General features: G+C 50.3%; 48 protein-coding genes and 3 tRNA genes (2 of these 51 running past the window's edge). 35 read left to right on the forward strand and 16 right to left on the reverse strand.

Annotated features, from left to right (window positions below; all coding sequences use genetic code 11):
• Nucleotides 1-880 carry the 5' portion of a DNA-binding transcriptional regulator LysR gene (gene lysR / locus ACJHWK_RS05615; RefSeq protein ID WP_257244926.1) on the reverse strand. The gene continues 56 nt to the left of window position 1, outside the view, so the window shows 880 of its 936 coding nt (coding positions 1-880); its start codon is at nucleotides 878-880; its stop codon lies off the left edge, out of view.
• A 121-nt stretch (nucleotides 881-1,001) separates the two neighbouring features.
• Between lysR and lysA the strand changes: the two genes are divergently transcribed.
• Nucleotides 1,002-2,264 (forward strand): diaminopimelate decarboxylase, encoded by a 1,263-nt coding sequence (lysA, locus tag ACJHWK_RS05620; protein ID WP_021517280.1) that lies wholly within the window; start codon nucleotides 1,002-1,004, stop codon nucleotides 2,262-2,264.
• 6 nt (nucleotides 2,265-2,270) lie between these two features.
• Here lysA and galR read toward each other — a convergent pair whose 3' ends face one another.
• A complete protein-coding gene (gene galR / locus ACJHWK_RS05625; RefSeq protein ID WP_000201063.1) occupies nucleotides 2,271-3,302 on the reverse strand; it encodes an HTH-type transcriptional regulator GalR in 1,032 nt (343 codons plus the stop codon).
• 585 nt (nucleotides 3,303-3,887) lie between these two features.
• Between galR and aas the strand changes: the two genes are divergently transcribed.
• Together aas and lplT are read left to right on the forward strand one after the other, a co-directional pair.
• A complete protein-coding gene (gene aas / locus ACJHWK_RS05630; RefSeq protein WP_000899036.1) occupies nucleotides 3,888-6,047 on the forward strand; it encodes a bifunctional acyl-ACP--phospholipid O-acyltransferase/long-chain-fatty-acid--ACP ligase in 2,160 nt (719 codons plus the stop codon).
• Entirely contained in the window at nucleotides 6,040-7,233 is a 1,194-nt protein-coding gene (gene lplT / locus ACJHWK_RS05635; RefSeq protein ID WP_170886432.1) for a lysophospholipid transporter LplT, read from the forward strand. Before aas ends, lplT begins: the two co-directional genes overlap by 8 nt.
• 31 nt (nucleotides 7,234-7,264) lie before the next feature.
• Here the strand turns inward: lplT and ACJHWK_RS05640 are convergent, their stop codons facing one another.
• From ACJHWK_RS05640 to mutH, 4 genes are all read right to left on the reverse strand, one after another.
• Nucleotides 7,265-8,305: an NADP(H)-dependent aldo-keto reductase gene (locus ACJHWK_RS05640; protein WP_001199299.1), complete on the reverse strand. Its 1,041-nt coding sequence runs from the start codon at nucleotides 8,303-8,305 to the stop codon at nucleotides 7,265-7,267.
• 107 nt (nucleotides 8,306-8,412) lie between these two features.
• Nucleotides 8,413-8,631 carry a lipoprotein YgdR gene (gene ygdR / locus ACJHWK_RS05645; RefSeq protein ID WP_000758655.1) on the reverse strand — a complete coding sequence of 73 codons (219 nt, stop codon included), beginning with the start codon at nucleotides 8,629-8,631 and terminating at the stop codon, nucleotides 8,413-8,415.
• Between the two features lie 137 nt (nucleotides 8,632-8,768).
• Nucleotides 8,769-9,482, reverse strand: coding sequence for a TerC family protein (locus tag ACJHWK_RS05650; protein WP_001521193.1), 714 nt, complete (start codon nucleotides 9,480-9,482; stop codon nucleotides 8,769-8,771).
• A 68-nt stretch (nucleotides 9,483-9,550) separates the two neighbouring features.
• Nucleotides 9,551-10,240: a DNA mismatch repair endonuclease MutH gene (gene mutH / locus ACJHWK_RS05655; RefSeq protein ID WP_000082188.1), complete on the reverse strand. Its 690-nt coding sequence runs from the start codon at nucleotides 10,238-10,240 to the stop codon at nucleotides 9,551-9,553.
• A gap of 185 nt (nucleotides 10,241-10,425) precedes the next feature.
• Here mutH and ygdT point away from each other — a divergent pair, with 185 nt between their 5' ends.
• From ygdT to recD, 13 genes are all read left to right on the forward strand, one after another.
• The gene (ygdT, locus tag ACJHWK_RS05660; protein ID WP_001521191.1) at nucleotides 10,426-10,572 is read left to right on the forward strand and encodes a protein YgdT; all 147 of its coding nucleotides are present in this window, start codon (nucleotides 10,426-10,428) and stop codon (nucleotides 10,570-10,572) included.
• Nucleotides 10,573-10,924: 352 nt separating this feature from the next.
• Nucleotides 10,925-11,455 (forward strand): RNA pyrophosphohydrolase, encoded by a 531-nt coding sequence (gene rppH / locus ACJHWK_RS05665; protein ID WP_000564489.1) that lies wholly within the window; start codon nucleotides 10,925-10,927, stop codon nucleotides 11,453-11,455.
• Between the two features lie 12 nt (nucleotides 11,456-11,467).
• Nucleotides 11,468-13,714, forward strand: coding sequence for a phosphoenolpyruvate--protein phosphotransferase (ptsP, locus tag ACJHWK_RS05670; protein WP_000957911.1), 2,247 nt, complete (start codon nucleotides 11,468-11,470; stop codon nucleotides 13,712-13,714).
• Between the two features lie 150 nt (nucleotides 13,715-13,864).
• Nucleotides 13,865-14,740 carry a prolipoprotein diacylglyceryl transferase gene (lgt, locus tag ACJHWK_RS05675; protein ID WP_000204658.1) on the forward strand — a complete coding sequence of 292 codons (876 nt, stop codon included), beginning with the start codon at nucleotides 13,865-13,867 and terminating at the stop codon, nucleotides 14,738-14,740.
• A gap of 6 nt (nucleotides 14,741-14,746) precedes the next feature.
• Entirely contained in the window at nucleotides 14,747-15,541 is a 795-nt protein-coding gene (gene thyA, locus ACJHWK_RS05680) for a thymidylate synthase (protein ID WP_000816232.1), read from the forward strand.
• A 185-nt stretch (nucleotides 15,542-15,726) separates the two neighbouring features.
• A complete protein-coding gene (locus tag ACJHWK_RS05685; protein ID WP_000857051.1) occupies nucleotides 15,727-16,197 on the forward strand; it encodes a prepilin peptidase-dependent protein in 471 nt (156 codons plus the stop codon).
• On the forward strand, nucleotides 16,188-16,751 hold the full coding sequence (locus ACJHWK_RS05690) for a prepilin peptidase-dependent protein (protein ID WP_001521189.1): 564 nt from the start codon (nucleotides 16,188-16,190) through the stop codon (nucleotides 16,749-16,751). Before ACJHWK_RS05685 ends, ACJHWK_RS05690 begins: the two co-directional genes overlap by 10 nt.
• Complete coding sequence (locus ACJHWK_RS05695; protein ID WP_001521188.1) at nucleotides 16,748-17,155, forward strand: DUF2509 family protein; 408 nt, start codon at nucleotides 16,748-16,750, stop codon at nucleotides 17,153-17,155. The genes ACJHWK_RS05690 and ACJHWK_RS05695 overlap by 4 nt, the downstream gene beginning before the upstream one ends.
• Complete coding sequence (locus ACJHWK_RS05700; RefSeq protein WP_001276460.1) at nucleotides 17,140-17,463, forward strand: prepilin-type N-terminal cleavage/methylation domain-containing protein; 324 nt, start codon at nucleotides 17,140-17,142, stop codon at nucleotides 17,461-17,463. The genes ACJHWK_RS05695 and ACJHWK_RS05700 overlap by 16 nt, the downstream gene beginning before the upstream one ends.
• A 12-nt stretch (nucleotides 17,464-17,475) precedes the next feature.
• Nucleotides 17,476-20,844, forward strand: coding sequence for an exodeoxyribonuclease V subunit gamma (recC, locus tag ACJHWK_RS05705; protein WP_001521187.1), 3,369 nt, complete (start codon nucleotides 17,476-17,478; stop codon nucleotides 20,842-20,844).
• 175 nt (nucleotides 20,845-21,019) lie between these two features.
• On the forward strand, nucleotides 21,020-23,908 hold the full coding sequence (gene ptrA / locus ACJHWK_RS05710; RefSeq protein WP_021523235.1) for a pitrilysin: 2,889 nt from the start codon (nucleotides 21,020-21,022) through the stop codon (nucleotides 23,906-23,908).
• On the forward strand, nucleotides 23,901-27,443 hold the full coding sequence (gene recB / locus ACJHWK_RS05715; protein ID WP_001521185.1) for an exodeoxyribonuclease V subunit beta: 3,543 nt from the start codon (nucleotides 23,901-23,903) through the stop codon (nucleotides 27,441-27,443). The genes ptrA and recB overlap by 8 nt, the downstream gene beginning before the upstream one ends.
• A complete protein-coding gene (gene recD, locus ACJHWK_RS05720) occupies nucleotides 27,443-29,269 on the forward strand; it encodes an exodeoxyribonuclease V subunit alpha (protein ID WP_000775943.1) in 1,827 nt (608 codons plus the stop codon). Before recB ends, recD begins: the two co-directional genes overlap by 1 nt.
• Before the next feature lie 61 nt (nucleotides 29,270-29,330).
• Here the strand turns inward: recD and argA are convergent, their stop codons facing one another.
• Nucleotides 29,331-30,662: an amino-acid N-acetyltransferase gene (gene argA / locus ACJHWK_RS05725; RefSeq protein WP_000237938.1), complete on the reverse strand. Its 1,332-nt coding sequence runs from the start codon at nucleotides 30,660-30,662 to the stop codon at nucleotides 29,331-29,333.
• A 231-nt stretch (nucleotides 30,663-30,893) separates the two neighbouring features.
• On the opposite strand from argA, the gene amiC reads away from it, so the two are divergent.
• The 6 genes from amiC (at nucleotide 30,894) to ACJHWK_RS05755 (ending at nucleotide 37,633) form a co-directional block, all read left to right on the forward strand.
• Complete coding sequence (gene amiC, locus ACJHWK_RS05730; protein ID WP_000016907.1) at nucleotides 30,894-32,147, forward strand: N-acetylmuramoyl-L-alanine amidase AmiC; 1,254 nt, start codon at nucleotides 30,894-30,896, stop codon at nucleotides 32,145-32,147.
• Between the two features lie 257 nt (nucleotides 32,148-32,404).
• On the forward strand, nucleotides 32,405-33,229 hold the full coding sequence (locus ACJHWK_RS05735) for a PRD domain-containing protein (protein ID WP_170886437.1): 825 nt from the start codon (nucleotides 32,405-32,407) through the stop codon (nucleotides 33,227-33,229).
• 31 nt (nucleotides 33,230-33,260) lie between these two features.
• The gene (locus ACJHWK_RS05740) at nucleotides 33,261-34,841 is read left to right on the forward strand and encodes a PTS transporter subunit EIIC (protein WP_170886431.1); all 1,581 of its coding nucleotides are present in this window, start codon (nucleotides 33,261-33,263) and stop codon (nucleotides 34,839-34,841) included.
• On the forward strand, nucleotides 34,841-36,025 hold the full coding sequence (locus ACJHWK_RS05745; RefSeq protein WP_001100456.1) for a MalY/PatB family protein: 1,185 nt from the start codon (nucleotides 34,841-34,843) through the stop codon (nucleotides 36,023-36,025). Before ACJHWK_RS05740 ends, ACJHWK_RS05745 begins: the two co-directional genes overlap by 1 nt.
• Nucleotides 36,018-36,614: an SIS domain-containing protein gene (locus ACJHWK_RS05750; protein ID WP_001065576.1), complete on the forward strand. Its 597-nt coding sequence runs from the start codon at nucleotides 36,018-36,020 to the stop codon at nucleotides 36,612-36,614. The genes ACJHWK_RS05745 and ACJHWK_RS05750 overlap by 8 nt, the downstream gene beginning before the upstream one ends.
• 71 nt (nucleotides 36,615-36,685) lie before the next feature.
• Entirely contained in the window at nucleotides 36,686-37,633 is a 948-nt protein-coding gene (locus ACJHWK_RS05755) for a phosphoglycerate dehydrogenase (protein ID WP_001328930.1), read from the forward strand.
• A gap of 78 nt (nucleotides 37,634-37,711) precedes the next feature.
• On the opposite strand, the gene ACJHWK_RS05760 is transcribed toward ACJHWK_RS05755, so the two are convergent.
• The 3 genes from ACJHWK_RS05760 to ACJHWK_RS05770 form a co-directional block, all read right to left on the reverse strand.
• Nucleotides 37,712-37,788: transfer RNA gene (locus tag ACJHWK_RS05760), tRNA-Met, on the reverse strand.
• A gap of 34 nt (nucleotides 37,789-37,822) precedes the next feature.
• A tRNA-Met gene (locus ACJHWK_RS05765) sits at nucleotides 37,823-37,899 on the reverse strand.
• 33 nt (nucleotides 37,900-37,932) lie between these two features.
• Nucleotides 37,933-38,009, reverse strand: a tRNA-Met gene (locus ACJHWK_RS05770).
• 208 nt (nucleotides 38,010-38,217) lie between these two features.
• On the opposite strand from ACJHWK_RS05770, the gene mltA reads away from it, so the two are divergent.
• Both mltA and tcdA read left to right on the forward strand, forming a co-directional pair.
• Entirely contained in the window at nucleotides 38,218-39,315 is a 1,098-nt protein-coding gene (gene mltA, locus ACJHWK_RS05775) for a murein transglycosylase A (RefSeq protein WP_000678646.1), read from the forward strand.
• Between the two features lie 75 nt (nucleotides 39,316-39,390).
• Nucleotides 39,391-40,197 carry a tRNA cyclic N6-threonylcarbamoyladenosine(37) synthase TcdA gene (tcdA, locus tag ACJHWK_RS05780; protein ID WP_000117728.1) on the forward strand — a complete coding sequence of 269 codons (807 nt, stop codon included), beginning with the start codon at nucleotides 39,391-39,393 and terminating at the stop codon, nucleotides 40,195-40,197.
• A gap of 50 nt (nucleotides 40,198-40,247) precedes the next feature.
• Here tcdA and csdE read toward each other — a convergent pair whose 3' ends face one another.
• Nucleotides 40,248-40,691 (reverse strand): cysteine desulfurase sulfur acceptor subunit CsdE, encoded by a 444-nt coding sequence (gene csdE / locus ACJHWK_RS05785; RefSeq protein ID WP_001521182.1) that lies wholly within the window; start codon nucleotides 40,689-40,691, stop codon nucleotides 40,248-40,250.
• Complete coding sequence (csdA, locus tag ACJHWK_RS05790; RefSeq protein ID WP_001521181.1) at nucleotides 40,691-41,896, reverse strand: cysteine desulfurase CsdA; 1,206 nt, start codon at nucleotides 41,894-41,896, stop codon at nucleotides 40,691-40,693. The genes csdE and csdA overlap by 1 nt, the downstream gene beginning before the upstream one ends.
• A 191-nt stretch (nucleotides 41,897-42,087) precedes the next feature.
• Here csdA and ACJHWK_RS05795 point away from each other — a divergent pair, with 191 nt between their 5' ends.
• From ACJHWK_RS05795 to rlmM, 4 genes are all read left to right on the forward strand, one after another.
• The gene (locus ACJHWK_RS05795) at nucleotides 42,088-42,315 is read left to right on the forward strand and encodes a YgdI/YgdR family lipoprotein (RefSeq protein ID WP_000750398.1); all 228 of its coding nucleotides are present in this window, start codon (nucleotides 42,088-42,090) and stop codon (nucleotides 42,313-42,315) included.
• A gap of 350 nt (nucleotides 42,316-42,665) precedes the next feature.
• Nucleotides 42,666-43,583, forward strand: coding sequence for a glycine cleavage system transcriptional regulator GcvA (gene gcvA / locus ACJHWK_RS05800; protein ID WP_000044401.1), 918 nt, complete (start codon nucleotides 42,666-42,668; stop codon nucleotides 43,581-43,583).
• A gap of 18 nt (nucleotides 43,584-43,601) precedes the next feature.
• Nucleotides 43,602-43,997 (forward strand): DUF423 domain-containing protein, encoded by a 396-nt coding sequence (locus ACJHWK_RS05805; protein ID WP_000203905.1) that lies wholly within the window; start codon nucleotides 43,602-43,604, stop codon nucleotides 43,995-43,997.
• A complete protein-coding gene (gene rlmM, locus ACJHWK_RS05810; RefSeq protein WP_089647076.1) occupies nucleotides 43,990-45,090 on the forward strand; it encodes a 23S rRNA (cytidine(2498)-2'-O)-methyltransferase RlmM in 1,101 nt (366 codons plus the stop codon). Before ACJHWK_RS05805 ends, rlmM begins: the two co-directional genes overlap by 8 nt.
• Nucleotides 45,091-45,133: 43 nt before the next feature.
• On the opposite strand, the gene fucR is transcribed toward rlmM, so the two are convergent.
• The 4 genes from fucR to fucI all read right to left on the reverse strand — a co-directional run bounded on the left by fucR (nucleotide 45,134) and on the right by fucI (nucleotide 49,649).
• The gene (gene fucR / locus ACJHWK_RS05815; RefSeq protein WP_000642344.1) at nucleotides 45,134-45,865 is read right to left on the reverse strand and encodes an L-fucose operon activator; all 732 of its coding nucleotides are present in this window, start codon (nucleotides 45,863-45,865) and stop codon (nucleotides 45,134-45,136) included.
• 57 nt (nucleotides 45,866-45,922) lie between these two features.
• Entirely contained in the window at nucleotides 45,923-46,345 is a 423-nt protein-coding gene (gene fucU, locus ACJHWK_RS05820) for an L-fucose mutarotase (protein WP_000920840.1), read from the reverse strand.
• A 1-nt stretch (nucleotide 46,346) separates the two neighbouring features.
• Nucleotides 46,347-47,765, reverse strand: a complete 1,419-nt coding sequence (fucK, locus tag ACJHWK_RS05825; RefSeq protein WP_001521180.1) for an L-fuculokinase — start codon at nucleotides 47,763-47,765, stop codon at nucleotides 46,347-46,349.
• A 108-nt stretch (nucleotides 47,766-47,873) separates the two neighbouring features.
• Nucleotides 47,874-49,649, reverse strand: coding sequence for an L-fucose isomerase (gene fucI, locus ACJHWK_RS05830; protein WP_020232922.1), 1,776 nt, complete (start codon nucleotides 49,647-49,649; stop codon nucleotides 47,874-47,876).
• 469 nt (nucleotides 49,650-50,118) lie between these two features.
• On the opposite strand from fucI, the gene ACJHWK_RS05835 reads away from it, so the two are divergent.
• From ACJHWK_RS05835 to fucO, 7 genes are all read left to right on the forward strand, one after another.
• A complete protein-coding gene (locus ACJHWK_RS05835) occupies nucleotides 50,119-51,618 on the forward strand; it encodes a sugar ABC transporter ATP-binding protein (protein WP_001521178.1) in 1,500 nt (499 codons plus the stop codon).
• Nucleotides 51,619-51,621: 3 nt separating this feature from the next.
• The gene (locus ACJHWK_RS05840; RefSeq protein ID WP_001352556.1) at nucleotides 51,622-52,605 is read left to right on the forward strand and encodes an ABC transporter permease; all 984 of its coding nucleotides are present in this window, start codon (nucleotides 51,622-51,624) and stop codon (nucleotides 52,603-52,605) included.
• A 73-nt stretch (nucleotides 52,606-52,678) separates the two neighbouring features.
• Entirely contained in the window at nucleotides 52,679-53,629 is a 951-nt protein-coding gene (locus ACJHWK_RS05845; protein WP_000857362.1) for an ABC transporter substrate-binding protein, read from the forward strand.
• A gap of 53 nt (nucleotides 53,630-53,682) precedes the next feature.
• On the forward strand, nucleotides 53,683-55,263 hold the full coding sequence (locus ACJHWK_RS05850; protein ID WP_001521177.1) for an FGGY-family carbohydrate kinase: 1,581 nt from the start codon (nucleotides 53,683-53,685) through the stop codon (nucleotides 55,261-55,263).
• A gap of 64 nt (nucleotides 55,264-55,327) precedes the next feature.
• Nucleotides 55,328-56,326 (forward strand): LacI family DNA-binding transcriptional regulator, encoded by a 999-nt coding sequence (locus tag ACJHWK_RS05855; protein WP_001140842.1) that lies wholly within the window; start codon nucleotides 55,328-55,330, stop codon nucleotides 56,324-56,326.
• A gap of 132 nt (nucleotides 56,327-56,458) precedes the next feature.
• Nucleotides 56,459-57,106, forward strand: coding sequence for an L-fuculose-phosphate aldolase (fucA, locus tag ACJHWK_RS05860; protein WP_000442593.1), 648 nt, complete (start codon nucleotides 56,459-56,461; stop codon nucleotides 57,104-57,106).
• A gap of 27 nt (nucleotides 57,107-57,133) precedes the next feature.
• A protein-coding gene (gene fucO, locus ACJHWK_RS05865) for a lactaldehyde reductase (protein WP_410234804.1) crosses the window boundary here: on the forward strand, nucleotides 57,134-57,671 show its start. 611 nt of this gene lie beyond the right edge of the window; only the first 538 of its 1,149 coding nucleotides appear in the window; it begins with the start codon at nucleotides 57,134-57,136; the stop codon falls past the right edge of the window.

The raw sequence follows: 57,671 nt of genomic DNA on the forward strand, positions 1-57,671 counted from the left end.
ATCCCGCTTGTAAATGCTCACTAAACGCCTGCACCAGCGCTGATGACGGGCGGTGCAGGGGGCGGATCAGGCTGACGGTGAACGGAACCGCAATACTGAACCGCCGCACCACTAAACCGCTTGCCGCATAATCCAGTGCGGTGAGCGGGTTAACCACCGAAACACCTACCCCCGCCCGTACCATTGCGCAGACTGACGCGGCGCTGTGGGTTTCTACGATCATGCGTCGTTTAACCTGATGTTCAGTAAACAATTGATCCAGCAACTGGCGATAGCTGTCAGTACGGGAAAGGCTGATGTAGTTCTCACTGTGAAAATCTTCTGGCGTTAATATCTCTTTTGCCGCCAGCGGATGACCCGGAGGTAACACACACACTTCATCTAAAGAGAGTAATTCGGTACGTTCTGTTCCCACAGGCGTATGGAGTGTCTCAGTGAGTCCTAAATCATGACGCTGGGCCGAGAGCCACTCTTCAAGTAGCGGTGATTCCTGGGGCACGATATTTAAGCTGACATCGGGATAACGTGCCAGAAAGGGTTGCAGGAGCTGCGGTAAAAAAGATTGCGAAAAGACCGGCAGGCAGGCAATAGACAGTTCTCCCTGGCGAAACTCGCGCAGACTTTCTGCGGCGCTGACAATGCGATCCAGTCCGTACCAGGATCGTTGCACTTCTTCAAACAGACGCAGTCCTTGCACGGTAGGATGCAATCGTCCACGTACGCGCTCAAACAATTTCAGCCCGATCACCTTCTCAAAGCGCGCCAGTTCGCGGCTGACAGTTGGCTGTGAGGTGTGTAGCAGGTGTGCCGCCTCAGTCAGGCTTCCGGCGGTCATTACCGCATGAAAAATTTCAATATGACGTAAGTTAACGGCGGCCATTAGCGCTCTCTCGCAATCCGGTAATCCATATCATTTTTGCATAGACTCAACATAAATCGATATTTTTTATTCTTTTTATGATGTGGCGTAATCATAAAAAAGCACTTATCTGGAGTTTGTTATGCCACATTCACTGTTCAGCACTGATACCGATCTCACCGCCGAAAATCTGCTGCGTTTGCCCGCAGAATTTGGCTGCCCGGTGTGGGTCTACGATGCGCAAATTATTCGTCGGCAGATTGCAGCGCTGAAACAGTTTGATGTGGTGCGCTTCGCACAGAAAGCCTGTTCCAATATTCATATTTTGCGCTTAATGCGTGAGCAGGGCGTGAAAGTGGATTCCGTCTCGTTAGGCGAAATAGAGCGTGCGTTGGCGGCGGGTTACAATCCGCAAACGTACCCCGATGATATTGTTTTTACGGCAGATGTTATCGATCAGGCGACGCTTGAACGCGTCAGTGAATTGCAAATTCCGGTGAATGCGGGTTCTGTTGATATGCTCGACCAACTGGGTCAGGTTTCGCCAGGGCATCGGGTATGGCTGCGTGTTAATCCGGGGTTTGGTCACGGGCATAGCCAAAAAACCAATACTGGTGGCGAAAACAGCAAGCACGGTATCTGGTACACCGATCTGCCCGCCGCACTGGACGTGATACAACGTCATCATCTACAGCTGGTCGGCATTCACATGCACATTGGTTCTGGCGTTGATTATGCCCATCTGGAACAGGTATGTGGTGCTATGGTGCGTCAGGTCCTCGAATTCGGTCAGGATTTACAGGCTATTTCTGCGGGCGGTGGGCTTTCTATTCCTTATCAACAGGGTGAAGAGGCGGTTGATACCGAACATTATTATGGTCTGTGGAATGCCGCGCGTGAGCAAATCGCCCGCCATTTGGGCCACCCTGTGAAACTGGAAATTGAACCGGGTCGCTTCCTGGTAGCGCAGTCTGGCGTGTTAATTACTCAGGTGCGGAGCGTCAAACAAATGGGTAGCCGCCACTTTGTGCTGGTTGATGCCGGGTTCAACGATCTGATGCGTCCGGCAATGTACGGTAGTTACCACCATATCAGTGCCCTGGCAGCTGATGGTCGTTCACTGGAACACGCACCAACGGTGGAAACCGTCGTCGCCGGGCCGTTATGTGAATCGGGCGATGTCTTTACCCAGCAGGAAGGGGGAAATGTTGAAACCCGCGCCTTGCCGGAAGTGAAGGCAGGGGATTATCTGGTACTGCATGATACGGGGGCATATGGCGCGTCAATGTCATCCAACTACAATAGCCGTCCGCTGTTACCAGAAGTTCTGTTTGATAATGGTCAGGCGCGGTTAATTCGCCGTCGCCAGACCATCGAAGAATTACTGGCACTGGAATTGCTTTAACTGCGGTTAGTCGCTGGTTGCATGATGACTTGCCTCCAGCGACGGAGTTGACACTGAATGGCGACGTACCAGCGTCGGACTAAAGACATTAGTGATTTCCGGGAGAGGGCGATTATCCGCCAGTGCCAAAGCCAGTTCGGCAGCCTGCGTCGCCATCGTCACGATTGGGTAACGCACGGTGGTCAGGCGCGGACGCACATAGCGTGACACCAGCACATCATCAAAGCCAATTAACGAAATCTCACCCGGTACATCAATACCATTATCATTGAGAACGCCCATCGCACCCGCCGCCATTGAATCGTTATAACAGGCTACCGCAGTGAAATTTCTGCCTCGTCCCAAAAGCTCGGTCATTGCCTGTTCGCCGCCGCTTTCGTCTGGTTCGCCAAATGTCACCAGCCGGTCATTGGCCGCAATACCACTTTCAGCAAGGGCATCGTAATACCCTTGCAGACGATCTTCGGCGTCAGAAATAGAGTGGTTAGAACACAGATAACCAATGCGGGTATGACCTTGCTGAATTAAATGACGCGTTGCCAGCCAGGCACCGTAACGATCGTCCAGAGCAATACAACGGTTTTCAAAGCCAGGCAGGATACGGTTGATCAGCACCATACCGGGCATTTGTTTCATTAATGAGGCTAAATCGGCATCCGGTATCATTTTGGCATGGACGACCAACGCAGCACAGCGATGGCGGATCAGTTGCTCAATAGCCTGACGCTCTTTTTGTTCGTTGTGGTAACCGTTGCCAATCAATAAAAAATTACCAGTGTGATAAGCCACCTGTTCGACCGCTTTCACCATTGCACCGAAAAACGGATCGGAAACATCACCAACGACCAGACCGACCGTTTCAGTGGTCTGCTGCGCCAGCGCACGGGCGTTGGCGTTCGGGTGATAGCTAAGAGACTCCATTGCACTATGCACAGCAAGCCGTGAAGCTTCGCTGGCTTTGGGTGAATTATTAATGACGCGGGAAACGGTGGCGACTGAAACGCCTGCCAGTCGGGCTACATCCTTTATGGTCGCCATGAAAATACCTTAGTGGGTAAACGCTTACATTCTTTCAGTGTTACGGAAAACGCCCGTTGGTTCAAGGGGTGGCGTGTTTTCATCGTGGGAATGTGAGCCAAACGCAAATAAGTAAGACAAAAAAAGAGATTGCAAACCTTTGGTTACACTTTGCGAAACGCTGTTGCGATTGACCGCTGGTGGCGTTTGGCTTCAGGTTGCTAAAGTGGTGATCCCAGAGGTATTGATAGGTGAAGTCAACTTCGGGTTGAGCACATGAATTACACCAGCCTGCGCAGATGCGCAGGTTTTTTTTTGCCGGTCATCAATCTGTAACAGTAACCGACAATTTACACACCTCGTTGCATTTCCCTTCATTCCTTTGCGTTTTCTCGCTGGCGAAGAGTCGTCGTGCAGACCACAATCAAGATCCCAGAGGTATTGATTGGTGAGATTATTCGGTACGCTCTTCGTACCCTGTCTCTTGCACCAACCTGCGCGGATGCGCAGGTTTTTTTTCGCACCTAATTTACTGTCGCTCGCGTTCTTTATCTCGTGTAATCTCCCTCCATTCGCTTTTACTGAATCAGAGCAAAGGGAGTTGGAATGCTTTTTAGCTTTTTTCGAAATTTGTGCCGTGTTTTGTATCGCGTTCGCGTTACGGGTGACACCCAGGCACTGAAGGGCGAGCGCGTTCTAATCACGCCTAATCACGTCTCTTTTATTGATGGCATACTGCTGGCATTGTTTTTACCCGTACGTCCGGTATTTGCCGTTTACACCTCAATAAGCCAACAGTGGTATATGCGTTGGCTGAAATCATTTATCGACTTTGTTCCTCTCGACCCGACGCAACCTATGGCGATTAAACATCTGGTACGTCTGGTGGAACAGGGCCGACCAGTGGTGATTTTCCCTGAAGGACGAATCACCACCACAGGCTCGCTGATGAAAATCTACGATGGTGCGGGTTTTGTCGCGGCGAAGTCTGGTGCAACGGTTATTCCTGTGCGTATTGAAGGGGCGGAACTTACGCACTTCAGCCGCCTGAAAGGCCTGGTTAAACGTCGCTTGTTCCCGCAAATTACTCTGCATATTTTGCCACCAACGCAGGTAGAGATGCCGGATGCGCCGCGTGCCCGTGACCGTCGCAAAATCGCTGGCGAAATGCTGCATCAAATAATGATGGAAGCGCGTATGGCGGTGCGCCCGCGTGAAACGCTGTACGAATCTTTACTGAGTGCAATGTACCGCTTCGGAGCCGGGAAGAAATGTGTCGAAGACGTCAACTTTACCCCAGACTCCTATCGCAAATTGCTTACGAAAACGCTGTTTGTTGGACGCATCCTTGAAAAATACAGTGTTGAAGGCGAACACATCGGCTTAATGCTGCCCAATGCAGGCATCAGTGCGGCAGTGATTTTTGGGGCCATCGCCCGTCGCCGCATTCCCGCAATGATGAACTACACCGCCGGGGTAAAAGGGCTGACCAGTGCTATTACGGCGGCTGAAATCAAAACCATCTTCACTTCCCGCCAGTTTCTCGATAAAGGCAAACTCTGGCATCTGCCGGAGCAACTTACTCAGGTGCGCTGGGTCTATCTGGAAGATTTAAAAGCAGATGTCACCACTGCCGACAAAGTGTGGATCTTCGCTCATTTGCTGATGCCGCGTCTGGCACAGGTAAAACAGCAGCCGGAAGAAGAGGCGCTGATCCTTTTTACCTCCGGTTCTGAAGGCCATCCGAAAGGCGTCGTCCATAGCCATAAAAGCATTCTGGCGAACGTCGAGCAGATTAAAACGATTGCCGACTTCACCACCAACGATCGCTTTATGTCGGCGTTACCGCTGTTTCACTCCTTTGGGCTGACGGTAGGCCTGTTTACGCCACTGCTCACAGGTGCAGAAGTGTTCCTTTATCCAAGCCCGCTGCATTACCGTATTGTGCCGGAGTTGGTGTATGACCGCAGTTGCACCGTGTTGTTCGGTACCTCCACTTTCCTCGGTCACTACGCGCGTTTCGCCAACCCGTATGACTTCTACCGTCTACGCTATGTGGTGGCAGGCGCAGAAAAACTACAAGAAAGTACCAAACAGCTTTGGCAGGATAAATTTGGCCTGCGGATCCTTGAAGGCTACGGTGTGACCGAGTGCGCGCCTGTCGTTTCCATCAACGTACCGATGGCGGCGAAACCCGGTACGGTAGGGCGTATTCTACCAGGAATGGATGCGCGCCTGTTGTCGGTTCCTGGTATCGAAGAGGGCGGACGCCTGCAACTGAAAGGGCCGAACATAATGAACGGCTATCTGCGGGTGGAGAAGCCAGGTGTACTGGAAGTGCCCACCGCCGAGAATGTTCGCGGCGAAATGGAGCGCGGCTGGTATGACACTGGCGATATTGTGCGTTTCGACGAGCAGGGCTTTGTGCAGATTCAGGGCCGCGCAAAACGCTTTGCCAAAATTGCAGGCGAAATGGTATCGCTGGAAATGGTGGAACAACTGGCACTTGGTGTTTCGCCAGATAAAGTCCATGCCACTGCGATTAAGAGCGATGCCAGCAAAGGCGAGGCGCTGGTGCTTTTCACCACAGATAACGAACTGACGCGCGATAAGTTGCAACAGTATGCCCGCGAGCACGGCGTGCCGGAGCTTGCTGTACCGCGCGATATTCGCTATCTGAAACAGATGCCATTACTTGGCAGCGGCAAACCTGACTTTGTCACGTTGAAAAGCTGGGTAGACGAAGCGGAACAACACGATGAGTGAGTCAGTGCACACTAACACTTCGTTGTGGTCGAAGGGGATGAAAGCGGTTATCGTGGCGCAGTTTCTCTCTGCGTTTGGCGATAATGCACTACTGTTTGCCACTCTAGCGCTACTGAAAGCGCAGTTCTATCCGGAGTGGAGCCAGCCCATCCTGCAAATGGTGTTTGTAGGTGCTTACATTCTTTTTGCGCCGTTTGTCGGGCAGGTGGCGGATAGCTTCGCCAAAGGCCGGGTGATGATGTTTGCCAACGGCCTGAAGCTGCTGGGCGCAGCCAGTATCTGCTTTGGTATCAATCCGTTTCTCGGCTATACGCTGGTGGGTGTTGGTGCTGCAGCCTATTCACCGGCGAAATACGGTATTCTCGGCGAATTAACCACGGGTAGTAAGTTAGTGAAAGCTAACGGTTTAATGGAAGCTTCTACCATAGCGGCGATTTTGCTCGGTTCCGTAGCCGGTGGTGTACTGGCTGACTGGCATGTCCTGTTCGCCCTGGCCGCATGCGCACTGGCCTACGGTGGTGCGGTCGTTGCCAATATCTACATTCCCAAACTGGCGGCGGCGCGTCCGGGGCAGTCCTGGAATCTCATCAACATGACCCGCAGTTTCCTGAATGCCTGCACCTCGCTATGGCGCAATGGTGAAACGCGTTTTTCGCTGGTGGGCACCAGTTTATTCTGGGGAGCAGGTGTCACGCTGCGTTTTCTGTTGGTGCTGTGGGTACCGGTGGCGCTGGGCATTACCGATAACGCTACGCCGACCTATCTCAACGCGATGGTAGCGATTGGTATCGTGGTTGGCGCTGGTGCGGCAGCGAAGTTAGTTACGCTGGAAACCGTGTCACGCTGTATGCCAGCCGGGATTTTGATTGGCGTGGTGGTACTGATTTTCTCCCTGCAACACGAGCTGCTGCCAGCCTATGCCTTGTTGATGCTGATTGGCGTGCTGGGGGGCTTTTTTGTCGTTCCGCTCAATGCGTTGCTACAGGAACGGGGTAAAAAAAGCGTCGGGGCGGGGAATGCAATTGCAGTACAAAACCTTGGCGAAAACAGCGCCATGTTGTTGATGCTGGGCATTTACTCGCTGGCGGTAATGGTAGGCATCCCGGTCGTGCCCATTGGCATTGGCTTCGGTGCGCTGTTTGCGCTGGCAATAACGGCGCTGTGGATCTGGCAGCGCCGTCATTAATATTTAACGCCGGTTTTAATCGGCGTTAATCTTATGGTGCCGGATAAGTATAAACCTGATGTACCGCTTCAATTTCAGCTAATACGTCTTCGCTTAACTCCAGATGCAAACTTTCGACGTTAGTTTTCAGCTGCTCCATCGTGGTTGCGCCCAGCAGAGTGCTGGCAACAAACGGTTGACGGCGTACAAAAGCGAGCGCCATCTGTGCAGGATCCAGGCCATGACGTCTGGCTATATCAACATACGCCGCGACGGCTTTTTGCGTTTGCTCACCGCTATAGCGTGTGAAGCGACTAAAGAGCGTATTACGTGCGCCAGCGGGTTTTGCACCGTTGAGATATTTCCCGGTCAGCGTGCCGAAACCCAGGCACGAATAGGCCAGCAGTTCGACCCCTTCATACTGGCTGACTTCTGCCAGACCTACTTCAAAACTGCGGTTTAACAGACTGTAAGGGTTCTGAATGGTGACAATACGCGGCAGATCGTGTTTGTCTGCCAGATGCAGGTAGCGCATTACGCCAAATGCAGTTTCGTTCGACACGCCGATATAACGAATTTTTCCCGCGCGTTGGTACTCTGCCAGTGCGTCCAGCGTATCCAGCAGCGAAACTGCAGGCGCAGAATCCGTCCAGCTATAACCGAGTTTGCCAAAGCAGTTGGTTGGGCGCTGCGGCCAGTGCACCTGATAAAGATCGAGGTAATCAGTCTGCAGACGCTTGAGGCTGTCATGCAACGCTTCGCGGATATTCTTCCGATCCAGCGCCTGATCCGGGCGGATGCCCTTGTCATTATTGCGCGACGGTCCGCTCACTTTGGAGGCGATAATTAACTTTTCGCGGCTGCCATGTTTCGCCAGCCAGTTGCCGACGTAGGTTTCGGTTAACCCTTGCGTTTCGGGGCGCGGAGGTACTGGGTACATTTCGGCAACGTCGATAAGGTTAATGCCCTGAGCGACGGCATAGTCGAGTTGTGCGTGGGCGTCGGCTTCGCTGTTCTGTTCACCAAACGTCATCGTGCCAAGCCCCAGCGTGCTGACTTCCAGCGAACTGTGGGGTATACGGTGATATTGCATAGCCGTTTCCTTTTTATAATCACGACATAAGGAATATAAAAATGGCAGAGGGAAGGGAAAAGGGAAAGAGAAAAATCTTAAGGCCAGCCGGATGCTGACCTTATTTGTTAACGTTCAATAATTTGCGAAACATCATCACGGTTAATTTGCATCGCGTTACCTTGCTGATCGTGATAACTCACCAGCCCGGTATCATCATCAATTTCAGGTTTTCCATCGGTCAAAATCATACGGCCATCTTTGGTCGCCATGACGTAATCACTGGAACACCCGGAAACAGCAAACGCCAGTCCGACTGCAGAAATTATTACTGCCCATTTTTTCATCCGGTTATCCTCATTTGGCCCACCTATGATAATAGTCTGTTTATAAACCGACGTTATATATCTTGAAAGCAGGAAAATCTTAAACTGTGAGGGTAACAGGAGTGAGTACGCCCTCCCGCAGGAGAGCGTACGGAGTATCAGAGCGGGTTCTTTTTGTTGCGAATCAGGTTGAGGCTTTCAACCGCAATAGAGAAGAACATCGCGAAGTAGATGTAACCTTTCGGTACGTGGATGTCGAAACTTTCCAGAATCAGGGTAAAGCCCACCAGAATCAGGAAAGAGAGCGCCAGCATTTTTACCGAAGGATGGCGTTCGACAAAATCACCAATCGAGCGCGCGGCAAACATCATAACGCCTACGGCAATCACCACGGCTGCCATCATAATAAACAGGTGATCTGACAGACCCACAGCGGTAATCACCGAGTCGAGGCTGAAGATAATATCCAGCAGCATAATCTGCACGATAGCGCCGAGGAATGATGAAACGCGTGTTTTCAGCCCTTCTTCTTCACCTTCAATGGATTCGTGGATTTCCTTGCTGGCTTTCCAGATAAGGAACAAGCCACCCAGAAGCAGAATCAAATCACGGGCGGAAATTTCCTGACTGAATAATGTAAAAAGCGGATTTGTCAGGCGCGTAACCCAGGCGATTGATGCCAGCAGCGCCAGACGCATAACCATGGCTCCCGCCAACCCCAGACGCCGCGCATGAGCACGTTGTGCTGTGGGGAGCTTTGCCACCACCAGAGAAAGGAAAATAATATTGTCGATCCCAAGAACGATCTCCAGCAGCGTCAGCGTACCGAGCGCAAGCCAGGCGTTAGGATCGGTTATCCATGCAAATAACATCTAAAAAGCCCTGCCAAAAAAATGAAGCGGTAATTATATGCCCGGAAAGCGGCAGGTCAAAGCGATGGCTACTGGATCAGAAAATGACGGGCCAGTAGCGCACTGGTGAAATTCTTCTTCAAATAAAATCCGCGCGGCAGCGTCAGAATCCGTTCGCCCCGGGCACCAATGGCTTCGGTCAGCGCTTTCGCATTCGCTGCTTTCGGTCGTATCTGTAAATACTCCCCGTGACGAGCGGTAATCCGCTCAACCTGACCGAGAACAATCATATCCATTAATTCTTCCCAGTCTTCGCGTAGCTGTCGGTCTTCCTCTTCATTCGGGCTCCACAGTAACGGTGATCCTACGCGACGCTGCGCCAGCGGGATGCTGCGCTCTCCTTCAACCGGTATCCACAGTACGCGTTTGAGCTTGTGGCGTACGTGGCTGGTTTCCCAAGTCACCCCGCTATTACCCGTTAACGGGGCAACACAAACGAATGTTGTTTCCAGCGGACGACCAAGACTATCCACAGGGATAGTTTTAAGTTCCACGCCCAGGGCAGCAAAATCTTGCTCAGGTTTACTCCCTGCGCTGGCACCTAGCCAGATCTCCAGTAACACGCCAATCCAGCCCTTATCGCGTTTTAAATTCTCCGGCGTCACCAGCCCAGCAAGTGCCGCCAGTTCTCCCAATGTATAACCAGAAAGTTGTTGTGCTTGCGCTAACAATTGTTCTTCAGTTTCGGGAGGAGAGAGCAGTGGGCGAGGTTGGGACATGTCATGATACCTTGGTTAAAAAACAAACAGCATTTCTGTGCCGAATATTCGCAGTGTAACTTTTTCCACATGCGTTGTTCAATTATCTGATTTATATTGCTTTTTAGATTGTCGGTAATCGAGTTGCGCAACACTGCAACGGGTTTTCCAAATCTGGTCACTGAAAATAAACAGGATCTTACACCATGTTATCCACAGAAAGCTGGGATAACTGTGAAAAACCTCCACTACTGTTTCCATTTACAGCCTTGACGTGCGACGAAACTCCAGTTTTTAGTGGCTCAGTGCTTAACTTAGTGGCACATTCTGTGGATAAATACCGCATTGATTGATTTTTCGCCAACCCGTAAATGAGAGGTGTGACCTGGGTCACGAATTACTCTTTTTTATTACTCAAATTACATGTAATGCATTGACTGATAATGAATATTTTAAAATGTCTATATCGGGCTTATTCAGAATGCTCCGGGTTTTCCCGTAGTAATTCCGTAGTTCTTCACAACTCTATCCACAGAAAAGGTGAATAAAAACGGCTATCCACCCCTTCCTCTGTTTATAACTCTGCACATAACTGTGAGTTATTCAATTGTTATTAGTGTGTAATGCCCTGCAGAGAGTGGTTTACCGTCTTCCTGGAGTATGAAACAATCATTCGTATATAAAGCTTTATTTTGAGGTAGTCCGGTGATTGATGACGATGGCTACCGCCCAAACGTAGGTATCGTGATTTGTAATCGCCAGGGGCAGGTAATGTGGGCCCGGCGATTTGGTCAGCACTCCTGGCAATTTCCGCAAGGCGGAATCAACCCCGGAGAATCCGCAGAGCAGGCGATGTACCGTGAATTGTTTGAAGAAGTAGGATTAAGCCGCAAAGACGTTCGAATCCTTGCTTCAACGCGTAACTGGTTGCGCTACAAATTACCGAAACGTTTGGTGCGTTGGGACACGAAGCCGGTTTGTATCGGCCAAAAACAAAAATGGTTTCTCTTGCAGCTGGTGAGCGGCGATGCAGAAATCAATATGCAAACCAGCAGTACACCAGAGTTTGACGGCTGGCGATGGGTAAGTTACTGGTATCCAGTCAGACAGGTGGTGTCATTTAAACGTGATGTCTACCGTAGGGTAATGAAAGAGTTCGCGAGTGTGGTGATGTCACTGCAGGAAAATACGCCAAAACCACAAAACGCATCTGCTTATCGACGTAAAAGAGGTTAAGTCACGCCAATTATGCTCACTCGCCTGCGCGAAATAGTCGAAAAGGTAGCCAGCGCACCACGCCTGAATGAGGCGTTAAATATTCTGGTTACCGACATCTGTCTTGCGATGGATACCGAGGTCTGTTCGGTCTACCTGGCCGATCATGATCGACGTTGTTACTACCTGATGGCGACCCGGGGGCTGAAAAAACCACGCGGTCGCACTGTAACGCTCGCGTTTGATGAAGGGATCGTCGGCCTGGTTGGCAGGCTGGCGGAACCGATAAACCTTGCAGATGCGCAAAAGCACCCCAGCTTCAAATACATCCCCTCCGTAAAAGAAGAACGTTTCCGCGCGTTTTTAGGCGTACCAATTATTCAACGTCGCCAGTTGCTTGGTGTACTGGTGGTACAGCAACGAGAGCTGCGCCAGTATGACGAAAGTGAAGAATCCTTCCTGGTGACGCTTGCCACCCAGATGGCAGCGATTCTTTCTCAGTCGCAGTTGACTGCCTTGTTTGGGCAATATCGCCAGACGCGAATCCGTGCATTACCGGCAGCACCTGGTGTGGCGATTGCCGAAGGCTGGCAGGATGCCACGTTACCTTTAATGGAACAGGTGTATCAGGCATCAACGTTGGATCCGGCTCTGGAACGCGAACGACTGACCGGGGCGCTGGAAGAAGCGGCAAACGAGTTTCGCCGCTACAGCAAACGCTTTGCCGCCGGTGCACAAAAAGAAACGGCGGCTATTTTCGATCTTTACTCGCACCTGCTTTCGGACACCCGGCTGCGTCGCGAATTGTTTGCCGAGGTTGATAAAGGCTCGGTGGCAGAGTGGGCGGTAAAAACGGTCATTGAAAAATTTGCCGAACAGTTTGCCGCGCTAAGCGATAACTATCTCAAAGAGCGGGCTGGCGATTTACGTGCGCTGGGTCAGCGATTGCTGTTTCATCTTGATGACGCTAATCAAGGGCCGAACGCCTGGCCGGAACGTTTCATTCTGGTGGCAGATGAACTGTCAGCGACAACGCTTGCAGAGCTGCCCCAGGATCGCTTAGTCGGTGTTGTCGTGCGAGATGGCGCAGCCAACTCCCATGCTGCGATCATGGTACGTGCGCTGGGGATCCCTACCGTAATGGGCGCGGATATTCAGCCTTCGGTGCTGCATCGTCGGACGTTGATCGTCGATGGTTATCGCGGTGAATTGCTGGTCGATCCGGAGCCGGTACTGCTGCAAGAATATCAGCGGCTAATTAGTGAAGAGATTGAGCTTAGCCGTCTGGCGGAAGATGACGTCAATTTACCCGCCCAGTTAAAAAGCGGCGAGCGCATTAAAGTCATGCTCAATGCCGGTTTAAGCCCGGAACATGAAGAAAAACTGGGCAGCCGTATTGATGGCATAGGACTTTATCGCACTGAAATCCCATTCATGCTGCAAAGTGGTTTTCCGTCGGAAGAAGAACAGGTGGCGCAGTATCAGGGGATGCTGCAAATGTTCAATGATAAACCCGTCACCTTGCGTACGCTGGATGTCGGAGCAGATAAGCAGCTGCCTTACATGCCGATCAGCGAAGAGAATCCATGCCTGGGTTGGCGTGGGATTCGCATTACGCTCGATCAGCCGGAGATCTTCTTGATCCAGGTGCGGGCGATGCTGCGTGCTAATGCCGCTACGGGCAACCTGAATATTCTGTTGCCGATGGTCACCAGCCTCGATGAAGTTGACGAAGCACGCCGCCTGATTGAACGTGCAGGACGTGAAGTCGAGGAGATGATCGGTTACGAAATTCCCAAACCACGTATCGGCATCATGCTGGAAGTGCCGTCAATGGTATTTATGCTGCCGCATCTGGCAAAGCGGGTCGATTTTATCTCTGTTGGCACCAACGATCTGACTCAATACATCCTGGCCGTTGATCGCAACAATACCCGGGTGGCGAACATTTATGACAGTCTTCATCCTGCAATGTTACGAGCTCTGGCGATGATCGCCCGGGAAGCGGAAATACATGGAATCGATCTCCGTTTGTGCGGTGAAATGGCGGGCGATCCCATGTGCGTGGCAATCCTCATTGGGCTTGGGTATCGCCATCTGTCTATGAACGGACGTTCTGTAGCGCGCGTAAAATACCTGCTGCGGCGCATTGATTTTGCCGAAGCAGAAAATCTTGCGCAGCGTAGTCTGGAAGCGCAACTGGCGACCGAAGTTCGCCATCAGGTTGCAGCCTTTATGGAGCGTCGCGGCATGGGCGGGCTGATTCGCGGAGGGTTATAGCGCGGATCATATACATATCTTTTAACGGTATCCGGCAACCAGCCTGGTCCCCTTGTGCTATTATTCGCACCTTTGGAGCGCCTGAAACCTGCGGCGCGCATTTCAATCGCTGTTCTCTTTCAGCGAAATAACAAGAACTTGTGGTGACAGATGACCAGTAGCTATCTGCATTTTCCGGAGTTTGATCCGGTCATTTTCTCAATAGGACCCGTAGCGCTTCACTGGTACGGCCTGATGTATCTGGTGGGTTTCATTTTTGCAATGTGGCTGGCAACACGTCGGGCGAATCGTCCGGGCAGCGGCTGGACCAAAAATGAAGTTGAAAACTTACTCTATGCGGGCTTCCTCGGCGTCTTCCTCGGGGGACGTATTGGTTATGTTCTGTTCTACAATTTCCCGCAGTTTATGGCCGATCCGCTGTATCTGTTCCGTGTCTGGGACGGCGGCATGTCTTTCCACGGCGGCCTGATTGGCGTTATCGTGGTGATGATTATCTTCGCCCGCCGTACTAAACGTTCCTTCTTCCAGGTCTCTGATTTTATCGCCCCACTCATTCCGTTTGGTCTTGGTGCCGGGCGTCTGGGCAACTTTATTAACGGTGAATTGTGGGGCCGCGTTGACCCGAACTTCCCGTTTGCCATGCTGTTCCCTGGCTCCCGTACAGAAGATATTTTGCTGCTGCAAACCAACCCGCAGTGGCAATCCATTTTCGACACTTACGGTGTGCTGCCGCGCCACCCATCACAGCTTTACGAGCTGCTGCTGGAAGGTGTGGTGCTGTTTATTATCCTCAACCTGTATATTCGTAAACCGCGCCCAATGGGAGCAGTCTCAGGCTTGTTCCTGATTGGTTACGGCGCGTTTCGCATCATTGTTGAGTTTTTCCGCCAGCCCGACGCGCAGTTTACCGGTGCCTGGGTGCAGTACATCAGCATGGGGCAAATTCTTTCCATCCCGATGATTGTCGCGGGTGTGATCATGATGGTCTGGGCATATCGTCGCAGCCCACAGCAACACGTTTCCTGAGGAACCATGAAACAGTATTTAGAACTGATGCAAAAAGTGCTCGACGAAGGCACACAGAAAAACGACCGTACCGGAACCGGAACGCTTTCCATTTTTGGTCATCAGATGCGTTTTAACCTGCAGGATGGATTCCCGCTGGTGACAACTAAACGTTGCCACCTGCGTTCCATCATCCATGAACTGCTGTGGTTTCTGCAGGGCGACACTAACATTGCTTATCTACACGAAAACAATGTCACCATCTGGGACGAATGGGCCGATGAAAACGGCGACCTCGGGCCAGTGTATGGTAAACAGTGGCGCGCCTGGCCAACGCCAGATGGTCGTCATATTGACCAGATCACTACGGTATTGAACCAGCTGAAAAACGACCCGGATTCCCGCCGCATTATTGTTTCAGCGTGGAACGTAGGCGAACTGGATAAAATGGCGCTGGCACCGTGCCATGCATTCTTCCAGTTCTATGTGGCAGACGGCAAACTCTCTTGCCAGCTTTATCAGCGCTCCTGTGACGTCTTCCTCGGCCTGCCGTTCAACATTGCCAGCTACGCGTTACTGGTGCATATGATGGCGCAGCAGTGCGATCTGGAAGTGGGTGATTTTGTCTGGACCGGTGGCGATACGCACCTGTACAGCAACCATATGGATCAAACTCATCTGCAATTAAGCCGCGAACCGCGTCCGCTGCCGAAGTTGATTATCAAACGTAAACCCGAATCCATCTTCGACTACCGTTTCGAAGACTTTGAGATTGAAGGCTACGATCCGCATCCGGGCATTAAAGCGCCGGTGGCTATCTAATTACGAAACATCCTGCCAGAGCCGACGCCAGTGTGCGTCGGTTTTTTTTTACCCTCCGTTAAATTCTTCGAGACACCTTCCCGAAATTTTGCAACGTCCTGCAACGGCGTAAATAGTCCGGAAGATGCGCCGAAGAAATAGAAACTGGCCCTCGTCTTTTTTTCTCCTCGCTCCATACTGCCGGCATGAAAACACAACGTGGTTATACGCTGATTGAAACGCTGGTCGCGATGCTGATTCTGGTCATGCTAAGCGCAAGTGGACTCTATGGCTGGCAATACTGGCAGCAGTCGCAACGGCTTTGGCAAACCGCCAGCCAGGCGCGGGACTATTTGCTCTATTTACGTGAAGATGCCAACTGGCATAACCGCGACCACAGTATCAGTGTTATCAGGGAGGGGACGTTATGGTGCCTTGTGAGTTCCGCTGCTGGGGCCAATACCTGTCATGGCAGTTCACCATTGGTCTTTGTGCCACGCTGGCCCGAAGTCGAAATGAGCGATCTGACACCTTCGCTTGCTTTCTTTGGCCTGCGCAATACCGCATGGGCCGGGCATATTCGCTTCAAAAACTCAACGGGCGAGTGGTGGCTGGTGGTTTCGCCGTGGGGAAGACTCCGGCTTTGTCAGCAAGGAGAAACAGAAGGATGCCTGTAAAAGAGCAAGGTTTTTCTCTGCTGGAAGTGTTGATTGCTATGGCGATCAGTAGCGTATTGTTGCTGGGGGCTGCACGCTTTCTGCCTGCGTTACAGCGTGACAGTTTAACGAGCACCCGTAAGCTGGCGCTGGAAGATGAAATCTGGCTGCGGGTATTTACCGTTGCGAAGCATCTCCAGAGGGCGGGTTATTGTCATGGCAGCTGTACCGGCGAAGGGCTGGAAATTGTCGGACAGGGTGACTGTGTCATTGTGCAGTGGGATGCGAACAGTAACGGTATCTGGGATCGCGAACCGGTAAAAGAGTCCGACCAGATTGGATTTCGTCTGAAGGAGCATGTGCTGGAAACGCTACGCGGTGCGACATCCTGTGAAGGTAAGGGCTGGGATAAAGTCACTAATCCGGATGCCATCATTATCGACACTTTTCAGGTTACCCGACAGGATGTCAGTGGTTTCTCGCCGGTGTTGACGGTTAATATGCACGCTGCCAGCAAGGCTGATCCGCAAACTGTGGTGGATGCCAGCTATAGCGTGACAGGATTCAACCTGTGAACCGCGAAAAGGGTGTTTCGTCACTGGCTCTGGTCCTGATGCTGCTGATTTTGGGTAGCTTGCTATTACAAGGAATGAGCCAACAGGATCGCAGTTTTGCTTCTCGCGTGAGCATGGAAAGTCAGTCATTGCGCCGCCAGGCCATCGTTCAGTCGGCGCTGGAGTGGGGAAAAATGCACTCCTGGCAGACGCAGCCCGCAGTTCAGTGCTTACTGTACGCTGCCACCGGTGCCCGGGTTTGTCTGCGTTTATTGGTAGATAATGAAGCCTTATTGATTGCCGGTTATGAAGGCGTTTCGTTGTGGCGAACAGGCGAAGTCATCGATGGAAACATTGTTTTTTCGCCATGCGGCTGGAGCGATTTTTGTCCGCTGAAAGAGAGGGCGTTATGTCAGCTTCCCTGAAGAATCAACAAGGCTTTAGCCTGCCGGAGGTAATGTTGGCGATGGTGTTGATGGTGATGATTGTCACTGCGTTATCGGGTTTCCAGCGAACATTAATGAACAGTCTTGCCAGCAGAAACCAGTACCAACAGCTCTGGCGGCATGGCTGGCAGCAAACGCAACTGCGCGCGATTTCGCCACCTGCCAACTGGCAGGTCAACCGAATGCAGACATCGCAGGCGGGATGTGTCAGCATCAGCGTTACGCTAGTTTCACCCGGGGGCAGAGAAGGCGAGATGACCCGCCTGCATTGCCCGAATCGTCAGTAGTCAGGAGCCGCTATGTTAAGGGTCTACCATTCCAATCGTCTGGACGTGCTGGAAGCGTTGATGGAGTTTATCGTCGAACGCGAACGGCTGGACGATCCTTTCGAACCAGAAATGATTCTGGTGCAAAGTACCGGTATGGCGCAGTGGCTGCAAATGACCCTGTCGCAAAAGTTTGGTATTGCGGCAAACATTGATTTTCCGCTGCCAGCGAGCTTTATCTGGGATATGTTCGTCCGGGTGTTACCGGAAATCCCCAAAGAGAGCGCCTTTAACAAACAGAGCATGAGCTGGAAACTGATGACTCTGCTGCCGCAACTGTTGGAGCGCGAAGACTTTACCCTGTTGCGGCATTATCTGACTGACGATAGCGACAAGCGAAAACTGTTCCAGCTTTCTTCAAAAGCGGCGGACCTGTTTGACCAGTATCTGGTCTATCGTCCGGACTGGCTGGCACAGTGGGAAACAGGACATTTGGTTGAAGGGCTGGGAGAAGCACAGGCCTGGCAAGCGCCGTTGTGGAAGGCGTTGGTGGAATATACCCATGAACTCGGGCAACCGCGCTGGCACCGCGCCAATCTCTATCAGCGCTTTATCGAAACGCTGGAGTCCGCGACGACCTGCCCGCCGGGGCTACCTTCGCGCGTCTTTATATGCGGTATTTCCGCGTTACCGCCTGTTTATCTCCAGGCGCTACAGGCGCTGGGTAAACATATTGAAATCCATCTCCTGTTTACCAACCCCTGCCGTTATTACTGGGGCGACATTAAAGATCCTGCTTATCTGGCGAAACTGCTGACTCGCCAGCGCCGACACAGTTTTGAAGATCGCGAATTACCGCTATTTCGCGACAGCGAAAATGCCGGACAGCTCTTTAACAGCGATGGTGAACAGGATGTCGGCAACCCGCTGCTGGCCTCATGGGGCAAGCTTGGGCGCGACTACATTTATCTCCTTTCTGATCTGGAGGGCAGCCAGGAGCTGGACGCCTTTGTCGATGTCACGCCAGATAACCTGCTGCATAACATTCAGTCTGACATTCTGGAACTTGAAAACTGCGCTGTTGCGGGTGTGAATATCGAAGAGTTTTCCCGTAGCGATAACAAACGCCTGCTTGATCCACTGGATAACAGTATCACCTTCCACGTTTGCCATAGCCCGCAGCGTGAAGTTGAAGTTTTACACGATCGCCTGCTGGCAATGCTGGAGGAAGACCCGACATTGACTCCGCGCGACATCATCGTGATGGTGGCCGACATCGACAGCTACAGTCCGTTTATTCAGGCAGTGTTTGGTAGCGCACCTGCGGATCGTTACCTACCTTACGCCATTTCCGACCGTCGGGCGCGGCAGTCGCATCCTGTACTTGAAGCGTTTATCAGCCTGTTATCGTTGCCAGACAGCCGCTTTGTGTCGGAGGACGTTCTGGCATTACTGGATGTGCCGGTGCTGGCGGCGCGGTTTGACATCACCGAAGAAGGGCTGCGTTATTTACGCCAGTGGGTCAACGAATCCGGCATTCGTTGGGGGATAGATGACGACAACGTTCGCGAGCTGGAACTCCCCGCTACCGGTCAACACACCTGGCGGTTTGGCCTGACGCGCATGTTGCTGGGCTACGCGATGGAGAGTGCGCAGGGCGAGTGGCAATCGGTTCTACCTTATGATGAATCGAGCGGCTTAATTGCAGAACTGGTGGGGCATCTGGCTTCACTGCTAATGCAGCTAAACATCTGGCGTCGCGGGCTGGCGCAGGAGCGTCCGCTGGAAGAGTGGTTGCCGGTTTGTCGCGATATGCTCAACGCCTTCTTCCTGCCGGATGCGGAAACCGAAGCGGCGATGACGCTGATCGAACAACAATGGCAGGCGATTATCGCCGAAGGTTTAGGTGCGCAGTATGGCGACGCGGTGCCGCTGTCACTATTGCGTGATGAACTGGCACAGCGCCTGGATCAGGAACGTATCAGCCAGCGTTTTCTCGCCGGGCCGGTTAACATTTGTACTCTGATGCCAATGCGTTCCATCCCATTCAAAGTGGTTTGCCTGCTGGGAATGAACGACGGCGTTTATCCACGCCAGCTTGCGCCATTGGGCTTTGACCTGATGAGCCAGAAACCGAAGCGTGGCGACCGTAGTCGTCGCGATGACGACCGCTATCTGTTCCTGGAAGCGTTAATTTCCGCGCAGCAAAAACTCTATATCAGCTATATCGGGCGTTCTATTCAGGATAACAGTGAACGTTTCCCGTCGGTACTGGTGCAGGAACTGATCGACTACATCGGGCAAAGCCATTATCTACCGGGCGATGAAGCGCTCAACTGTGATGAAAGCGAGGCAAGGGTAAAAGCGCATCTTACTTGCCTCCATACCCGGATGCCGTTTGATCCGCAAAACTACCAGCCAGGCGAACGACAAAGCTATGCTCGTGAATGGCTACCTGCGGCCAGCCAGGCTGGTAAAGCACATTCTGAATTTGTTCAGCCGCTGCCGTTTACCTTACCGGAAACCGTGCCGCTGGAAACGCTACAACGATTCTGGGCACATCCGGTACGGGCGTTCTTCCAGATGCGTTTGCAGGTGAACTTCCGTACTGAAGACAGCGAAATCCCCGACACCGAGCCATTTATTCTGGAAGGGCTTAGCCGTTATCAAATCAATCAGCAGTTATTGAATGCACTGGTTGAGCAGGATGATGCCGAACGCTTGTTCCGCCGCTTCCGGGCGGCAGGGGATTTACCGTATGGCGCTTTTGGTGAAATTTTCTGGGAAACACAGTGCCAGGAGATGCAGCAGCTTGCCGACAGAGTTATTGCCTGTCGCCAGCCGGGGCAGAGTATGGAAATTGATCTCGCCTGCAACGGTGTGCAGATAACTGGCTGGTTGCCGCAGGTGCAGCCGGATGGCCTGTTGCGCTGGCGTCCCTCTTTATTAAGTGTGGCGCAGGGAATGCAACTTTGGCTGGAACACCTTGTCTACTGTGCCAGCGGTGGTAATGGTGAAAGTCGCCTTTTTCTACGCAAAGACGGCGAGTGGCGTTTTCCGCCGCTTGCAGCCGAACAGGCTTTGCATTACCTCTCACAACTGATTGAGGGGTATCGTGAAGGAATGTCCGCGCCATTGCTGGTGTTACCTGAAAGTGGCGGCGCGTGGCTAAAAACCTGTTATGACGCGCAAAACGATGCCATGCTGGATGACGATTCCACGTTACAAAAAGCCCGTACGAAATTCCTTCAGGCTTACGAAGGCAACATGATGGTGCGTGGCGAAGGTGATGATATCTGGTATCAACGGCTCTGGCGGCAATTAACACCAGAGACAATGGAGGCCATCGTTGAACAGTCGCAACGTTTCCTGTTACCGCTGTTTCGCTTTAATCAGTCATGAGTGCTGTATAAAAATTGCGCAATATATCTGCTTGCTTTATGATGCGCACCAGTCACGGACTGATGGATATATAGACATAGGCTGACTCGTGCAGCACAAGATTAAATTCTGGCAGATGATTTGCGTTAACCTGTTGAATCTGGCCAGAAAATAAAGTTGATTATGAGGTCCGTGAATGCCCAGCAGCACCTGGTTCAAAGCATTATTGTTGTTTGTTGCCCTTTGGGCACCCTTAAGTCAGGCAGAAACGGGATGGCAGCCGATTCAGGAAACCATCCGTAAAAGTGATAAAGATAACCGCCAGTATCAGGCTATACGTCTGGATAACGGTATGGTGGTCTTGCTGGTTTCTGATCCGCAGGCGGTTAAATCGCTCTCGGCGCTGGTAGTGCCCGTTGGGTCGCTGGAAGATCCCGAGGCGTACCAGGGGCTGGCACATTACCTTGAACATATGAGTCTGATGGGGTCGAAAAAGTACCCGCAGGCTGACAGTCTGGCCGAATATCTCAAAATGCACGGCGGCAGTCACAATGCCAGCACGGCACCGTATCGCACGGCTTTCTATCTGGAAGTTGAGAACGACGCCTTGCCCGGTGCGGTGGACCGCCTGGCGGACGCTATTGCAGAACCCTTGCTCGACAAGAAATACGCCGAACGTGAACGTAATGCAGTGAATGCCGAATTAACCATGGCGCGTACGCGTGACGGGATGCGCATGGCACAGGTCAGCGCAGAAACCATTAACCCGGCACACCCCGGTTCAAAGTTTTCTGGTGGTAACCTCGAAACTTTAAGCGACAAACCCGGAAATCCGGTACAGCAGGCGCTGAAAGATTTCCAGGAGAAGTACTATTCCGCCAATCTGATGAAGGCGGTTATTTACAGCAATAAACCGCTGCCGGAGTTGGCAAAAATGGCGGCGGACACCTTTGGTCGCGTGCCGAACAAAGAGAGCAAAAAACCGGAAATCACCGTGCCGGTAGTCACCGACGCGCAAAAGGGCATTATCATTCATTACGTCCCGGCGCTGCCGCGTAAAGTTCTGCGCGTTGAGTTTCGCATCGATAACAATTCAGCGAAGTTCCGTAGTAAAACGGATGAATTGATTACCTATCTGATCGGTAATCGCAGCCCAGGTACACTTTCTGACTGGCTGCAAAAGCAGGGATTAGTTGAGGGCATTAGCGCCAATTCCGATCCTATCGTCAACGGCAACAGCGGCGTATTAGCGATCTCTGCGTCTTTAACCGATAAAGGTCTGGCGAATCGCGATCAGGTTGTGGCGGCCATTTTTAGCTACCTCAATCTGTTACGCGAAAAAGGGATTGATAAACAATACTTCGATGAACTGGCGAATGTGCTGGATATCGACTTTCGTTATCCGTCAATCACCCGTGATATGGATTACGTCGAATGGCTGGCAGATACCATGATTCGCGTTCCTGTTGAGCATACGCTGGATGCAGTCAATATTGCCGATCGGTACGACGCTAAAGCAGTAAAAGAACGCCTGGCGATGATGACGCCGCAGAATGCGCGTATCTGGTATATCAGCCCGAAAGAGCCGCACAACAAAACGGCTTACTTTGTCGATGCGCCGTATCAGGTCGATAAAATCAGCGCACAAACTTTCGCCGACTGGCAGAAAAAATCCGCCGACATTGCGCTCTCTTTGCCAGAGCTTAACCCTTATATTCCTGACGATTTCTCGCTGATTAAGTCAGAGAAGAAATATGACCATCCAGAGCTGATTGTTGATGAGTCGAATCTGCGTGTGGTGTATGCGCCAAGCCGTTATTTTTCCAGCGAACCCAAAGCTGATGTCAGCCTGATTTTGCGTAATCCGAAAGCCATGGACAGCGCCCGCAATCAGGTGATGTTTGCGCTCAATGATTATCTCGCAGGGCTGGCGCTTGATCAGTTAAGCAACCAGGCGTCGGTTGGTGGCATAAGTTTTTCCACCAACGCTAACAACGGCCTTATGGTTAATGCCAATGGTTACACCCAGCGCCTGCCGCAGCTGTTCCAGGCATTGCTCGAGGGGTACTTTAGCTATACCGCTACGGAAGATCAGCTTGAGCAGGCGAAGTCCTGGTATAACCAGATGATGGATTCCGCAGAAAAGGGCAAAGCGTTCGAGCAGGCGATTATGCCCGCGCAGATGCTCTCGCAAGTGCCGTACTTCTCGCGAGATGAACGGCGCAAAATTTTGCCTTCAATCACTTTGAAAGAGGTGCTGGCCTATCGCGACGCCTTAAAATCAGGGGCTCGACCAGAGTTTATGGTTATTGGCAACATGACCGAAGCCCAGGCAACAACGCTGGCACGCGATGTGCAAAAACAGTTGGGCGCTGATGGTTCGGAGTGGTGTCGTAACAAAGATGTCGTGGTCGATAAAAAACAATCTGTCATCTTTGAAAAAGCCGGTAACAGCACCGACTCCGCACTGGCAGCGGTATTTGTACCGACTGGCTACGATGAATACACCAGCTCAGCCTATAGCTCTCTGTTGGGGCAGATCGTACAGCCGTGGTTCTACAATCAGTTGCGTACCGAAGAACAGTTGGGCTATGCCGTGTTTGCGTTTCCAATGAGCGTGGGGCGTCAGTGGGGCATGGGCTTCCTGTTGCAAAGCAATGATAAACAGCCTTCATTCTTGTGGGAGCGTTACAAGGCGTTTTTCCCAACCGCAGAGGCAAAATTGCGGACGATGAAGCCAGAAGAGTTTGCGCAAATCCAGCAGGCGGTAATAACCCAGATGCTGCAGGCACCGCAAACGCTCGGCGAAGAAGCATCGAAGTTAAGTAAAGATTTCGATCGCGGCAATATGCGCTTCGATTCGCGTGATAAAATCGTGGCCCAGATAAAACTGCTGACGCCGCAAAAACTTGCTGATTTCTTCCATCAGGCGGTGGTCGAGCCGCAAGGCATGGCTATTCTGTCGCAGATTTCCGGCAGCCAGAACGGGAAAGCCGAATATGTGCATCCTGAAGGCTGGAAAGTGTGGGAGAACGTCAGCGCGTTGCAGCAAACAATGCCCTTGATGAGTGAAAAGAATGAGTGATGTCGCTGAGACACTAGATCCTTTGCGCTTGCCCTTACAGGGCGAGCGCCTGATTGAAGCCTCTGCCGGCACAGGCAAAACCTTTACGATTGCGGCGCTCTATTTGCGCCTGTTACTTGGACTAGGCGGTTCCGCCGCCTTTCCCCGCCCGCTGACCGTTGAAGAACTGCTGGTGGTCACCTTTACCGAGGCTGCCACGGCAGAATTGCGCGGTCGTATCCGTAGCAATATCCACGAGTTGCGCATCGCCTGTCTGCGTGAAACCACCGACAATCCACTGTACGAACGCCTGCTGGAAGAGATCGACGATAAAGCGCAAGCCGCGCAGTGGTTGTTGTTAGCCGAACGGCAGATGGATGAAGCGGCAGTCTTTACTATTCACGGTTTTTGCCAGCGCATGCTCAACCTGAATGCCTTTGAATCCGGCATGCTGTTTGAGCAGCAGCTGATTGAAGATGAGTCTCTGCTACGCTACCAGGCCTGCGCCGATTTCTGGCGTCGCCACTGCTACCCGCTGCCGCGTGAAATTGCCCAGGTGGTCTTTGAAACCTGGAAAGGGCCGCAGGCGTTGCTGCGCGATATTAATCGTTATCTGCAAGGCGAAGCACCGGTTATCAAAGCACCGCCGCCCGATGATGAAACGCTGGCTTCCCGCCACGCGCAAATTGTGGCGCGTATCGACGCCGTAAAACAGCAGTGGCGCGACGCAGTGGGTGAACTGGATGCGCTGATCGAATCTTCTGGTATTGATCGACGCAAGTTTAACCGTAGCAATCAGGCTAAATGGATCGAGAAGATCAGCGCCTGGGCAGAAGAAGAGACCAACAGTTATCAGTTACCGGAGTCGCTGGAAAAATTCTCTCAGCGTTTCTTAGAAGATCGCACGAAAGCCGGGGGGGAAACCCCGCGACATCCACTGTTTGAGGCGATCGATCAACTGCTTGCAGAACCATTGTCGATCCGTGATCTGGTGATAACCCGCGCATTGGCTGAGATCCGCGAAACAGTAGCGCGTGAAAAACGCCGCCGTGGCGAATTGGGTTTTGATGACATGTTAAGTCGGCTCGATTCCGCGCTGCGTAGCGAAAGCGGAAAGGTGTTGGCAGCGGCGATCCGTACGCGATTCCCGGTGGCAATGATCGATGAATTTCAGGATACCGACCCCCAGCAGTACCGAATTTTTCGCCGTATCTGGCACCATCAGCCGGAAACCGCATTGTTGCTGATTGGCGACCCGAAACAGGCCATATATGCATTCCGGGGTGCGGATATCTTCACTTATATGAAGGCGCGTAGCGAAGTTCACGCCCACTACACTTTAGACACCAACTGGCGTTCCGCACCAGGAATGGTGAACAGCGTGAATAAGCTTTTCAGCCAGACTGATGACGCGTTCATGTTTCGCGAAATACCGTTTATTCCAGTGAAATCAGCCGGGAAAAATCAGGCGTTACGTTTTGTATTTAAAGGTGAAACGCAGCCTGCGATGAAAATGTGGCTGATGGAAGGCGAAAGCTGCGGCGTTGGCGACTATCAAAGTACTATGGCGCAGGTATGTGCTGCGCAAATCCGCGACTGGCTACAAGCCGGACAGCGGGGCGAAGCGTTGCTGATGAACGGCGACGACGCGCGTCCGGTGCGTGCTTCGGACATCAGTGTGCTGGTGCGCAGCCGCCAGGAGGCCGCCCAGGTGCGCGACGCCTTAACGTTGCTGGAAATCCCTTCCGTTTACCTTTCGAACCGCGACAGTGTTTTTGAAACTCTGGAAGCGCAGGAAATGCTTTGGTTGTTGCAGGCGGTGATGACGCCCGAACGTGAGAACACCCTGCGTAGTGCGCTGGCAACGTCAATGATGGGGCTGAACGCGCTGGATATCGAAACGCTGAACAATGACGAACATGCGTGGGATGCGGTAGTCGAAGAGTTCGATGGTTATCGGCAAATCTGGCGCAAACGTGGCGTTATGCCGATGCTGCGGGCGCTGATGTCGGCGCGTAAGATTGCAGAAAACTTGCTGGCAACGGCAGGCGGTGAGCGGCGTCTTACCGATATCTTGCATATCAGCGAACTGCTACAAGAAGCCGGAACGCAGCTGGAAAGTGAACATGCGCTGGTACGCTGGTTATCGCAACATATCCTCGAGCCAGACAGTAATGCCTCCAGCCAACAAATGCGCCTCGAAAGTGATAAACATCTGGTGCAGATTGTCACGATCCATAAATCAAAAGGGCTGGAATATCCGCTGGTCTGGTTGCCATTTATTACCAATTTCCGCGTCCAGGATCAGGCGTTCTATCACGATCGCCACTCGTTTGAGGCTGTTCTGGATCTTAACGCTGCGCCAGAAAGTGTCGATCTCGCGGAGGCCGAACGTCTGGCGGAAGATCTGCGTTTGCTTTACGTGGCGCTGACGCGTTCGGTTTGGCATTGCAGTCTCGGCGTTGCACCGCTGGTGCGCCGTCGTGGCGATAAAAAAGGTGACACCGACGTCCACCAAAGTGCGCTCGGGCGTTTGCTACAAAAAGGGGAACCGCAAGATGCGGCAGGGCTTCGCACCTGTATTGAAGCTTTATGCGATGATGATATTGCCTGGCAAACGGCACAAACTGGTGATAACCAGCCCTGGCAGGTTAATGATGTTTTAACTGCAGAACTGAATGCGAGGACGCTACAACGATTGCCCGGCGATAACTGGCGTGTCACCAGCTACTCCGGTTTGCAGCAGCGTGGTCACGGTATCGCTCAGGATTTGATGCCACGGCTGGATGTTGATGCCGCAGGCGTGGTCAGCGTCGTTGAAGAACCGACGTTAACACCGCATCAGTTCCCGCGCGGTGCGTCACCAGGGACATTCTTGCACAGTTTGTTTGAAGACCTCGATTTTACCCAGCCGGTTGACCCGAACTGGGTACAGGAAAAACTGGAACTCGGCGGCTTTGAATCGCAGTGGGAACCAGTGTTGACCGAGTGGATCACGGCTGTTCTCCAGGCACCTCTCAATGAAACGGGTGTTAGCCTGAGTCAGCTTTCCGCCCGCGATAAACAGGTGGAGATGGAGTTTTACCTGCCGATTAGTGAACCGCTCATCGCCAGCCAGCTTGATGCACTAATTCGCCAGTTTGATCCGCTATCCGCTGGCTGCCCGCCGCTGGAGTTCATGCAGGTACGCGGCATGTTAAAAGGCTTTATCGACCTGGTATTTCGTCATGAAGGGCGTTATTACCTGCTCGACTATAAATCCAACTGGCTGGGTGAAGACAGTTCGGCTTACACCCAACAGGCTATGGCAGCGGCGATGCAGGCACACCGCTATGATCTGCAATATCAGCTTTATACCCTGGCGTTGCATCGTTATTTGCGCCATCGCATTGCTGATTACGACTATGATCGTCACTTTGGCGGCGTTATCTATCTGTTCCTGCGTGGCGTTGATAAAGAACATCCGCAACAAGGGATTTACACAACCCGACCCAACGCCGGGTTGATTGACTTGATGGATGAGATGTTTGCCGGTATGACCCTGGAGGAGGCGTAATGAAATTGCAAAAGCAATTACTGGAAGCTGTGGAGCACAAACAGCTACGCCCGCTGGACGTGCAGTTTGCCCTGACCGTGGCGGGAGATGAACATCCTGCCGTCACCCTCGCGGCAGCCCTGTTAAGCCACGACGCCGGGGAAGGGCATGTCTGTTTACCGCTCTCACGACTGGAAAATAACGAGGCGTCGCATCCGCTGTTGGCGACCTGTGTCAGTGAAATCGGTGAGTTACAAAATTGGGAAGAATGCTTGCTGGCTTCACAAGCGGTAAGCCGGGGAGATGAACCAACGCCGATGATCCTCTGTGGCGATCGTCTTTATTTGAATCGCATGTGGTGTAACGAGCGCACAGTGGCACGCTTTTTCAACGAAGTGAATCATGCCATTGAGGTTGATGAAGCTCTACTGGCGCAAACCCTGGACAAACTTTTTCCAGTAAGCGATGAAATTAACTGGCAAAAAGTTGCGGCGGCAGTGGCGCTGACGCGGCGGATTTCGGTGATTTCCGGCGGTCCTGGCACCGGTAAAACGACCACCGTAGCGAAGTTGCTGGCAGCCTTAATTCAAATGGCCGACGGAGAACGCTGCCGTATCCGTCTGGCTGCACCAACGGGTAAAGCTGCCGCGCGCTTAACCGAATCTCTCGGCAAGGCTTTGCGACAGTTACCGCTGACCGATGAACAAAAGAAACGCATTCCGGAAGATGCCAGTACTTTGCACCGATTGCTGGGTGCGCAGCCGGGTAGCCAGCGTTTACGTCATCATGCCGGTAACCCGCTGCATCTTGATGTGCTGGTGGTAGATGAAGCGTCAATGATCGATCTGCCTATGATGTCGAGACTGATCGACGCCTTGCCCGATCATGCGCGAGTGATCTTTCTCGGCGATCGTGATCAACTGGCCTCGGTTGAGGCTGGGGCTGTGCTGGGCGATATCTGCGCTTATGCCAACGCGGGCTTTACCGCCGAGCGTGCCGGGCAGTTGAGCCGCCTGACGGGAACTCACGTTCCGGCAGGAACTGGCACAGAAGCGGCATCTTTGCGCGACAGTCTCTGCCTGCTGCAAAAAAGCTATCGTTTCGGCAGTGATTCTGGCATTGGTCAGTTAGCTGCGGCGATCAACCGTGGTGATAAAACGGCAGTGAAAACCGTTTTTCAGCAGGATTTTTCTGATATCGAAAAACGGCTTTTACAGAGCGGCGAAGATTATATTGCGATGCTTGAGGAAGCTCTTGCGGGTTACGGACGTTATCTGGATCTGCTGCAAGCGCGTGCCGAGCCGGATTTAATCATTCAGGCGTTCAATGAGTACCAGCTTTTGTGCGCCCTGCGGGAAGGGCCGTTTGGCGTGGCTGGACTGAATGAGCGAATTGAGCAGTTTATGCAACAGAAGCGCAAAATTCATCGTAATCCGCACTCTCGTTGGTACGAAGGCCGACCGGTGATGATTGCCCGTAATGACAGCGCGCTTGGGTTGTTTAATGGCGATATCGGTATCGCTCTGGATCGCGGACAGGGGACGCGCGTTTGGTTTGCGATGCCGGACGGCAATATTAAGTCTGTGCAACCGAGTCGCCTGCCAGAGCACGAAACTACGTGGGCGATGACGGTACATAAATCGCAGGGATCGGAGTTCGACCATGCGGCGTTGATTTTACCGAGCCAACGCACGCCGGTAGTAACACGAGAGCTGGTTTACACCGCGGTGACCCGCGCGCGTCGCCGTCTGTCGCTGTATGCCGATGAGCGCATATTAAGTGCGGCAATCGCCACTCGTACTGAGCGGCGCAGTGGTCTGGCGGCGTTGTTTAGTTCACGGGAATAAACGTAATTGCCGGATGCGACGCACGAGTGTTACGCATGTCGCATCCGACGATTTTCATCGCTTACCCCAAATCCGCCATCAACACTTTGGATTTACGCTGGTAGTTGTACAACTGCTTTTTGCTCTCGGGCAGTAAATCAATATCCACTGGGGTAAATCCACGTTCCTGGAACCAGTGAATACTGCGCGTGGTCAGCACAAATAATTTGCTTAAGCCGCTCTGCTTCGCCTGAGCGGCAATGCGTTCCAGCAGAACCTCGCCCCGTGATGAACTGCGGTAATCCGGGTGAACTGCCACACAGGCCATTTCCCCAATCTTCTCTTCCGGGAACGGATAGAGCGCGGCGCAGGCAATAGTCGTGTTATCGCGCTGAATAATGGTGAATTTATCGATTTCCATCTCCAGCTGCTCGCGAGAACGGCGTACCAGAATACCTTGCTGCTCCAGCGGGCGAATCAACTCCAGAATACCGCCAATATCGTTGATTGTTGCGCGACGAATCTGCTCGGCGCTTTCCATCACAATCTGCGTACCGATACCGTCGCGTGAGAACAACTCTTGCAACAGCGCGCCATCTTCCTGATAACTGATTAAATGACAGCGACGCACGCCGCTGCGGCAGGCTTTCACTGCGCCACGCAAAAAGCGCACCGTACCGGAGTTGTAATCGCCTTTCTCTTCCTGGGCTTCTACCCGCGCTTGCGCTTCGTTAGGGAAAAGTTCGGAGACAATATCACCGTCGTCATTAGTAACGCCCTGGGAAGAGCAAAAACCAATCATCTTTTCAGCTTTCAGTTTGATGGCTAGTTGAGTGGCAATCTCTTCCGAGGTCAGATTAAAGCTCTCGCCAGTGACTGAAACAGCGACCGGCCCCATTAGCACTATTGCACCGCTGTCCAGTTGACGATGGATCGCGTCTTCATCAATTCGCCGGATACGCCCGCTATGGCAGTAATCCACGCCGTCATCGACGCCCAGCGGCTGGGCGATAATAAAATTGCCACTGACGACGTTGATATGCGCGCCCTGTAGCGGCGTGTTATTGAGACTCATCGACAGGCGAGCAGTAATATCCAGTTGCAATGTTCCCGCAGCCTGCTTCACCAGTTCCAGTGTTTTGGCGTCGGTCACACGTATATTCTTGTGATACAGCGGTTCGTGGTGATGCGCAGCCAGATTTGCGTCGATCTGCGGACGTGCGCCATAGATCACCACCAGACGGATGCCGAGGCTGTGCAGCAACCCGATATCATTAACGATACTGGAGAAATTCTCATGCTCAATGGCTTCACCGCCGAGCATGATGACAAACGTTTTTCCCCGGTGGGTATTGATATAGGGAACCGAATGGCGGAATCCCTCGACCAGCTCGGTTTTACGTTCCTTTACCACGGCACACCTCTTTGCATGATTATTCGAAATTAGTGTATTTTTATTCTGTTTTTTCGCAGGGTGCAAGTGTAAATTTTATGCGAGAGCGACTTTTTTATCAGTAATGCCGTGAATATAAAAAGAATGTTTACCGTTTATTAGATGACAGATTATGCGTCTTTCGCTAAAGTTTCCGGTCAAATTAGTCGTTTACTTGTTACACAGCTTAGATTTCTTTTGCTCGGGAGAGGCATGTCAGGATCCAACACTGCAATCAGCCGTCGTCGTTTACTGCAAGGCGCGGGTGCCATGTGGCTATTGAGCGTAAGTCAGGTCAGTCTGGCTGCGGTCAGCCAGGTCGTGGCGGTGCGCGTCTGGCCTGCGTCCAGCTACACCCGCGTGACGGTAGAATCAAATCGTCAGCTGAAATATAAGCAGTTCGCGTTGAGTAACCCTGAACGCGTGGTGGTGGATATCGAAGATGTAAACCTGAACTCGGTACTCAAGGGGATGGCGGCACAAATTCGTGCAGACGACCCGTTCATCAAGTCGGCGCGCGTCGGGCAATTTGACCCGCAGACCGTACGCATGGTTTTTGAATTAAAGCAAAACGTAAAACCGCAGCTGTTTGCCCTTGCGCCGGTCGCTGGGTTTAAAGAGCGTCTGGTGATGGACCTCTATCCGGCCAATGCACAGGATATGCAGGACCCGCTGCTGGCGCTGCTGGAGGATTACAACAAAGGCGACCTCGAAAAGCAGGTGCCGCCAGCACAAAGTGGTCCACAACCGGGTAAAGCAGGGCGCGATCGTCCGATTGTCATTATGCTTGACCCTGGCCACGGTGGCGAAGACTCCGGTGCGGTGGGGAAATACAAAACGCGCGAAAAAGACGTGGTATTGCAAATAGCTCGCCGTCTGCGCTCTCTGATCGAGAAAGAGGGCAATATGAAGGTGTACATGACGCGCAATGAAGACATCTTCATTCCGTTGCAAGTGCGCGTAGCAAAAGCCCAGAAACAGCGTGCTGACCTGTTTGTCTCTATCCATGCCGACGCCTTTACCAGCCGTCAGCCGAGCGGTTCCTCTGTGTTTGCGCTCTCAACCAAAGGTGCAACCAGTACTGCGGCAAAATATCTGGCACAAACCCAGAACGCCTCGGACTTGATTGGTGGCGTGAGCAAAAGCGGTGACCGCTATGTCGACCACACCATGTTCGATATGGTGCAGTCGCTGACCATTGCCGACAGCCTGAAGTTTGGTAAAGCGGTGCTGAATAAGCTCGGTAAAATCAACAAGCTGCATAAAAATCAGGTTGAACAGGCCGGGTTTGCCGTACTAAAGGCACCAGATATTCCCTCCATTCTGGTCGAAACGGCGTTTATCAGTAACGTTGAGGAAGAGCGTAAACTGAAAACGGCGACCTTCCAGCAGGAAGTTGCGGAGTCTATTCTTGCGGGGATTAAAGCGTATTTTGCCGATGGGGCGACGCTGGCGAGAAGGGGATGATGTTTTTATTTATTCAATGAATTTATATTTCGTTGAATAGATAACATTTTCATGAATATTAGATGCTGGTTTTGTGACTGATGTCGAATATTTGAATGTCGGCTTGAAAAATAAGCCGACCATCTCTTTAATTAAACACAATTCCGTGTAATGTATACACATTAGTTAATCATCTTGTAACTGTTAAATCAGGCAAGGCAATGTTTGAAGTAATTATTACTTCTGACGTGCCTTGCCTTTTTTTTTGGAGTCATGGAATGATCATCGAAAAAGTCATGAACAATAATTGTGTACAGGCATCGATGAATGGACAGGAGGTTATCATTTCTGGACCTGGCGTCGGTTACAACAAAAAATATGGAATGTCGGTCCCTGAGCATCCGGCTAACCGGATTTTTTATGTCAGAAATGAACAAAAAAACAAACTCTATAAATTGATTGAACATGTAGATATTGAGTATGTGTTTGTTGCCGAAAAAATAGTGCAATATGCGGAGAAAAATCTCGAAAAAAATCTCAATCCATCGCTACTATTGATTCTTGCGGATCACATTTCGAATGCAATATCCCGAGTCGCTTCAGGTATACAAATTAATAATGTTTTCCTTGATGAAATCAAAGCGTTGTACAAAGCAGAATATGCAATAAGCCGGGATGCATTAACCATCATCAATGAGCAATTTAGCTTTCAACTTCCGGATGATGAGATTGGTTTTATTGCATTGCATATTTTAAATAACTATGAAAATTCATCTGATTATGAATCGGTACGGATTATTGAATTATCTCAAAAAATCACGGAGATTATCGAGGGTATTTATAACCGAAAGGTGGACAGAAGTTCATTTAACTATTCAAGATTTATGATGCACCTTAAGTATTTTTCTAATCGAGTTTTATGTAATGAAAAGATAAAACAGAAAGATATTGGTGGCATCTATGAGCAGTTTCTTGAGAAAGACATCCTGTTACAGCGCGCAATTCATGAAATTGAAAGGTATCTGTATGCCACTTTTAAATATGAATTAATTTTAGAAGAAAAACTATATCTCTCAATTCGTACCAAAGTATTAATGGACTAATTATATATAACATTTATATGAGATAACCCACATGAAACAAAAGAAAGCCTGGAGTTTTTTTCAGAGCCTGGGGAAGGCATTTATGTATCCCATTGCTCTGCTAAGTGTATGTGGCATGATGCTAGGGCTAGGAAGTGGTTTAGCCAGTGATGATATGGCAAAGTTAATTCCATTTCTGGCTATTCCAATAATTAAAACCATACTTGATTTCATTGTTAGCCTTGGTTTGTTTGCCTTTGTTAATTTACCTGTATTGTTTGCGATAGCAATTCCCTTAGGATTATTAAAAGAGAAAGAGGATAAAGCCTATGGCGCTTTTTCTGGCTTAATTGGTTTTATGGCGATGCATCTGGGAACGAACTTTTATCTTAAACAGCACGACTTATTGGTCGCTGCTGACCAAATGTCGACACATGGGCAAACCATCATTCTGGGGATCCAGTCCTACAATACCAGCGTGTTAGGGGGAATTGTTGCTGGGTTATTAGTCGCCAGCATGTATAAAAAGATCGTTAATTTACGCATTCCAGAATCATTAGGTTTTTATAGCGGCCCACGTCTGGTGCCTATCATTACACTGATTGTGATGAGTGGATTTGGTCTGATCATTCCTTTTATCTGGCCGCCGTTTTTCAATCTCTTCATGCTCATTGGCCACTGGATATCAACTTCCGGTCCTGTTGGTTATTTCTTCTATGCAGTTGCCGAACGTGTGACGATTCCTTTTGGCTTAAACCATCTGGTGACGTCAGTGTTCCGCTTTACGCCAATCGGCGGTTCGGCTGTGATTGGCGGCGAAGAGTATTACGGCACCCTGAACATGTTTATGGCGTACGTCAAAGAGAATGCGGTCATTCCGCTGGATTTGGCGGGGAAAATGGAGCAGGGCAAACTGATGATTCAGTACGGTCTGGCTGGTGCTGCACTGGCCATGTATCGCACTGCTCATGCTCAAAACAGAAAGGCTATCAAAGCATTGCTTATTTCCGGTGTGCTTACGGTTATTATTGGTGGCGTCAGCGAACCGATTGAATTTCTGTTCTTATTTGTCAGTCCGCTGCTGTTTGTCTTCCATGCCTTTATGAATGGATTCGCCAACATGGTCTTGCCATATATGGGCGTGAAGATGGGATTTACTGGCGATCTGATTCAATTTATTAGCTTTGACGTATTGCGTGGCACAAGAACAGGTTGGCCGATCGCGGTGTGTGTCGAAGTGGCCTATTTCTTCATTTATTACTTTGTGTTCCGTTGGACCATTCTCAAATTTAACCTGATGACCGTAGGACGTGAAGAGTCCAGTCCTGTCACGCTGAACGCTCACGAAGAAACTGCAATAGCTAATATCCCAGCTTATGATAAATCAGAGTTGCAGGCAGCGGAGCAAATGGTTAAGGCTCTGGGTGGAAAAGAAAATATTAAATCACTGGATAATTGTGTCACTCGTTTGCGTTTAACTATCGCAGATATGGGATTGATAGATGAGGCTGCAATTAAAAGTGCCGGAGGGATTGCGGTTGTGAAACTTGATCAAAATACCTTACAAGTCATTATCGGCACTAAAGTCATCGCCCTGCGTCGGGATATGGATAACTACATGGGGATACGCTGATGAATGTTTTTAATACCCCTATCTCCCGTAAAGGAACATATTGCACTCAATGGGACTTTTGTGAGGACAGATTTGGTGTAAAAGATGTATTACCATTTTCTATTTCAGATATGGATCTTCCGATACCGGAAGCTATCATCAGGGCATTAAAAAAACGCCTGGAACACCCGATTTTAGGGTACAGCCGTTGGCAGCATGATGATTATCTGAATGCGATAGTCAATTGGTATCATCAACAATATAAAACTGAAATAAAACCAGAATGGATCACCTATAGCCCAAGTGTGATGTATTCAATTGCTAAGGCAATAGAGTTATTAACATTGAATGGAGATAACATTCTCATTTTTACGCCTGTTTATAACGCATTTTTTGATGTAATTAAACAAAGTGGTCGAAATATGCTAACAACCTCTTTGAATAAAGAAAATGAGAGAGGCTACGCTATCAACTGGCAAGATTTTGAGCTAAAAATTAAAAGCGCGAAGATGGTGTTATTGTGTAATCCTCATAACCCGACAGGAACCGTCTGGTCGGAAGAAGATCTCTTCAAAATCGCTGCAAGCTGCGCAAAACAAAAAATCTGGCTATGTTCAGATGAAATTCACAGTGATTTTGTTTTTAACCATGGTTTCACGTCCGCGTTAAAAATAAAAAATGACAAAGTAGTGGTGTTAAATTCGATTTCGAAAACATTTAATGTTCCTGCACTAACAGGATCATATATGATATCCGCTGACCAGGATTTTAATGATAAGTTTAGAACGATATCAAGATATCGCGATTTTGTAAACTCACCATCTATATTGAATGTGATTGCTACCATTGTTGCTTATAACGAATGTGAAGAATGGTTAAAGTCGTTAAAGGATCATATTGCCTCTAACATTCAATTTACCCAGCAGTATTTGAATGAAAATATTCCAGAATTGATCGTGAGGTCCGCTGAGGGTTGCTATTTTTCGTGGATAGATTGCTCGGCCATTGGCTATCCCTTTGATAAATTTTACCGACGATTAATTGATGAAGGGAAAGTGGGTATTATGGCGGGGTATGTTTATGGTACGGAAGGTGAGGGCTATCTGCGTCTGAATCTGGCCTGCGGTCGAGAAAAATTATATATGGGGCTTGTGCGCCTTGCGAGTGTAATTAAAAATATTAATCAGGAAAAAGAAAATGAATAACTCGGAACTTATACATCTTATTAAACATTTTATGCGTAACGAACATAAGGCCGTTGAAGAGGTTATTGATTCCCCACTTTCTGAAGTCGCTAATTTAATTAAAGTATTACAATCTTGTCAGGGTAAAGTTGTTTTTATTGGTGTTGGTAAGTCCGGTATTATTGCCAGAAAACTCGCAGCAACATTTGCCAGTACCGGAACTCCCTCGTTTTTTGTTCACGGTACGGAAGCGGTACACGGCGACCTTGGAATGGTGGCGAAAGACGATGTTGTTATTCTTATTTCAAACAGTGGTGAGACGGCGGAAATCCTGGCGACACTGCCTAGTCTGAAAAGAATGGGTAATTATTTGATCTCTTTTACCCGCAGTCATCACTCATCGCTTGCGATAAGTTGTGATTTATCTGTTGAAATCCCCGTCAAAAGTGAGGCGGATAATTTAGGTTTAGCACCGTCATGCTCGTCTACTGTTGTTCTGGTTGTTGGTGATGCGGTGGCGCTTGCACTCTCCGAATTGAAAAAATTTACTCGTGCCGATTTCGGCTTATATCATCCAGGAGGTGCACTCGGCATTAAAGCAAATTCATAATTTCAAAATATAAATACAGTAACCGGTCACGCCATCTTTTGGGGTGGCGTTCATTGAAGTGAGTGTCAGCTATGAAAAATGTTCTGGTCACCGTCCCCAGCTTTTCAGCACGCTGTGTTTCCGCCAGCAAGTTGCTAAGAGAGAATAATTTTAATCTTATTATTAAGAATAATGTGGAGCATCTGCTTAAATCAGAATCCACTGCATTACGAGAATCTATTTGCGCGGTCATCGCCGGAAAAGATTGTTATCAGGCGGATACGCTATCATTGCTGCCTGGTGTGAAAATAATATCGAGATTCGGGACGGGGATAGACAATATTGATCTTCGTGCGGCACAGCAATCCGGTATTGTAGTCAAAAATGCGGTTGGGATTAATTCAAATGCGGTTGCGGAATTTATCATTGGACTTATCTTTGCGAGCATGAGAAATATTCCTGGCAGCTATCATGCGATGCAAAATGGCTACTGGGTTGAGTCGCATGGCTGTGAATTACAAGGGAAACGGATTGGCCTGGTTGGCTACGGTAATATAGGTAAAACCCTGGCGAAAAGGTTGTCTGGTTTTGATGTTGAGCTTTTAGCTTTTGACAAACAACCCGATTTTCAGGCCGCTGGCAAAGATGGAGTTCAGTTTGTATCAATTGAAGATATCTTTATGCAGTCGCATGTCATCATTGTTCTTTTACCTTTTTCTCCTGAGCTGGAGAACTTCATTAGTCATAAATATTTGTCAATGATGCGCAATGGTGCTCTGATCATCAATGCCGCAAGGGGAAAGTTGCTGGATGAGGGCGCTTTACTTCAGGTGATTGAAGAACGAAATGTGTTTGCGGCGCTGGATGTGTTTAGCTCTGAACCGTTGGCGCAATTTAGCCCACTGCTACATGCCAAAAATATCATTACAACGCCGCATATTGCGGCCGCCACCGTTGAGTCATACCAGCAAACCGGGATACACGTTGCCCAGTCGATAATTGATTACTTCGCAGGAAGGGAGATAAAAAACGTGTTGTGAGTTCAGCGAACGAAGATTTTAAATACAAAAAAACCGCAATTTGTGGAACACATTGCGGTTTATCAGCATTCTAAGTATTGGTTGCGGGGGCCGGATTTGAACCGACGACCTTCGGGTTATGAGCCCGACGAGCTACCAGGCTGCTCCACCCCGCGTCACCGTACTGCTTTTACTTCATCAAATTTTGATTGGTTGCGGGGGCCGGATTTGAACCGACGACCTTCGGGTTATGAGCCCGACGAGCTACCAGGCTGCTCCACCCCGCGTCACCGTACTGCTTTACTTCATCAAATTTTAATTGGTTGCGGGGGCCGGATTTGAACCGACGACCTTCGGGTTATGAGCCCGACGAGCTACCAGGCTGCTCCACCCCGCGTCCGTGGATGCGCACTATACTCCGCTCGCGTTTTCATGCAACCTTTTTTTTAACCCGATCACGGATTCGGCATGATTTTGAACAAAAACAAATCACTAAAGCCTATTTTTTGTGCAAAATTTGCGTCAGGGAGAGGCTGCTCATTTCATTAAACGCGGTGGTTTGTTATCTTCGTTGCGCCTTATTTTTTAACCTGAAGAAGAGAACAATGAAAGGACGTTGGGTAAAGTACCTTCTTATGGGCACGGTTGTGGCAATGCTTGCCGCCTGCTCTTCCAAACCAACCGATCGCGGACAGCAATATAAAGACGGGAAATTTACCCAGCCTTTCTCTCTGGTGAACCAGCCAGATGCCGTTGGCGCGCCGATTAACGCCGGTGATTTTGCCGAGCAAATTAACCATATCCGTAATTCGTCACCGCGTCTGTATGGCAACCAGAGTAATGTTTATAACGCGGTGCAAGAGTGGCTGCGCGCAGGCGGTGATACCCGCAATATGCGCCAGTTCGGCATTGATGCCTGGCAGATGGAAGGTGCCGACAACTATGGTAACGTGCAGTTTACAGGCTATTACACGCCGGTAATTCAGGCGCGCCATACCCGCCAGGGCGAGTTCCAGTATCCTATTTACCGTATGCCGCCAAAACGTGGTCGTCTGCCGTCTCGTGCGGAGATCTACGCGGGGGCATTGAGCGATAAATACATCCTCGCTTACAGCAACTCCCTGATGGATAACTTCATTATGGATGTGCAGGGTAGCGGGTATATTGACTTTGGTGATGGCAGTCCGCTTAACTTTTTCAGCTATGCAGGGAAAAACGGTCATGCATATCGCAGTATTGGTAAGGTGCTGATCGACCGTGGCGAAGTGAAAAAAGAAGATATGTCGATGCAGGCGATTCGTCACTGGGGCGAAACACACAGTGAAGCCGAGGTTCGCGAGCTGCTGGAACAGAACCCGTCTTTCGTCTTCTTTAAACCGCAATCTTTTGCACCGGTGAAAGGGGCAAGTGCGGTGCCGCTGGTTGGCCGTGCTTCTGTTGCCTCCGATCGTTCAATTATTCCGCCAGGTACTACCTTGCTGGCAGAAGTGCCGCTGCTGGATAATAACGGCAAATTTAACGGTCAGTACGAATTGCGTCTGATGGTGGCGCTGGATGTCGGTGGCGCAATCAAAGGCCAACACTTCGATATCTATCAAGGGATCGGGCCGGAAGCCGGGCACCGCGCAGGTTGGTACAACCACTATGGACGTGTCTGGGTGCTGAAAACGGCTCCGGGCGCAGGTAACGTCTTTAGCGGCTGATGTGATATTCTGTATGCCGTTTTTACGTATACGACAGGGTGAGGGATAACCTCGCCCTTTTTATTCTGAGGTGCTATGTCTGTGGTAATTAGTGATGCATGGCGTCAGCGTTTTGGTGGCACAGCGCGTCTGTATGGTGAAAAAGCGTTGCAACTGTTTGCTGACGCGCATATTTGTGTGGTCGGTATTGGCGGTGTCGGTTCCTGGGCGGCGGAAGCGCTGGCGCGCACGGGGATTGGCGCAATCACGCTTATCGATATGGATGATGTGTGCGTCACCAATACCAATCGGCAAATTCATGCCCTGCGCGATAACGTTGGGCTGGCAAAAGCGGAAGTAATGGCGGAACGTATTCGCCAGATTAACCCGGAGTGCCGTGTAACGGTGGTGGATGATTTCGTGACGCCGGATAACGTAGCGCAGTATATGAGCGTGGGTTATTCGTACGTGATTGATGCCATTGATAGCGTACGGCCCAAAGCGGCGCTGATTGCTTATTGTCGGCGCAATAAAATCCCGCTGGTCACGACTGGTGGCGCGGGTGGGCAGATTGACCCGACGCAGATTCAGGTTACCGATCTGGCGAAAACGATTCAGGACCCGCTGGCGGCGAAGTTGCGCGAGCGCCTGAAAAGCGATTTTGGCGTAGTGAAAAACAGCAAAGGTAAGCTCGGCGTGGATTGCGTGTTCTCTACCGAAGCGCTGGTGTACCCGCAGTCAGATGGCACGGTCTGTGCAATGAAAGCTACGGCGGAAGGGCCAAAGCGGATGGATTGTGCATCTGGATTTGGTGCCGCGACGATGGTGACCGCCACCTTTGGTTTTGTTGCGGTTTCTCATGCGCTGAAGAAGATGATGGCGAAAGCGGCCCGTCAGGGGTAAACAATCAGGTCGGATGCGACGCGAACGTCTTATCCGACCTGGTTCTGTGCTTAAACCTGCTTCGCCACAGCGATAATCGCCTCGCTTAACGCATTCAACCCCTGGCTGCGTGAGGCGCTAAGTTGCGCACGCAATCCCAGCTCATCAAACAATGCCAGCGGCGACTGTGCCTGCAATTCGGCGGCGGTTTTGCCCTCAACGGCAGTCAACAACACCGCAAGCAGGCCGCGCACAATGCGTCCTTCGCTGTCGCCAAAGAAATGCATCTTGCCGTTTTCAGCCATGGTATATCCCAGCCAGACGCGGTTTTCGCATCCGGCAATCTCTTTAGCCTGCGCTTTTAACTCGTCTGGCAAAGCCGGCAGCTGTTTCCCCAGCATGATCAACTGGCGATATTTATCTTCCCATTGCGACAACGGTGCGAAGGTATTGCGTAACGTTTCTGCGGTTACGGTTGTGCCGAACGGATGTCCGGCGAATTGCGGGTTTGTCATTAATCCACCAATAATTCCAGCGCGCGGTCAACGGCATTCACCAGCGCATCCACATCACTCTTTGTATTATATGGCGCAAATGAGGCACGCAGTGTGCCGGTTACGCCTAATTCTGCCAGTAGCGGCTGAGCGCAATGCTGCCCGGCGCGCAGGGCAATACCGTACTCCGCCAGCAGCGTCACCATATCGCTGTGATGAACGCCAGCAAAATCGAAGGCCAGCAGGCTGGAATCCTGGCAGCGGAATGAACGAAAGCCTGGACGTTTCGCCAGCGCATCTTCCGCCAGCGTTGCTAAGCTACGGCTCCAGTTTTCAGCCTGGTTGATATCGTAATCTGCCAGCCATTCCAGCGCCGCGCTTAATCCTATGACACCAGCGACATTTGGCGTTCCGGCTTCCAGTTTCCACGGCGCAGATTGAGTCGTGAAGCCGTCAAAACTCACTTCGTGAATCATTTTGCCGCCACCCAGCCAGGGTGACATCGCTTCCAGCAGTTCTGATTTGCCATACAGCACGCCGATACCCGTCGGGCCATACAGTTTGTGACCTGAAAAAGCATAGAAATCAATATCCAGTTGCTGAACATCCGCAGGGAAATGCACCGCCCCCTGAGCACCATCAACCATCACCACCATCCCGGCTGAATGAGCAAAGGTAATCGCTCGCGCCAGATCCGGGCAACCGCCAGTGACATTCGACATTTGTCCCAGAGCAAGAATTCGACTACGAGGTGTGATCAGTTCTGGCAACAAATCGACATCCGGCAGTCGCTGCGCATTAAGCGGCAATTTCACCACTTTGGATCCAGTTTGTTGGGCGACCATCAGCCAGGGGACAAGGTTGGCGTGGTGTTCTGCCACGCTGACAATAATCTCATCGCCCGGTTGCAGACGCGGACGCGCATAGCATTGTGCCACCATGTTGATGGATTCAGTGGTGCCGCGCGTCCAGACGATAGTTTTATCATCCGGTGCATTCAGTAATTGCGCCACTTTCTCTCGTGCAGCTTCATAACGCGCGGTCAGGCGTTGGGCTTCGGCAAACTGGCTGCGATGGACGTTTCCGGCGCTCAGGCTGTAAAACTGTCGGGTGGCTTCAACCACGGCTTCAGGTTTAAGCGCGGTCGCGGCGCTGTCGAGATAGACGCCCGCATCCTGTAGTGCGGGAAACTGGGCGCGAAACTGCGCGGGATTAAAAACGTTCATGGTACTCCTCGGCTTGATGCACCGATCGTGACGCAAAATTCACTTTGATACAAGGAGAGTGCTAACCATCAGAATTATCTGGATATCCTGGCGAAGCCGCGTCAGTAACATATGCTGAATAGTGTTAGGCGTTAATTTTAGCCTGTTAATCAATGCTATTAAGATTTATTAATCGCTTTAAGGAGAAGATGATGAAAAAGACTGCCGCAATTATTTCTGCCTGTATGCTGACTTTTGCCCTGAGCGCCTGTTCCGGTTCGAACTATGTGATGCACACCAATGACGGACGTACCATCGTCTCTGACGGCAAACCACAGACTGATAACGATACCGGTATGATTTCGTATAAAGACGCTAATGGCAACAAACAGCAGATCAACCGTACTGACGTGAAAGAGATGGTCGAACTGGATCAGTAATTCGCGATCGCAAGGTAAAAAAAAGCACCGCAATTAGGCGGTGCTACATTAATCACTATGGACAGACAGGGTAAATGTACAGGAAGTGAAAAAAGGTAGCTTTGCTACCATGGTCTGAATCGCAGACCAATTGCAAACACAACAACACAACATCACAACCGTAAGCCAAAAGTTCACCAGAACACGCATTCCGATAAAACTTTTCGTTCCGGCTCAGGAAGTGCCGCCACTATAGGTATTTGCTGGTAGAAGCTCAACGGACAATTTATAATGGCTCAGATTAAAAAAACTAATAGGTTACACAGTGTGATCTAATTGTTAAATTCATTTAACATCAAAGTTTAAAAGCCATGTCTAAACGATTACCACCGCTAAATGCCTTACGAGTTTTTGATGCCGCAGCACGCCATTTAAGTTTCACTCGCGCAGCAGAAGAGCTTTTTGTGACCCAAGCCGCAGTAAGTCATCAAATCAAGTCTCTTGAGGATTTTTTGGGGCTAAAACTGTTCCGCCGCCGTAATCGTTCACTCCTGCTGACCGAGGAAGGGCAAAGCTATTTCCTCGATATCAAAGAGATATTTTCGCAATTAACCGAAGCGACGCGTAAACTCCAGGCCCGTAGCGCCAAGGGGGCGTTGACGGTCAGTTTACTCCCCAGTTTCGCCATTCATTGGTTGGTTCCGCGACTTTCCAGCTTTAATTCAGCTTATCCGGGAATTGACGTTCGAATCCAGGCGGTTGATCGTCAGGAAGATAAGCTGGCGGATGATGTTGATGTGGCGATATTTTATGGTCGGGGCAACTGGCCGGGGCTACGGGTGGAAAAACTTTACGCCGAATATTTATTGCCGGTGTGTTCGCCGCTACTGCTGACTGGCGAAAAACCCTTGAAGACCCCGGAAGATCTGGCTAAACATACGTTATTACATGATGCGTCACGCCGTGACTGGCAGACATATACTCGCCAATTGGGGTTAAATCATATCAACGTTCAGCAAGGGCCAATTTTTAGCCATAGCGCCATGGTGCTGCAAGCGGCTATTCACGGGCAGGGAGTGGCGCTGGCAAATAACGTGATGGCGCAATCTGAAATCGAGGCCGGACGTCTTGTTTGCCCGTTTAATGATGTTCTGGTCAGTAAAAATGCTTTTTATCTGGTTTGTCATGACAGTCAGGCAGAACTGGGTAAAATAGCCGCCTTTCGCCAATGGATCCTGGCGAAAGCCGCTGCTGAACAAGAAAAATTCCGCTTTCGTTATGAACAATAATTTACGTAGGGTACGACCATGACCAGCCGTTTTATGCTGATTTTCGCCGCCATTAGCGGCTTCATTTTTGTGGCTCTGGGCGCTTTTGGCGCGCATGTGTTAAGTAAAACCATGGGGGCCGTTGAGATGGGCTGGATCCAGACCGGTCTCGAATACCAGGCGTTCCACACGCTGGCGATCTTAGGTCTGGCGGTGGCAATGCAGCGTCGCATCAGTATCTGGTTTTACTGGAGTAGCGTTTTCCTCGCGTTAGGCACGGTGCTGTTCAGCGGCAGCCTTTATTGCCTGGCGCTGTCCCATCTGCGTTTGTGGGCATTTGTCACACCGGTTGGCGGCGTGAGCTTCCTCGCGGGCTGGGCGTTAATGTTAGTTGGTGCTATCCGTTTAAAGCGCAAGGGCGTAAGTCATGAATAAGGTTGTATTGCTGTGCCGTCCGGGCTTTGAAAAAGAGTGCGCCGCAGAAATTACCGATAAAGCCGGCCAGCGGGAAATTTTCGGTTTTGCCCGCGTGAAAGAGAATGCGGGTTATGTCATTTATGAATGTTATCAACCTGATGATGGCGATAAGTTAATCCGTGAGCTGCCGTTCAGTTCATTAATTTTTGCCCGCCAGTGGTTTGTGGTGGGGGAACTCCTGCAGCATTTGCCGCCAGAAGATCGTATTACCCCCATTGTCGGCATGTTACAGGGTGTAGTAGAGAAGGGCGGTGAACTGCGTGTTGAAGTTGCCGATACCAACGAAAGCAAAGAGTTGCTGAAATTCTGCCGTAAATTCACCGTGCCGCTACGCGCTGCCTTGCGCGATGCGGGTGTGCTGGCGAACTATGAAACGCCGAAGCGTCCGGTTGTGCATGTATTCTTTATTGCACCAGGCTGCTGCTATACCGGTTACTCATACAGCAACAATAATTCGCCGTTCTATATGGGCATTCCGCGCCTGAAATTTCCGGCAGATGCGCCGAGTCGTTCCACGCTCAAACTGGAAGAGGCATTTCATGTGTTTATTCCTGCGGATGAGTGGGATGAACGCCTGGCGAACGGGATGTGGGTGGTGGATTTAGGCGCTTGCCCAGGCGGCTGGACCTACCAACTGGTGAAGCGCAACATGTGGGTTTATTCCGTCGACAACGGCCCGATGGCGCAAAGTCTGATGGATACCGGACAGGTGACGTGGCTGCGGGAAGACGGTTTCAAATTCCGTCCGACACGCAGCAATATCTCCTGGATGGTATGCGATATGGTTGAAAAACCGGCGAAAGTTGCGGCATTGATGGCGCAGTGGCTGGTTAATGGCTGGTGCCGTGAAACCATTTTCAACCTCAAACTGCCGATGAAAAAACGCTACGAAGAAGTGTCACACAATCTGGCGTATATTCAGGCACAGCTTGATGAACATGGCATAAATGCTCAGATTCAGGCGCGGCAGTTGTATCACGATCGCGAAGAAGTGACGGTGCACGTCCGCCGTATCTGGGCTGCGGTGGGTGGTCGTCGCGACGAGCGATAACAGGCAAGGCCGGGGCGTCGTCTCCGGCCTGCTACCCTTTCCGTCAGGCTGTTACCAAAGAAGTTGCAACCTGGCGCTCATCAGAAATAATGTGCGTTACCTCATCCAGATGCCCGATGCGGGCTTCCCCTGAACGATTAAATTTACTTTTATCAATCAATAACAACGATTGCGCGGCGCGTTTTAATAGCATTGATTTGTAATCAGCGTTGATGGCATTGGAGTCCCACAGTGCGCCGCTGCTATCGATCCCTTCACAAGAAAAAATAAACAGATCGATTTCCAGCGATTTAAGTTGGGAAATCAGCGAGGGATTGACGTAACAGCCATATTTGCGCTCAAGTGTGCCACCGGAACTGATCAGTTGAATGCGTTCGCGTTTACCGAGTTCATGGCAAATCGGATGGCTATTGGTGAAGACCTGAATGTTGATGTCAGGCAACTGGCGTGCCAGATACCAGCAAGTTGAACTGGCGTCTAAGGCTATCACCATCCCTTCTTCAATCCACGCGAGCGCCTCGCGCGCGATATCTGCTTTATGCGCATAATGGCTTTTCAGCCGGATGTGAAAGGGATCGCCACTGTCTTGATTTTGACGGTGGATATATTTAGCGCGTCCATGATTGCGCAGAATTTTACCCTGCGTCTGTAATTCATTGAGATCGCGACGAATGGTTTCTTTACTGACCTTTAGCTGTTCAGAGAGAGCTTCCGTGGTCAGGCTGGTATGGTTCAGCAGCAGGTCGACTATCGCTTGCTGGCGTGCCGCTTTCATATTTTTCACCCCATCATTCGATAACCGCCCGCGTCATGCGGGCGTACCGGTATGAGATTACGGTGTTACCCCTTTTTTTAAAAGAATATTCCCGTACTTCGCTCGTTCGCCTGTGATAACGATCGCAAAGGCTTTTTGTGCCCGTTCATAAAACGCAAAACGATTGATGCGGATGATGTCAGGACACGGGGCTTGTAGTGAAAGCGCATTACGGTAACGTCGTTCTACTTCAGGATCGAGAGTGTCACCTTCTACCGCCGCCATCATCACCAGCGGCGGTGCATAACTGTCCAGTTCAAATAATGGGATAATCGCCTGGAGCAAGTCGCTCACCAACAGGCCATCAGCGCGGATCACCTGCGGTCCCATCGAATGGGCGGGAAAGTGAGCATCGGAAAAAATAATTTCATCTCCATGTCCCATCTCTGCCAGCACTTTCAATAGTTCGGGAGAAATTAACGGCGAAATTGTTTTCAGCATTTCACACTTCCTCTATAAATTCAGGTTCAGTTTGCGGGTAGAAATAACGGTACTGATAATGAATCTGCGCGCGAGCTTCCTCCGGGCTGTTAAATTCCCCTACGCCATACCAACCGAACAGCGCAGCTCCTGCGACGGTCGTTTCGGCGTCGTCGAGAACTTTTACCGGAATATCAAGCATATTGGCTTTAATCTGATTCCACAATGTGTTGCGACTTCCTCCACCGACTAACAATAATTCAGAGGCTTTAAAGTGCCCGATTTTTTCCAGCATCTGTAGATTGTGCTGTAATTGCGCAGTTAACCCTTCCAGCGCCGCGCGATAGAAATGCCCCCGCGTGGTATTAAGCGTCACTCCTTGCCAGCCAGCGTTCTGACACGACAATAAATCACACTGCATTTTCACGCCATCCGCGCCAGGCGCGATCAGACGAGCCTCTTCAATCAACATTTGCCAGGGAGTTTCAGCCGTCCAGAACAGTTTTCTCACCCATTCCAGCACGCCGGATGCCAGCCATTGCATACCTGGGTTATACAACCCTGCCTGACTATCCAGTTCGCAGGTCGAACCGGTGTACTGACTTAACAGCGAAGTATCAACCTGGGTGCTACGGACCATTAAAATTTCCCATGTACCGGAAGAGAGCACGGGTTCATTTTGTTCGGCACCAGCGCCAAAAAGGGCGAACTGGGTATCGTGACCTGCGGAAATCACCGGTATGCCAACGGGTAAGCCGAGCATTGCTGCGGCGCTGTTCTGTAACGTACCAATCTGTTCACCCGCTTCCACCAGACGAGGGAAGAGTCGGCGTGGAATACCGGTGGCTTGTAAAATTTGCGGACTGAAATCGCGTTGCTGGATATCCAGCATCTGGCTGGTTCCGGCCATCGTGATATCAGTAGAGAATTCGCCGGTTAAACGGTGGTTAATCAGCGACGAAATAAAGAGCCAGGCGTGCGCGCGTTCCAGCAGTTGTGGATGATTTTCTTTCAACCACACCAACTTATATAACGTATTGAAACTAAAGGCTCCGACGCCAGAAATAGCCTGCAACCGCTGTGCGGAGATCAACTGTTCAATATTGTCCATAACCGCTGCTGTTCGCGGACATTTCCAGCTAATGATCGGATAGAGCAGATTGCCTTGCTTATCTACCAGAGCGCCATCCACACCAAAGGTGGTGACGGCGATACCGCGGATGTGGCAATCAGTCAGTTCACTATTGATTTGCCGACAGCAATCAGCAAAGCGTTGCAAAATGGCGTCTAAAGACCACTGGTGCCAGGTGTTGTTTTCCATCGCGATATCGCTGGCATTAGGCGTTGAGGCGCGGGCAACAATTTTTCCCTGCCGATTAACCGCGATGGCCCTGACATTGGTCGCGCCACAGTCGAGTACCAGGATAACTTCTTGTTTCATAATCGCTCCTGCAATATAGCCGGATAACATTGTTTATCCGGCTAACCACTCTTGCTTGTTCTGGCCCGGTAGCCGGAGCGACCGGGCATCACATCAGGGAGTAATGTATTAACGCTTGTACAACGGGCCGTAGTTCTGGCAAGCGCGGTAATCCTGGCCTTCAATATCCATGCCGTGCGCGGCCCAGGCAGAAGGACGATATACTTTGGTCTCTTCAACGTTGTGCATACATACCGGGATACGCAGCATGGAGGCGAGAGTGATAAAGTCTGCGCCAACGTGGCCGATGGTCAGAACCCCGTGGTTAGCGCCCCAGTTCGCCATTACCGAATACACATCCGTAAACGGCCCTTTACCGGTGAGGCGCGGTGCAAACCAGGTGGTTGGCCAGGTTGAGTTGGTGCGTTTGTTGAGGATGTCATGCACATCCTTCGGTAACTCAACGCTCCAGCCTTCCGCGATTTGCAGTACCGGGCCCAGGCCTTTGATGATGTTGACACGGGTCATGGTGAACGGGACGCCGCCTTCGGTAAGGAAGCGGGAAGAGTAACCGCCGCCACGGAAGTATTCGTGGATCGCCGGGCACCATTCGGTAGCGGCGAGGCAAGCGTCAGCCTCTTGCTGAGAGATTTCCCAGTGTGGCTTCATCGTCGGGTTACCTTCGCTGTCGCGTTGTTTACAGGAACCGTCCAGCGCAGCAGAACCGGAGTTGATCAAATGGATGATGCCGTGTTCTGCCAGTCCATCCAGTTTATGCCCCGTTACACGTTCAATTGCTTCTGGTGACCAGTAGGTACGCACATCGGCAAATACCTGAGCGGTGCCGGTGAGCTGGTGACCCATTAGCATTGCCACGCCGTTAAGACTGTCGTTTTCGGTCGCCACGACAAAGGGTTCGCGCACGCCATTCCAGTCAAATGAACTGTTAAGGATCGCTTCGGCGGTGTCGCCATTGGGATATTGATCGGTCCAGTGACGTTGCCCCTGGAAGCCCGCAGCGATGGCGTTGTAGCCAAGTGATTCTTCCACGCGACCAATATCGGCCAGTTTGCTGTTGCCTTGCATCATGTCGCGGATACACATCGCCATCACTAAACTTTCGCGCAGAACTGCGCGGCTTTGCTCGGCATTGCGTTGATACTGTTTGTTATTTTCATCTTCGCCATAGCGGAAGTTTTTATCAGCCCAGGCCAGCGCCATTTCCAGTTCGGCTTCGTCGTAAATCTTCTGATCGATACGGCGACGCAGTTCGGTCATATCCACCGCCTGGACTTTCATTCCCAGCCAGGATTCAAAGAAGTTGTGATCAACAATGGAACCGGCGATACCCATCGAAACGCCGCCCAGCGACAGATAGCTTTTACCTTTCATGCTGGCGACGGCCAAACCGGCGCGGGCAAAGCGCAGCAGTTTTTCTTCAACATCAGCAGGAATCGATGTGTCATCGGCATCCTGAACGTCATGACCGTAAATGGAGAATGCCGGGATGCCTTTCTGGCTGTGAGCTGCCAGAGCCGCAGCCAGGTAAACAGCGCCGGGGCGTTCAGTGCCGTTAAAGCCCCAAATGGCTTTCGGGCGGGTTGGATCCATGTCGATGGTTTCACTGCCATAGCACCAGCAAGGCGTTACCGTAATGGTGAGGCCTACATTCTGGCTGCTGAATTTTTCTTCGCAAGCAGCGGCTTCAGCCATACCCGCGATACAGGTATCGGAAATGACACACTCGACGGCAGCTCCGCAGGCATGGCGCAGTTTCTCGGTCAGCAGTGCAGCCGTGGCTTTCGCCATATTCATTGTTTGTTCTTCAAGCGACTCACGAACACCCATGCGACGACCGTCAATAACCGGGCGGATACCAATTTTCGGTAACGTATTAATTTTCATCAGGATTCCTCATCTCGCTTTATTGGCGCTCTGCTAAGGCGGAGAAAGGAAACCACCGAAGCAGTAGTATTGGTCATTACTTGCTAACTCGAGTTAGCTTAGGTTTGTAGGCTTTTTATGCACAACTTTTTTGTTGTTGAAATGTGAGGGGCTTCACGAGAAGTGGTTAAAATACGATCTCTGTCAAATTATTATTTAGCGGGATAAAAATAAATTTTACGTATAATCATATAGTTATTATATTTTAATGGTTATGCATCACAGTTTTAACTCAAATGATTTGGCTAATTTGTATACCTAAAATAGCTTTAAAAGGCGATCGCTAACTCGAGTTAGCAAAATGCTAAGAATAGATTGATGCGATGAATATTTATTCAAAGGTTATTCGTATCACAGTGGAGATGGCTTTAGTAGCGACGTTTATGCCGTACTTCACATTTTCAGTTTCTGATTATTGAGGAAAGCTGCAATGTCCGAAACATTTTTGCAAATGAAACATATCACCAAACGCTTTCCTGGAGTGTTGGCGCTTAATGACGTGCAATTTACCCTACGCCGGGGCGAGGTTCATGCATTATTAGGTGAAAATGGTGCAGGAAAATCTACCTTAATGAAAATTTTGTCGGGGGTTTATCAACCTGATGAAGGCGAAATAATTTTTGAAGATAAACCAGTCTCATTTTCTGATCCGTTAAGTGCGCAAAACGTAGGTATTACTATTATTCACCAGGAATTTAATTTATTTCCCGAGCTTACAGTAGAGGAAAATATTTTTATCGGCAGGGAGTTTTGTAAAAAAAATCGCTGGCGTCTGGATGAAAAACAGCAACGCCAGGCGACGATTGAAATTTTGCAAAAATTAAATTTGGCGATCAAACCAGATACTCTGGTTGCCGACCTTACGGTAGCTCAGCAGCAGATGGTAGAAATTGCCAAGGCCATTTCAGTTAACGCCAGGATTCTCATTATGGATGAACCTACTGCGGCGTTAACAGAAACTGAAATTGAAAGCTTATTTCGCGTCACCCGGTTATTGAAAGAGCAGGGGACCGGCATTGTGTATATCTCCCACCGTCTGGAAGAGTTGGCGCTAATTGCCGACCGCGCGACTGTAATGCGTGATGGTCAGTACATCAGCACGGTGGATTATGAGTGCGTAAAAATCAGCGATCTGATTGCCATGATGGTTGGTCGCGATTTGGGGAATATCTATCCCCGCCGCGAGGCCTTGCAGCAGCGGATTCCGGTTCTGAAGGTAAACGGACTGACGCGCAAAGGCGTCCTGAACGATATTAATTTTACGCTTTATCGTGGCGAGATCCTCGGCTTTGCCGGACTGATGGGCGCGGGGCGTACTGAACTTGCGCGTGCGATTTTTGGTGCGGATTCCATTGACAGCGGAACGCTAAAATTAAATGGTAAGGAAACCGTTATTAAAGATATTTCGGATGCTATTCAGCAGGGAATTAGTTACCTGACGGAAGACCGCAAAAAAGAAGGGCTGGCGCTGAATTTATCTGTTGAACGAAATATTATGTTAGGAAACTACCCTGAGTATTCCGATCGTTTTGGGAATGTCGATTCGCGTCGTTGCCAACAAACCAGTGAGGAACAGGTAAAAGCGTTAAGGATTAAAACGCCAAATCTTGAACAGGCGGCATTAAATCTAAGTGGAGGAAACCAGCAGAAAATTATAATTGCACGTTGGGTGTGTAAAGATACTGATATTTTAATCTTCGATGAACCCACTCGCGGCATTGATGTTGGCGCCAAATTGGAAATCTATGAGTTAATGAATCGCCTGGTGGCAAAAGGGAAATCAATCATCATGATCTCCTCTGAATTGCCGGAGGTGTTAGGAATGTGCGACCGTATTTTAGTGATGCGCAGTGGTCGAATTACCGGCGAACTTAGCGCAAAAGAAGCGACACAAGAAAAAATCATGCAATACGCGACGTTAGAGGATTAAATTATGACTATCTCTGTAACCTCTCCAGACAGTAATAATAAGAAAATAAAGATAAATAAAGAACTTTTGATGCGCCTTGCACCTCTTTTTAGCTTAATTATATTGGTGCTATTTTTTAGTTTCAGCTCTCCCTTTTTCTTTAATACCGAAAATATCATGACGATTGCTCTACAAACGTCGGTAATCGGCATTATGGCCATTGGGGTAACTTTCGTCATTATTACCGCTGGCATCGATCTTTCATTGGGCTCCGTGGTGGCTTTTTCTGGTGTCGCCGTAGGTATTTGCGCCACGCTGGGCCTGCCGCTGCCTGTGTGTATTATTGCTGGTGTTTTGGCCGGTGGATTGTGCGGCTATGTGAATGGTTTGTTGGTCACTAAAATGACCATTCCACCGTTTATCGCTACGTTGGGCCTGATGATGTCCGTCAGAGGCATCAATATGGTGATGACTGACGGGCGCGCCATCTATTTTGCCGATTACCCGATGTTCAAAACGCTCGCTCAGGGACGCTTATTTGATGTGCTGCCTTATCCTGTTTTCTACCTTGTCATTGTAGCGCTTGTCGGCGCTTACATCCTGAAGAAAACCGTCATTGGTCGCTATGTCTATGCCGTAGGCAGTAATGAAGTTGCTGCTCATCTTTCTGGTATTAAAGTTCAGCGCGTGAAAATTTTCGTCTATGCCTTCTGTGGATTATTAACGGGGATTGCAGGTGTCATTCTGGCATCTCGTCTCAACTCCGGACAACCGACGGTAGGTGTGGGTTATGAACTGGAAGCTATTGCCGCGGTAGTGATTGGCGGAACCAGCTTAATGGGCGGTATTGGTACTATTGGCGGCACAATCATTGGCGCTTTCATTATGAGTGTACTGAAAAATGGCCTCAATTTAATGGGCGTCTCCCAGTTCTGGCAAATGGTCGCGATGGGCGTCGTTGTGGTCGCTGCCGTTTACCTCGATACATTACGCAAAAAGATTCGTTGACTTAGGCTCCCTGTTTTATCGGGAAACAACTGCCCTGACGTTAAGGGTGATTCACTCAGAACGGAGTACAACAATGAAAACCAGGCATTTTATCTATGCGTTATCTCTGCTGGCCTGCGTAACTTCCAGCGCACTGGCGAAGGATTTAAATCTTCCGGTTGTTAGTAAAGGTTTCCAACATGAATTCTGGCAAACCGTAAAAATGGGGACTGAAGCTGCGGCTAAAGAGTTGGGGGATAAAACCAGCTATGTTGGCCCGGCTGATGAAACGCAAATAGCCGAGCAAATTCAGTTAGTCGAAAATGCGATGGCGCAGAAACCGAATGGCTTGCTTCTGGCAGCCCTCGACGCGAATGCGCTCGCCCCACTGGTAGAAACGGCAAATTCACGCGGTATCAAAGTGGTGACCTTTGATTCAGGCATCAATTCAGACATTCCGGTGAGTTTTGTCGCCACCAATAACCGTAAAGCAGGTGCTCAGGCAGCTGATGCCTTAGCTGCGCAGGTAAATAATAAAGGGAAAGTTGGGATTATCGCGCACGTTGCAGGAACATCTTCCGCTATTGAACGCTCGGAAGGCTTCATGGAGCGTATGAAAGAAAAATATCCTGACATTAAAGTCTTACCCGTTCAGTACAGCGATGGTGACCCGCAAAAAGCGATGGATAAAACTATCGATATGATTCAGGCCAATCCCGATCTTGCTGGGATCTATGGCACCAATGAAGGTTCAACGCTCGGGGTGGCGAATGCCATTGATAGCCAGAATCTGAAAGGTAAGGTGAAGGTCATTGGTTTTGATAGTACGGAAGCGATTATTAACTTCCTGAAGAACGGGGTCATTCAGGGCTTTGTTGTTCAGGATGCATACCAGATTGGCTATCAAGGGATCAAAACGTTGAACGCGGCCCTTTCGGGGCAAGCCGTTGAAAAAGAGATCGATATTCCCGTGAAATTTGTTAATGCCGAGAATATTAACACGCCAGAAATCGACAAACTCCTGCACCCATTCGGTAAGAAATAAAAAAATTGGGGATGAATTCTCATCCCCGTTATCTCCAGCGTCAGGGAGGCTTTATGCACAACGGTTATTTTCTCGGTGTCGATGTCGGATCGGCCAGTGTCAGGGCAGGCGTTTACAGTGCCAGTGGCCACAGGCTGGCATTCGCTACTGCGCCCGTCTCCCAGTTTCGCCCTGGCGGCGAGCGTGTCGAACAGTCTTCGGCAGAGATCTGGCAACAAGTTTGTAAAACGGTGAAAGAGGCGACAGCTTTGGCAGGCATCCCCATTTCCGCAATTCGCTCACTGGGTTTTGACGCTACCTGCTCGCTGGTTGTTCTTGATGAACAAGGCCAGGGTTTAGCGGTTTCGTCCGGTGGATCTGCGAATCACGACATTATTATGTGGATGGATCATCGTGCAACTGTCGAGACGGCGCAGATTAACGCAACGAAGGATCCCGCATTGCGCTACGTTGGCGGCGAAGTGAGCGTCGAGATGGAGTTACCAAAGTTACGTTGGTTGAAGACGCATCTACCGCAAACCTGGCAGGCCGCTCATCGCTTTTTCGATCTGGCGGATTTTCTGGTCTGGAAAGCAACAGGGCGAGACGTCGCGGGATTGTGCACGCTAACGTGTAAATGGAATTATCTGGCTCATGAACAACGCTTTAGCCATAGCTTACTGGAATCGGTAGACCTGACCGACATGCTCGAAAGAATTCCCGCCGAAATTCTTCCGCCTGGTGCTGCCGTGGGAACTTTAACTGCCACAGCTGCTGAAGAATTAGGATTAACGACCAATGTTATCGTGGCCAGTGGTTTGATTGATGCCCATGCCGGTGGCATGGCGCTGGCTGGCGCGCAGCCATCAGGAACGCTGGCATTGATAAGCGGAACGTCGAATTGCCATATGTTGTGCAGTGAAAAAGAAATATTCACCCCTGGCGTCTGGGGGCCATACTGGTCGGCCATGTTGCCAAATTACTGGCTAACTGAAGGCGGGCAAAGCGCCGCAGGGGCGCTGGTGGAGTGGACGCTTCAGGAGTCCGGGGCAAGCGCAAATCTTTTTAACAAGGCGCAGCAACGCGGGTGTCATCCGATTCAACTGATTAATGAATGGGTAGCCGCACTGGAAGCTAACGAGTCAGAACCCACACGAAATTTACATGTGCTTGCCGATCATCACGGCAACCGTTCGCCACGAGCGCGGTCCGATGCCAGAGGCAGTGTTTATGGCTTAACACTGGAGCGTGGTGAAAATCAGCTCGCGCGGCTTTATCTTGCGACTTTACAGGCAATAGCCTTTGGCACCAGACATATTATTGAAACTCTGCGGGAAAATGGGCATACCATTACCCGATTAACATTATGTGGTGGTGCAACGCACAACCCTTTATGGCTACGCGAATATGCAGACGTGACAGGTTGCGATATCCACCTGATGCAAGAAGAAGATGCCGTTACGTTGGGCGCAGCAATTAGCGGCGCTGTTGCCAGCGGAGCATGGGGGGATTTTACATCTGCGTGTAAAGCAATGGTTGAAGCCGGAGAGGTTATTCAGGTAAATCCACAACGCCGTGAATTTTTAGAGCGTAAATACCGGGTTTACCTGACGCTTTGGGAGCAACAACAGGCGGTTAACCAACTGATGCAATAAGACAAAAGTTGAAAATACTTTTATGATTGTGATTTGACGTCTGGATGTTAACTGGGAAATACCTATGGCTAAAACAGTAGAGCAGATAGCCAGCGACCTGAATTTATCGGTTACGACCGTGCGACTGGTGCTAAATGGAAAAGCGGAACAATATCGAATCAGCGTCAAAACCCAAACGCGTATCAATGAATATGTTGAACGCTATGGTTATATCATTAATCATTCCGCTCGCAGCCTTAAGCTTAACAAAACTGATACATTAGGGTTGATTGTTCCCAACATATCCAACGTCTTTTTTGCTACGCTGGCAGAAAAACTCGAACAACGCTGTCGACGTTCCGGATATCAACTTACAATCAGTTGCACTTATGATGATGTTGACTATGAAAATAAATTGACGAAAGCATTTATCGCACGAAATGTAGATGGTCTTTTTATTGTTCCTTCGACGCTGGAAAATCAGCAGCATCATTTACGCAAAATTCGTAAGCCAATGGTTTTACTCGATCGTGATTTTAAATATACCGATAACGCATTGGTAGAGAGTAATAATATTTCTGGCGGAGAAAAGCTGACGCAAAATATTCTTGAGGCCGGGCAGGCTCCAGTATGGTTTTTGCTGGGAGATGCCGGTTTGCCGAGTATCAGCGATCGTCTGACAGGCTATTTGAATGCGTTGGCAAAAAAAGGGATTACCCATCGCGATTGGGTGCGGGAAGGTCCGGTAAATACTCCGGAAGGCGGCTATGTCATTATGGAAAAACTCATTGAAGAGCAGGGATGTCCGCAGGCATTTATCGCCTCGTCTTTACCTGTGCTTGAAGGCGCTGTCCGCGCGATTCGCGACCGTCTTGGCGCTGTACCGCCAGAAATCAATATTGGCACTTTCGATGAACATCCTATGCTGGGATTTCTCGCCAACAATGTCTGGTCAATGCAGCAGGATGAAAATGCCTGGGCAGAAAAAGCGTTCGAAATGATGTTAAGCGCGATCGAAGAAAGACCAGTCAAAAAAACAGTTAAAGTAGAAATGAAATTAATTAAGCGCATAAGAAAAAAATAATAATCGCCAAAAGATATCAGGCTACTGAACAATGATATTCAGTGGCCTCCCCTTACTAAAAATAACCCCGTCTTCATTTGCGGTGCTGTTTTACGCAACAAGGCGAGCTGAAACTGTATCTGGAGAATAGAAATGGAAAGAACACGTTTATCCCGTGAAATAATTGAAACCTGTCTGGAAATGACGCGCCTTGGGTTAAATCAGGGGACAGCGGGGAATGTCAGCACACGTTTTGAAAACGGCATGTTGATTACTCCCAGCGGTATTCCTTATGAAAGAATGACGGAGAATATGATTGTCTATGTTGATGGCAACGGCAAATACGAAGAAGGTAAGATTCCTTCCAGCGAATGGCGTTTCCATATGGCGGCCTATCAAAGCAGACCGGATGCCAACGCGGTTGTTCACAATCATGCCGTTCATTGCACGGCAGTTTCCATTCTTAACCGACCAATCCCCGCTATTCACTACATGATTGCGGCGGCTGGCGGTAATTCTATTCCTTGCGCGCCTTATGCGACCTTTGGAACACGTGAACTTTCTGAACATGTTGCGCTGGCTCTCAAAAATCGTAAGGCAACTTTGTTACAACATCATGGGCTTATCGCTTGTGAGGTGAATCTGGAAAAAGCGTTATGGCTGGCGCATGAAGTTGAAGTGCTGGCGCAACTTTACCTGACGACCCTGGCGATTACGGACCCGGTGCCAGTGCTGAGCGATGAAGAGATTGCCGTAGTGCTGGAGAAATTCAAAACCTACGGGTTACGGATTGAAGAGTAATTTCGTAAAGCAACAAGGAGAAGGATGATGGCTAACAGAATGATTCTGAACGAAACGGCATGGTTTGGTCGGGGTGCTGTTGGGGCTTTAACCGATGAGGTGAAACGCCGTGGTTATCAGAAGGCGCTGATCCTCACCGATAAAACGCTGGTGCAATGCGGCGTGGTGGCGAAAGTGACCGATAAGATGGATGCTGCAGGGCTGGCATGGGCGATTTACGACGGCGTAGTGCCCAACCCAACAATTACTGTCGTCAAAGAAGGGCTCGGTGTATTCCAGAATAGCGGCGCGGATTACCTGATCGCTATTGGTGGTGGTTCTCCACAGGATACTTGTAAAGCGATTGGCATTATCAGCAACAACCCGGAGTTTGCCGATGTGCGTAGCCTGGAAGGACTTTCCCCGACCAATAAACCCAGTGTACCGATTCTGGCAATCCCCACCACAGCAGGCACTGCGGCAGAAGTGACCATTAACTACGTGATCACTGACGAAGAAAAACGGCGCAAGTTTGTTTGCGTTGATCCGCATGATATCCCGCAGGTGGCGTTTATTGACGCTGACA

The organism is Escherichia sp. WS547 (assembly GCF_046486065.1).
In the GTDB taxonomy this organism is placed as follows: Bacteria; Pseudomonadota; Gammaproteobacteria; order Enterobacterales; family Enterobacteriaceae; genus Escherichia; species Escherichia coli.

Bases quoted from the DNA above. Each gene is read 5' to 3' on its own strand.
- galR (WP_000201063.1), bottom strand. From the start codon at position 3,302: ATGGCGACCATAAAGGATGTAGCCCGACTGGCAGGCGTTTCAGTCGCC.
- mltA (WP_000678646.1), top strand. From the start codon at position 38,218: ATGAAAGGACGTTGGGTAAAGTACCTTCTTATGGGCACGGTTGTGGCA.
- ACJHWK_RS05755 (WP_001328930.1), top strand. From the start codon at position 36,686: ATGAAAAATGTTCTGGTCACCGTCCCCAGCTTTTCAGCACGCTGTGTT.
- ACJHWK_RS05805 (WP_000203905.1), top strand. From the start codon at position 43,602: ATGACCAGCCGTTTTATGCTGATTTTCGCCGCCATTAGCGGCTTCATT.
- fucU (WP_000920840.1), bottom strand. From the start codon at position 46,345: ATGCTGAAAACAATTTCGCCGTTAATTTCTCCCGAACTATTGAAAGTG.
- thyA (WP_000816232.1), top strand. From the start codon at position 14,747: ATGAAACAGTATTTAGAACTGATGCAAAAAGTGCTCGACGAAGGCACA.
- fucI (WP_020232922.1), bottom strand. From the start codon at position 49,649: ATGAAAATTAATACGTTACCGAAAATTGGTATCCGCCCGGTTATTGAC.
- mutH (WP_000082188.1), bottom strand. From the start codon at position 10,240: ATGTCCCAACCTCGCCCACTGCTCTCTCCTCCCGAAACTGAAGAACAA.
- ACJHWK_RS05850 (WP_001521177.1), top strand. From the start codon at position 53,683: ATGCACAACGGTTATTTTCTCGGTGTCGATGTCGGATCGGCCAGTGTC.
- ACJHWK_RS05640 (WP_001199299.1), bottom strand. From the start codon at position 8,305: ATGCAATATCACCGTATACCCCACAGTTCGCTGGAAGTCAGCACGCTG.
- ptsP (WP_000957911.1), top strand. From the start codon at position 11,468: ATGCTCACTCGCCTGCGCGAAATAGTCGAAAAGGTAGCCAGCGCACCA.
- fucK (WP_001521180.1), bottom strand. From the start codon at position 47,765: ATGAAACAAGAAGTTATCCTGGTACTCGACTGTGGCGCGACCAATGTC.
- tcdA (WP_000117728.1), top strand. From the start codon at position 39,391: ATGTCTGTGGTAATTAGTGATGCATGGCGTCAGCGTTTTGGTGGCACA.
- lysA (WP_021517280.1), top strand. From the start codon at position 1,002: ATGCCACATTCACTGTTCAGCACTGATACCGATCTCACCGCCGAAAAT.
- ACJHWK_RS05855 (WP_001140842.1), top strand. From the start codon at position 55,328: ATGGCTAAAACAGTAGAGCAGATAGCCAGCGACCTGAATTTATCGGTT.
- ptrA (WP_021523235.1), top strand. From the start codon at position 21,020: ATGCCCAGCAGCACCTGGTTCAAAGCATTATTGTTGTTTGTTGCCCTT.
- ACJHWK_RS05745 (WP_001100456.1), top strand. From the start codon at position 34,841: ATGAATGTTTTTAATACCCCTATCTCCCGTAAAGGAACATATTGCACT.
- fucR (WP_000642344.1), bottom strand. From the start codon at position 45,865: ATGAAAGCGGCACGCCAGCAAGCGATAGTCGACCTGCTGCTGAACCAT.
- amiC (WP_000016907.1), top strand. From the start codon at position 30,894: ATGTCAGGATCCAACACTGCAATCAGCCGTCGTCGTTTACTGCAAGGC.
- ACJHWK_RS05750 (WP_001065576.1), top strand. From the start codon at position 36,018: ATGAATAACTCGGAACTTATACATCTTATTAAACATTTTATGCGTAAC.
- recB (WP_001521185.1), top strand. From the start codon at position 23,901: ATGAGTGATGTCGCTGAGACACTAGATCCTTTGCGCTTGCCCTTACAG.
- aas (WP_000899036.1), top strand. From the start codon at position 3,888: ATGCTTTTTAGCTTTTTTCGAAATTTGTGCCGTGTTTTGTATCGCGTT.
- gcvA (WP_000044401.1), top strand. From the start codon at position 42,666: ATGTCTAAACGATTACCACCGCTAAATGCCTTACGAGTTTTTGATGCC.
- csdE (WP_001521182.1), bottom strand. From the start codon at position 40,691: ATGACAAACCCGCAATTCGCCGGACATCCGTTCGGCACAACCGTAACC.
- ACJHWK_RS05840 (WP_001352556.1), top strand. From the start codon at position 51,622: ATGACTATCTCTGTAACCTCTCCAGACAGTAATAATAAGAAAATAAAG.
- ACJHWK_RS05690 (WP_001521189.1), top strand. From the start codon at position 16,188: ATGCCTGTAAAAGAGCAAGGTTTTTCTCTGCTGGAAGTGTTGATTGCT.
- ygdR (WP_000758655.1), bottom strand. From the start codon at position 8,631: ATGAAAAAATGGGCAGTAATAATTTCTGCAGTCGGACTGGCGTTTGCT.
- ACJHWK_RS05650 (WP_001521193.1), bottom strand. From the start codon at position 9,482: ATGTTATTTGCATGGATAACCGATCCTAACGCCTGGCTTGCGCTCGGT.
- ygdT (WP_001521191.1), top strand. From the start codon at position 10,426: ATGTTATCCACAGAAAGCTGGGATAACTGTGAAAAACCTCCACTACTG.
- lplT (WP_170886432.1), top strand. From the start codon at position 6,040: ATGAGTGAGTCAGTGCACACTAACACTTCGTTGTGGTCGAAGGGGATG.
- ACJHWK_RS05740 (WP_170886431.1), top strand. From the start codon at position 33,261: ATGAAACAAAAGAAAGCCTGGAGTTTTTTTCAGAGCCTGGGGAAGGCA.
- ACJHWK_RS05685 (WP_000857051.1), top strand. From the start codon at position 15,727: ATGAAAACACAACGTGGTTATACGCTGATTGAAACGCTGGTCGCGATG.
- ACJHWK_RS05700 (WP_001276460.1), top strand. From the start codon at position 17,140: ATGTCAGCTTCCCTGAAGAATCAACAAGGCTTTAGCCTGCCGGAGGTA.
- csdA (WP_001521181.1), bottom strand. From the start codon at position 41,896: ATGAACGTTTTTAATCCCGCGCAGTTTCGCGCCCAGTTTCCCGCACTA.
- ACJHWK_RS05835 (WP_001521178.1), top strand. From the start codon at position 50,119: ATGTCCGAAACATTTTTGCAAATGAAACATATCACCAAACGCTTTCCT.
- ACJHWK_RS05845 (WP_000857362.1), top strand. From the start codon at position 52,679: ATGAAAACCAGGCATTTTATCTATGCGTTATCTCTGCTGGCCTGCGTA.
- fucA (WP_000442593.1), top strand. From the start codon at position 56,459: ATGGAAAGAACACGTTTATCCCGTGAAATAATTGAAACCTGTCTGGAA.
- recC (WP_001521187.1), top strand. From the start codon at position 17,476: ATGTTAAGGGTCTACCATTCCAATCGTCTGGACGTGCTGGAAGCGTTG.
- recD (WP_000775943.1), top strand. From the start codon at position 27,443: ATGAAATTGCAAAAGCAATTACTGGAAGCTGTGGAGCACAAACAGCTA.
- rlmM (WP_089647076.1), top strand. From the start codon at position 43,990: ATGAATAAGGTTGTATTGCTGTGCCGTCCGGGCTTTGAAAAAGAGTGC.
- ACJHWK_RS05735 (WP_170886437.1), top strand. From the start codon at position 32,405: ATGATCATCGAAAAAGTCATGAACAATAATTGTGTACAGGCATCGATG.
- ACJHWK_RS05795 (WP_000750398.1), top strand. From the start codon at position 42,088: ATGAAAAAGACTGCCGCAATTATTTCTGCCTGTATGCTGACTTTTGCC.
- lgt (WP_000204658.1), top strand. From the start codon at position 13,865: ATGACCAGTAGCTATCTGCATTTTCCGGAGTTTGATCCGGTCATTTTC.